Source organism: Streptomyces sp. NPDC001714, assembly GCF_042892755.1.
Lineage (GTDB): Bacteria > Actinomycetota > Actinomycetes > Streptomycetales > Streptomycetaceae > Streptomyces.
The window spans coordinates 115,344-173,014 of sequence record NZ_JBIAUL010000007.1; the positions used below are offsets into that span (position 1 = coordinate 115,344).

At 71.7% G+C, this 57,671-nt stretch carries 47 protein-coding genes, 1 pseudogene and 1 riboswitch (1 of these 49 only partly in view); of the genes and pseudogenes, 30 read left to right on the forward strand and 18 right to left on the reverse strand.

What is annotated here, in order from left to right:
• Positions 1-79: 79 nt before the first annotated feature.
• The 4 genes from ACFY0P_RS19880 (at position 80) to ACFY0P_RS19895 (ending at position 7,040) form a co-directional block, all read left to right on the forward strand.
• Positions 80-2,932, forward strand: a complete 2,853-nt coding sequence (locus tag ACFY0P_RS19880; RefSeq protein WP_388914404.1) for an ATP-binding cassette domain-containing protein — start codon at positions 80-82, stop codon at positions 2,930-2,932.
• Between the two features lie 162 nt (positions 2,933-3,094).
• Positions 3,095-3,982, forward strand: coding sequence for a FadR/GntR family transcriptional regulator (locus tag ACFY0P_RS19885; RefSeq protein WP_388914407.1), 888 nt, complete (start codon positions 3,095-3,097; stop codon positions 3,980-3,982).
• A gap of 512 nt (positions 3,983-4,494) precedes the next feature.
• Positions 4,495-6,051: an RNA polymerase sigma factor gene (locus tag ACFY0P_RS19890; protein ID WP_388914410.1), complete on the forward strand. Its 1,557-nt coding sequence runs from the start codon at positions 4,495-4,497 to the stop codon at positions 6,049-6,051.
• 122 nt (positions 6,052-6,173) lie between these two features.
• The gene (locus ACFY0P_RS19895; protein ID WP_388914413.1) at positions 6,174-7,040 is read left to right on the forward strand and encodes a serine protease; all 867 of its coding nucleotides are present in this window, start codon (positions 6,174-6,176) and stop codon (positions 7,038-7,040) included.
• Positions 7,041-7,139: 99 nt separating this feature from the next.
• Here ACFY0P_RS19895 and ACFY0P_RS19900 read toward each other — a convergent pair whose 3' ends face one another.
• A complete protein-coding gene (locus ACFY0P_RS19900) occupies positions 7,140-7,370 on the reverse strand; it encodes a hypothetical protein (RefSeq protein WP_351713856.1) in 231 nt (76 codons plus the stop codon).
• Positions 7,371-7,812: 442 nt separating this feature from the next.
• Between ACFY0P_RS19900 and ACFY0P_RS19905 the strand changes: the two genes are divergently transcribed.
• The 6 genes from ACFY0P_RS19905 (at position 7,813) to ACFY0P_RS19930 (ending at position 15,284) form a co-directional block, all read left to right on the forward strand.
• Positions 7,813-9,936: a type IIA DNA topoisomerase subunit B gene (locus ACFY0P_RS19905; RefSeq protein WP_388914416.1), complete on the forward strand. Its 2,124-nt coding sequence runs from the start codon at positions 7,813-7,815 to the stop codon at positions 9,934-9,936.
• A 776-nt stretch (positions 9,937-10,712) separates the two neighbouring features.
• On the forward strand, positions 10,713-11,246 hold the full coding sequence (locus ACFY0P_RS19910; RefSeq protein ID WP_388914418.1) for a DUF1453 domain-containing protein: 534 nt from the start codon (positions 10,713-10,715) through the stop codon (positions 11,244-11,246).
• Positions 11,243-12,394 (forward strand): sensor histidine kinase, encoded by a 1,152-nt coding sequence (locus ACFY0P_RS19915; protein WP_388914420.1) that lies wholly within the window; start codon positions 11,243-11,245, stop codon positions 12,392-12,394. Before ACFY0P_RS19910 ends, ACFY0P_RS19915 begins: the two co-directional genes overlap by 4 nt.
• Positions 12,391-13,068 carry a response regulator gene (locus ACFY0P_RS19920; RefSeq protein ID WP_388914422.1) on the forward strand — a complete coding sequence of 226 codons (678 nt, stop codon included), beginning with the start codon at positions 12,391-12,393 and terminating at the stop codon, positions 13,066-13,068. The genes ACFY0P_RS19915 and ACFY0P_RS19920 overlap by 4 nt, the downstream gene beginning before the upstream one ends.
• Before the next feature lie 69 nt (positions 13,069-13,137).
• Complete coding sequence (locus ACFY0P_RS19925; protein WP_388914423.1) at positions 13,138-13,695, forward strand: DUF485 domain-containing protein; 558 nt, start codon at positions 13,138-13,140, stop codon at positions 13,693-13,695.
• Positions 13,692-15,284, forward strand: a complete 1,593-nt coding sequence (locus tag ACFY0P_RS19930) for a cation acetate symporter (protein WP_388914425.1) — start codon at positions 13,692-13,694, stop codon at positions 15,282-15,284. Before ACFY0P_RS19925 ends, ACFY0P_RS19930 begins: the two co-directional genes overlap by 4 nt.
• Positions 15,285-15,299: 15 nt before the next feature.
• On the opposite strand, the gene ACFY0P_RS19935 is transcribed toward ACFY0P_RS19930, so the two are convergent.
• Entirely contained in the window at positions 15,300-15,992 is a 693-nt protein-coding gene (locus ACFY0P_RS19935) for a response regulator (RefSeq protein ID WP_388914427.1), read from the reverse strand.
• A 158-nt stretch (positions 15,993-16,150) separates the two neighbouring features.
• On the opposite strand from ACFY0P_RS19935, the gene ACFY0P_RS19940 reads away from it, so the two are divergent.
• The 3 genes from ACFY0P_RS19940 to ACFY0P_RS19950 are packed head-to-tail and all read left to right on the forward strand — an operon-like array spanning position 16,151 to position 18,934.
• On the forward strand, positions 16,151-16,966 hold the full coding sequence (locus tag ACFY0P_RS19940) for an ABC transporter ATP-binding protein (protein WP_388914430.1): 816 nt from the start codon (positions 16,151-16,153) through the stop codon (positions 16,964-16,966).
• The gene (locus tag ACFY0P_RS19945) at positions 16,956-17,822 is read left to right on the forward strand and encodes an ABC transporter permease (RefSeq protein ID WP_388914433.1); all 867 of its coding nucleotides are present in this window, start codon (positions 16,956-16,958) and stop codon (positions 17,820-17,822) included. The genes ACFY0P_RS19940 and ACFY0P_RS19945 overlap by 11 nt, the downstream gene beginning before the upstream one ends.
• Positions 17,823-17,875: 53 nt before the next feature.
• A complete protein-coding gene (locus tag ACFY0P_RS19950) occupies positions 17,876-18,934 on the forward strand; it encodes an ABC transporter substrate-binding protein (protein ID WP_388914436.1) in 1,059 nt (352 codons plus the stop codon).
• Between the two features lie 6 nt (positions 18,935-18,940).
• On the opposite strand, the gene ACFY0P_RS19955 is transcribed toward ACFY0P_RS19950, so the two are convergent.
• The 8 genes from ACFY0P_RS19955 to ACFY0P_RS19990 all read right to left on the reverse strand — a co-directional run bounded on the left by ACFY0P_RS19955 (position 18,941) and on the right by ACFY0P_RS19990 (position 27,319).
• Complete coding sequence (locus ACFY0P_RS19955; RefSeq protein WP_388914439.1) at positions 18,941-19,621, reverse strand: response regulator; 681 nt, start codon at positions 19,619-19,621, stop codon at positions 18,941-18,943.
• Positions 19,618-21,279, reverse strand: a complete 1,662-nt coding sequence (locus ACFY0P_RS19960) for an ATP-binding protein (protein WP_388914442.1) — start codon at positions 21,277-21,279, stop codon at positions 19,618-19,620. Before ACFY0P_RS19960 ends, ACFY0P_RS19955 begins: the two co-directional genes overlap by 4 nt.
• Before the next feature lie 83 nt (positions 21,280-21,362).
• A complete protein-coding gene (locus ACFY0P_RS19965) occupies positions 21,363-22,307 on the reverse strand; it encodes a sucrase ferredoxin (RefSeq protein ID WP_388914445.1) in 945 nt (314 codons plus the stop codon).
• 79 nt (positions 22,308-22,386) lie between these two features.
• Positions 22,387-23,643 (reverse strand): citrate/2-methylcitrate synthase, encoded by a 1,257-nt coding sequence (locus ACFY0P_RS19970; protein ID WP_388914448.1) that lies wholly within the window; start codon positions 23,641-23,643, stop codon positions 22,387-22,389.
• A gap of 78 nt (positions 23,644-23,721) precedes the next feature.
• Positions 23,722-24,843: a formyltransferase family protein gene (locus tag ACFY0P_RS19975; protein ID WP_388914451.1), complete on the reverse strand. Its 1,122-nt coding sequence runs from the start codon at positions 24,841-24,843 to the stop codon at positions 23,722-23,724.
• Between the two features lie 47 nt (positions 24,844-24,890).
• A complete protein-coding gene (locus tag ACFY0P_RS19980; RefSeq protein ID WP_388914454.1) occupies positions 24,891-25,403 on the reverse strand; it encodes a hypothetical protein in 513 nt (170 codons plus the stop codon).
• Positions 25,404-25,605: 202 nt separating this feature from the next.
• On the reverse strand, positions 25,606-26,142 hold the full coding sequence (locus tag ACFY0P_RS19985) for a hypothetical protein (RefSeq protein ID WP_388915362.1): 537 nt from the start codon (positions 26,140-26,142) through the stop codon (positions 25,606-25,608).
• A 358-nt stretch (positions 26,143-26,500) separates the two neighbouring features.
• Entirely contained in the window at positions 26,501-27,319 is an 819-nt protein-coding gene (locus ACFY0P_RS19990; protein ID WP_388914457.1) for an IclR family transcriptional regulator, read from the reverse strand.
• A 93-nt stretch (positions 27,320-27,412) separates the two neighbouring features.
• Between ACFY0P_RS19990 and ACFY0P_RS19995 the strand changes: the two genes are divergently transcribed.
• Positions 27,413-28,711, forward strand: a complete 1,299-nt coding sequence (locus ACFY0P_RS19995; protein ID WP_388914460.1) for an ROK family protein — start codon at positions 27,413-27,415, stop codon at positions 28,709-28,711.
• A gap of 4 nt (positions 28,712-28,715) precedes the next feature.
• Here ACFY0P_RS19995 and ACFY0P_RS20000 read toward each other — a convergent pair whose 3' ends face one another.
• Positions 28,716-29,840, reverse strand: coding sequence for a Gfo/Idh/MocA family protein (locus ACFY0P_RS20000; protein ID WP_388914463.1), 1,125 nt, complete (start codon positions 29,838-29,840; stop codon positions 28,716-28,718).
• Between the two features lie 162 nt (positions 29,841-30,002).
• On the opposite strand from ACFY0P_RS20000, the gene ACFY0P_RS20005 reads away from it, so the two are divergent.
• The 4 genes from ACFY0P_RS20005 (at position 30,003) to ACFY0P_RS20020 (ending at position 33,981) form a co-directional block, all read left to right on the forward strand.
• Positions 30,003-31,052, forward strand: a complete 1,050-nt coding sequence (locus tag ACFY0P_RS20005) for a sugar phosphate isomerase/epimerase family protein (RefSeq protein WP_388914466.1) — start codon at positions 30,003-30,005, stop codon at positions 31,050-31,052.
• 80 nt (positions 31,053-31,132) lie between these two features.
• Positions 31,133-31,516 carry a winged helix-turn-helix domain-containing protein gene (locus ACFY0P_RS20010; protein WP_388914469.1) on the forward strand — a complete coding sequence of 128 codons (384 nt, stop codon included), beginning with the start codon at positions 31,133-31,135 and terminating at the stop codon, positions 31,514-31,516.
• A 117-nt stretch (positions 31,517-31,633) separates the two neighbouring features.
• Positions 31,634-32,800, forward strand: a complete 1,167-nt coding sequence (locus ACFY0P_RS20015) for a citrate synthase (protein ID WP_388914472.1) — start codon at positions 31,634-31,636, stop codon at positions 32,798-32,800.
• Between the two features lie 98 nt (positions 32,801-32,898).
• Complete coding sequence (locus ACFY0P_RS20020) at positions 32,899-33,981, forward strand: CobW family GTP-binding protein (RefSeq protein WP_388914475.1); 1,083 nt, start codon at positions 32,899-32,901, stop codon at positions 33,979-33,981.
• Between the two features lie 249 nt (positions 33,982-34,230).
• Here ACFY0P_RS20020 and ACFY0P_RS20025 read toward each other — a convergent pair whose 3' ends face one another.
• Positions 34,231-36,687, reverse strand: a complete 2,457-nt coding sequence (locus ACFY0P_RS20025) for a DNA topoisomerase (ATP-hydrolyzing) subunit A (protein ID WP_388915365.1) — start codon at positions 36,685-36,687, stop codon at positions 34,231-34,233.
• Between the two features lie 302 nt (positions 36,688-36,989).
• Between ACFY0P_RS20025 and ACFY0P_RS20030 the strand changes: the two genes are divergently transcribed.
• From ACFY0P_RS20030 to ACFY0P_RS20045, 4 genes are all read left to right on the forward strand, one after another.
• Positions 36,990-38,393, forward strand: a complete 1,404-nt coding sequence (locus ACFY0P_RS20030; protein WP_388914478.1) for a M16 family metallopeptidase — start codon at positions 36,990-36,992, stop codon at positions 38,391-38,393.
• Positions 38,390-39,778, forward strand: a complete 1,389-nt coding sequence (locus ACFY0P_RS20035; RefSeq protein ID WP_388914481.1) for a M16 family metallopeptidase — start codon at positions 38,390-38,392, stop codon at positions 39,776-39,778. The genes ACFY0P_RS20030 and ACFY0P_RS20035 overlap by 4 nt, the downstream gene beginning before the upstream one ends.
• Positions 39,779-39,970: 192 nt before the next feature.
• Positions 39,971-40,134, forward strand: a riboswitch (cyclic di-AMP (ydaO/yuaA leader).
• 12 nt (positions 40,135-40,146) lie between these two features.
• The gene (locus ACFY0P_RS20040; protein ID WP_388914484.1) at positions 40,147-40,902 is read left to right on the forward strand and encodes a M23 family metallopeptidase; all 756 of its coding nucleotides are present in this window, start codon (positions 40,147-40,149) and stop codon (positions 40,900-40,902) included.
• Positions 40,903-41,209: 307 nt separating this feature from the next.
• Positions 41,210-41,905 carry a GntR family transcriptional regulator gene (locus ACFY0P_RS20045; protein WP_351502842.1) on the forward strand — a complete coding sequence of 232 codons (696 nt, stop codon included), beginning with the start codon at positions 41,210-41,212 and terminating at the stop codon, positions 41,903-41,905.
• A 305-nt stretch (positions 41,906-42,210) separates the two neighbouring features.
• On the opposite strand, the gene ACFY0P_RS20050 is transcribed toward ACFY0P_RS20045, so the two are convergent.
• Entirely contained in the window at positions 42,211-42,492 is a 282-nt protein-coding gene (locus tag ACFY0P_RS20050) for an HPr family phosphocarrier protein (RefSeq protein ID WP_007385204.1), read from the reverse strand.
• A 176-nt stretch (positions 42,493-42,668) separates the two neighbouring features.
• Here ACFY0P_RS20050 and ACFY0P_RS20055 point away from each other — a divergent pair, with 176 nt between their 5' ends.
• From ACFY0P_RS20055 to ACFY0P_RS20075, 5 genes and pseudogenes are all read left to right on the forward strand, one after another.
• Positions 42,669-45,518 (forward strand): GNAT family N-acetyltransferase, encoded by a 2,850-nt coding sequence (locus tag ACFY0P_RS20055; protein WP_388914487.1) that lies wholly within the window; start codon positions 42,669-42,671, stop codon positions 45,516-45,518.
• A 124-nt stretch (positions 45,519-45,642) separates the two neighbouring features.
• Positions 45,643-46,239 carry a DUF5998 family protein gene (locus tag ACFY0P_RS20060; protein WP_093498645.1) on the forward strand — a complete coding sequence of 199 codons (597 nt, stop codon included), beginning with the start codon at positions 45,643-45,645 and terminating at the stop codon, positions 46,237-46,239.
• Positions 46,239-47,432, forward strand: coding sequence for an alkaline phosphatase family protein (locus ACFY0P_RS20065; RefSeq protein WP_388914490.1), 1,194 nt, complete (start codon positions 46,239-46,241; stop codon positions 47,430-47,432). Before ACFY0P_RS20060 ends, ACFY0P_RS20065 begins: the two co-directional genes overlap by 1 nt.
• Positions 47,433-47,473: 41 nt before the next feature.
• Entirely contained in the window at positions 47,474-48,124 is a 651-nt protein-coding gene (locus tag ACFY0P_RS20070; RefSeq protein ID WP_388914493.1) for a thymidine kinase, read from the forward strand.
• A gap of 183 nt (positions 48,125-48,307) precedes the next feature.
• Positions 48,308-49,079: pseudogene (locus ACFY0P_RS20075) on the forward strand (endonuclease/exonuclease/phosphatase family protein); the annotation flags it as partial.
• 78 nt (positions 49,080-49,157) lie between these two features.
• Here the strand turns inward: ACFY0P_RS20075 and ACFY0P_RS20080 are convergent.
• On the reverse strand, positions 49,158-49,961 hold the full coding sequence (locus ACFY0P_RS20080) for a VOC family protein (RefSeq protein ID WP_388914495.1): 804 nt from the start codon (positions 49,959-49,961) through the stop codon (positions 49,158-49,160).
• A gap of 313 nt (positions 49,962-50,274) precedes the next feature.
• Here ACFY0P_RS20080 and ACFY0P_RS20085 point away from each other — a divergent pair, with 313 nt between their 5' ends.
• Entirely contained in the window at positions 50,275-51,117 is an 843-nt protein-coding gene (locus ACFY0P_RS20085) for a sulfurtransferase (protein WP_388914498.1), read from the forward strand.
• A gap of 61 nt (positions 51,118-51,178) precedes the next feature.
• Here the strand turns inward: ACFY0P_RS20085 and sepH are convergent, their stop codons facing one another.
• From sepH to ACFY0P_RS20105, 4 genes are all read right to left on the reverse strand, one after another.
• Positions 51,179-52,216, reverse strand: coding sequence for a septation protein SepH (gene sepH, locus ACFY0P_RS20090; RefSeq protein WP_388914501.1), 1,038 nt, complete (start codon positions 52,214-52,216; stop codon positions 51,179-51,181).
• Between the two features lie 677 nt (positions 52,217-52,893).
• Positions 52,894-53,280 carry a hypothetical protein gene (locus ACFY0P_RS20095; protein WP_388914504.1) on the reverse strand — a complete coding sequence of 129 codons (387 nt, stop codon included), beginning with the start codon at positions 53,278-53,280 and terminating at the stop codon, positions 52,894-52,896.
• Positions 53,281-53,297: 17 nt separating this feature from the next.
• The gene (locus tag ACFY0P_RS20100) at positions 53,298-54,617 is read right to left on the reverse strand and encodes a D-arabinono-1,4-lactone oxidase (protein ID WP_388914507.1); all 1,320 of its coding nucleotides are present in this window, start codon (positions 54,615-54,617) and stop codon (positions 53,298-53,300) included.
• Positions 54,577-55,815, reverse strand: coding sequence for an MFS transporter (locus tag ACFY0P_RS20105; RefSeq protein WP_388914510.1), 1,239 nt, complete (start codon positions 55,813-55,815; stop codon positions 54,577-54,579). The genes ACFY0P_RS20100 and ACFY0P_RS20105 overlap by 41 nt, the downstream gene beginning before the upstream one ends.
• 163 nt (positions 55,816-55,978) lie before the next feature.
• Between ACFY0P_RS20105 and ACFY0P_RS20110 the strand changes: the two genes are divergently transcribed.
• Positions 55,979-57,106 carry a ferrochelatase gene (locus ACFY0P_RS20110; protein ID WP_388914513.1) on the forward strand — a complete coding sequence of 376 codons (1,128 nt, stop codon included), beginning with the start codon at positions 55,979-55,981 and terminating at the stop codon, positions 57,104-57,106.
• Positions 57,107-57,114: 8 nt separating this feature from the next.
• Positions 57,115-57,671, forward strand: the 5' portion of a protein-coding gene (locus tag ACFY0P_RS20115; RefSeq protein WP_388915368.1) for an inositol monophosphatase family protein. Its footprint extends 259 nt past the window's final position; 557 of the gene's 816 nt are visible here — the first part of the coding sequence; the start codon lies at positions 57,115-57,117; the stop codon falls past the right edge of the window.

The following is a 57,671-nucleotide window of genomic DNA, read 5'->3' on the forward strand; positions in this document are numbered from 1 at the left end:
CGTCCGACAGCGCGAACTCGGGCAGGGTTAAACCCTTCTATACCCGGAAAAACGGTCATTCCGCGCTATCTTCCCTAAGGTGATCCAGGCCTTCGGACTGACCAGCAACCCCCGCAAGGCGCACCCGCCCGCCGTCGACGACGTGACCTTCGAGGCGGGCGCGGGCCGCGTCACCGCGCTCCTGGGCGAGGCGGGCGCGGGCAAGACCACGACGCTCAGACTGATGCTCGAACTCCAACAGGGCCGCGGCCTCACCTACTTCAGGGGCCGCCCCCTGCACCGCATCGCCCACCCCTCGCGTGAGGTCGGCGTGCTCCTCGGCGATGTCCCCGGCCATCCGTCTCGCTCCGTCCGCGGCCATCTGCGCATGCTGTGCGCGGCGACCGGGGTGCCGGCCCGGCGCGCCGACGAAGTGCTCGAAGCGGTCGGGCTCGTCAGCCTGCGCGAGGAGCGCCTCGGCACGTTGTCCTACGGCATGGACCGCCGACTCGGTCTGGCCTGCGCCCTCCTCGCCGACCCGCACACTCTCGTCCTGGACGAACCCGCGGACGGCCTCCCCGCCCGTGAGGCCCAGTGGCTGCACCGCATGCTCCGGGCGCACGCGGCGCAGGGCGGCACGGTTCTGTTCACCACCGCCGACCCCAAGGAGGCCGCCCGCGCCGCCGACCGGGTCGTCACCCTGGAGTCCGGCAGGCTCGTCGCGGACCAGGAGGCCGGCGAGTTCGCCCGCACGCGGCTCCGCCCACGCGTGGCCGTCCGCAGCCCGCACGCCGCCCGGCTCGCCGCCGCCCTCACCAAGGAGGCCCGCGCCGCCCACCGCTCGGTGGAGGTCGTACGGGAAGGCGGCAACCGCCTCTCGGTGTACGGCAGTACGACCGCCGAGGTCGGCGAGACCGCCTTCCGCCACGGCATCCTGGTCCACCAACTCGCCGACGAGACCGGCGACATGGGGCCGGGAGCCGGGGCGGAGCCGCCGACGGGGGAGGCGCGGGGGACGGGAGCGGCGCCGGCGACGGTGCGGCAGGAGCCGGACCGCAGCGAGCCGACTACGGTCGACGAGATGCGGTCGGCGGGCGAGCGGCGATGTGCCGAGAGCGGGGGGGAACAGGCCGCGGTGGACGGTGCCCGGCCGGCGTATCCGCCGCGAGCCGAGGAGGCGCCTGTCGCCGGTCGGCAGGACGAGCCGCACATGGACCGATGCAAGGACGCGGACACGCCCGCGGTCGCACCACAACCGAGGACGGAGCTGGGCGGCCCGCAGCCCACGGCCGCCCCGGGCCTCGCACAGCAGCCGCGCATCGCCGACCAGGATCCGGGCCGGAGCCGGCCGACGGTCGCCACGGAACCCTCCGACACGGCGGACTCTCAGCTCCGCGCCTCCGCCGCAGGCTTCACCGACCACCCGGCCGTCACGTCTCTGCCCGCGACCCCGGACACGGAACGCTCCACCCACATGCGTCCCCCCGGCGAGTTGCCCGCTCCGGCAACGGCCAAGCCGTCGACCGCCCCCTCGCTCGCCAAGCCGTCGGCCTCCCTCGGCTCCGTCGAGCCCTCCGGTCATGCCGGGTCCACCAGGACAGCGCCCGCTGTCCCCGCCCAGCCGCCGGCCGCCACTTCCGCCCAGCCGCCGAGCCGCCCGGTGTCCGTCGAGGCCCTGACAGCCCAGCCGTCGGCTCACGCCGCACCGTCCGATGCCGCCACTGCCCACCTGTCGGCCCACGCCGCACCGTCCGAAGCCGTCACCGTCCAGCCGTGGGCTCACGCTGAGCCCGCCGGAGCCGTCACCGTCCAGCCGTCGCCCCACGCCGTACCCACCGGAGCCGCCACCGCTCAGCCGGCGGGCCGCGCGGTACCCGCCGAGGCTCCTCCGGCTCAGCCCTCGACGGACGCTGCAACCCTCGAATTCGTGAGCGATGAGCCGACGCTCCACACCGCATCCGCCGACGCTCCCGCAACCCAGCCGTCCGCCCATTCCGGACCCGCCGAATCCCCCACGGTCCGACTGGCCGCCGGACACGCGGAGCCGGAACCGGAACTCCGCAAGGCGCCGGCAGTCGGCACTGAGTCCGTCCCAGCGCCGGTCGGCCCCGCGCGCCGTGACGGAGGCGTCGACGAGCCGGACCCTCTCTCCCCGCTTCCGCCCCCCATCTCCGTCCGCCCCGCTCCCCGCCCCCTCCGTCCGCTGCGCTACGAACTCCGCCGGGCCGCCGGGATCGGTACCGGCTTCCTCACCTGCGGTGCCGTGCTGCTGGTGTCCGCCCTCACCGCCGTACTACTGGCCCGGGTGGGACACACCCCGCAGGCCCGGCTGTTCGCGGCCTGGCCGCGGGAACTGCCGCTGCCCCCGGCGGCGCTCGGCGCGGGACTGCTCGGGGCGCTGGCCTTCGGAGACGAGTTCCGTCACCCCGCGCTGGCGTCGGACCGCGGCACCGTGCCGCGACGGCTGGGGCTGCTCACCGCGAAACTGCTGGTCTCCGGAGCGACCGCGGTACTGCTCTCGTTCCTCACCCTGGGCTGTGATGCCGAAGTGCTCTACCTCGTCTACGGCCGGGAGCTCGCACAGGTTCCCGTCGACTGGATCTCACTGACCGCGAGTTGGTTCGCGCTGGTCGTCGGCTGTGCCTGGGCCGGTGTACTGGCGGCCGGTGTCTTCAGGTCCACCACGGCCGGTCTCGCCGCGGTGCTCGCCGTACCCGTGCTCGTCGTGCCCGCCGTACACAGGGCTGTGCAGGGTACGGGGGTACGGATGGCCGCCGGATTCCCGATGCGGATGCGGGAGATGTTCCTGCTGAAGTGGCCCTTCGGGGGAGAGCGTTATCTGGTCGGCGCGGTCCGGGTGCTGGCCCAACCCGTGGGCGGGGCACTGGCGTTGTCGCTGGTGGCGCTGCTCTGCGCGTATCTGTTCAGCACCCTGCGGGCGAGGGCCAGATGACCGCGGACCGGACGGTTGCGATCCCGTCCTGCGCACAACTCCCCGCAGAAAGCCCATTTCTTTCCGATAAGGCGTCAATTGCGACGGGGTGAGCGATCACCCTTTCGTGTGCTTTTCACCAAAGACCTCAAGGGAGTTGGAGGCAACGCCGACAAAGGATCCGTGAGTACCCTTGCGCACACCATGATGACCGCCGCCCGCTCCGCAGACTCTGGTCTGGTCGGCCCGGGCGAACTCGACCGCTATCCCTACGCGGAGGTCCCTGTCACCGATCGGGTCAGCACGCCGGCCTGGGAGGGCGCGGATCCGGAGCTGGGCCGGGTGGGCCGGCGTGCCGCGGGCAGCCGCGGCCGCGGACTGCACGGTCAACTCGTCCAGCAGCTGGGTCAGATGATCGTCTCAGGCGACCTGGGCGCGGACCGCCCGCTGGTCCCCGAGGAGATCGGCCAGCGTTTCGAGGTCTCCCGCACCGTCGTCCGCGAGTCCCTCCGGGTCCTGGAGGCCAAGGGCCTGGTCAGCGCCCGCCCGAACGTCGGCACGCGGGTACGCCCCGTCAGTGACTGGAACCTCCTCGATCCGGACATCATCGAGTGGCGGGCCTTCGGGCCGCAGCGCGACGACCAGCGCCGCGAGCTCAGCGAGCTGCGCTGGACGATCGAGCCGCTCGCCGCGCGCCTCGCCGCCGGGCACGGGCGCGAGGACGTCCAGCAGCGGCTGTGCGACATGGTCGAGATCATGAGTCACGCCATGACGCAGGGCGACGCGTTGACCTTCTCGCGTGCCGACGCCGAGTTCCACTCGCTGCTCATCCAGATCGCGGGCAACCGCATGCTGGAACACCTCTCCGGCATCGTTTCGTCGGCCCTGCAGGTGTCCGGCGGCCCGGTCACCGGCTGTGAGCGGCCGAACGAGACGTCGCTGGCCCAGCACGCGCGGATCGTCGACGCGCTCGGCACCGGAGACGGCACCGCGGCCGAGTCGGCCATGCGCCAGCTCCTGACCGTCCACCCCGAGGTGGAGCGCGTGGTGCCCGCTCCGCGCGAGCACTGACCCGCGTCCAGAGCGGTGCGCTCGGTCAGTGCCGCCTCCTCGGGGCGCCGTCGGTGCGGGAACCCGTTTCCGTCGGCCACCGCCGGACCCCGCCGGATCCCTCAGGGCTCCGGCGGGGCCCGGCGGTGCGGCGGGGGCCGGGGGTGGCGCGCGGTGACCGTCGCTCGACAGGTTCCGCAGGGTACGACCGGCCGTGCGACGGCCGTACGGCAGGCTCCACGGTGGCCCGAACGGCCCGGAGAGATCATCAACGACAACTTCTGTCCATGTCTGACCGTTTTTGAGCGCTTACGGGGTGTGACTCGGGCCACGTAGATTGGGCGTAACGCTCTTGCGAACAACGCGATGACCTAAGAGGTGACAGCCGCGGAGGGAATACGGACGCCATTCATGGCGCTGTGCATCTTCCCGGCCCCCGCCCGCGCCGTCGGCCCATCCCCAAGCCGGCGGTCGGCTCCAGTCCGTCCCGGACGGGGCCGGAAGCCGTTTTCCAACGTTCCGAGAGGTTGTTCGTGTCGGCCAGCACATCCCGTACGCTCCCGCCGGAGATCGCCGAGTCCGTCTCTGTCATGGCTCTCATTGAGCGGGGAAAGGCTGAGGGGCAGATCGCCGGCGACGATGTGCGTCGGGCCTTCGAAGCTGACCAGATTCCGGCCACTCAGTGGAAGAACGTACTGCGCAGCCTCAACCAGATCCTTGAGGAAGAGGGTGTGACGCTGATGGTCAGTGCCGCGGAGCCCAAGCGCACCCGTAAGAGCGTCGCAGCGAAGAGTCCGGCCAAGCGCACCGCCACCAAGACGGTCGCGGCGAAGACGGTGACCACCAGGAAGGCCACCGCCACGGCCGCCCCCACCGTGGCGCCCGCCGCCGTCGCCGACGACCCGGCCGAGGAGGCGGGGCCCGTGAAGAAGGCCGTTGCCAAGAAGGCCGCCCCCACCGCCAAGAAGACGGCCGCGAAGAAGACCGCGACCGCCGCCGCGAAGAAGACGGTCGCCAAGAAGACCGCCGCCAAGAAGGACGACGCCGAGATTCTCGAGGACGAGGTTCTCGAGGAGGTCAAGGCGGGCGCCGAGGAGCCCGAGGGCACCGAGAGCGCGGGCTTCGTCCTGTCCGACGAGGACGAGGACGACGCGCCGGCGCAGCAGGTCGCCGCGGCCGGTGCCACCGCCGACCCGGTCAAGGACTACCTCAAGCAGATCGGCAAGGTCCCCCTGCTCAACGCCGAGCAGGAGGTCGAGCTCGCCAAGCGCATCGAGGCCGGCCTGTTCGCCGAGGACAAGCTGGCCAACGCCGACAAGCTGGCCCCCAAGCTCAAGCGCGAGCTGGAGATCATCGCCGAGGACGGCCGCCGCGCCAAGAACCACCTCCTGGAGGCCAACCTCCGTCTGGTGGTCTCCCTGGCCAAGCGCTACACCGGCCGCGGCATGCTCTTCCTGGACCTGATCCAGGAGGGCAACCTCGGTCTGATCCGCGCGGTCGAGAAGTTCGACTACACCAAGGGCTACAAGTTCTCCACGTACGCCACCTGGTGGATCCGCCAGGCGATCACCCGCGCCATGGCCGACCAGGCCCGCACCATCCGTATCCCGGTGCACATGGTCGAGGTCATCAACAAGCTCGCGCGCGTGCAGCGCCAGATGCTCCAGGACCTGGGCCGCGAGCCCACCCCGGAGGAGCTGGCCAAGGAACTCGACATGACCCCGGAGAAGGTCATCGAGGTCCAGAAGTACGGCCGTGAGCCCATCTCCCTGCACACCCCGCTGGGCGAGGACGGCGACAGCGAGTTCGGCGACCTCATCGAGGACTCCGAGGCCGTCGTCCCGGCCGACGCCGTCAGCTTCACGCTTCTCCAGGAGCAGCTGCACTCGGTGCTGGACACCCTGTCCGAGCGCGAGGCCGGCGTCGTCTCCATGCGGTTCGGTCTCACCGACGGTCAGCCGAAGACCCTCGACGAGATCGGCAAGGTGTACGGCGTCACGCGTGAGCGCATCCGCCAGATCGAGTCCAAGACCATGTCGAAGCTGCGCCACCCGTCGCGGTCCCAGGTGCTGCGCGACTACCTCGACTAGGTCGCGGTCGTACGACGTCGAAGGCCCGGCCTCCCCTGTGGGGGGCCGGGCCTTCGTGCTGCGGGCCGCGGTGCGCTGGATGACTCTGGGTGTCCCAGTCCCACCCAGAGTGAGGATCGTGCATGCGCCGTTCTTTTGCCCCGGCCCTGATCCGGCCGCTGATCCTGGCGGCCGTCGCCACGGCCATACCGCTGGCCACCACGCCTCCCGCCGCCGCCGACAGTGTCGTGGTCGGTGGCTTCCCCGTCGACGTCTCCCAGGCCCCGTGGACGGTCGCGCTGTCCAGCCGTGACCGGTTCGGGGGTACGCGGGCCGGTCAGTTCTGCGGCGGGGTGGCCATCGGCCGGACCACGGTGCTGACCGCGGCCCACTGCCTGGCCGACGAGGTCATCGGCGGGCCGTCCGACCGGGTCCGGGACCTCAAGGTCATCGCGGGCCGCACGGATCTGCTCGCGGGGCAGGGCCAGGAGATCCCCGTGACCGCCGCGCGGGTCAATCCGGGCTACGACCCCGACGCGAACACCGGTGACTTCGCCGTCCTCACCCTTGCCAAACCCCTGCCGCGCGACGCGGTCATCGCGATGGCTCCCCCGGGGGACCACGCCTACGAACCTGGCACCAGCGCCCTGGTCTCGGGGTGGGGCGACGTCACGGGCGGCGGCGACTACTCGCGCCGGCTGTACGCGGCGCGGCTCCATGTGCTGCCCGACGAGACGTGCGAGCGGGCCTACCCCGGAGGCCCGGACGGCACCTACCGGGCGGACTCGATGGTGTGTGCGGGCGAGACCCGGGGCGGGCCGGACGCCTGCCAGGGCGACAGCGGCGGGCCGCTGGTCGCCAAGGGGAAGCTGATCGGGCTCGTGTCGTGGGGGAGCGGCTGCGGACGCCCGGGGAGTCCCGGCGTCTACACGCGCGTCTCGGAGGTCGTACGGGCGCTTGGCCGCAGCGGTGCCCTCAGTGGCTCACCCGGGCCTCACAAGCGCTCCTGAGCGCCTCCGCGCGCATACGACGAGGGCGGCCGCTCCCCTGGAGGAGCGGCCGCCCTTCACCGGCCTGTGCCGGAGCTGGCTCGTCGTGGATGCGAGAGGTCAGCGCTCATCTTCGGAGGCGGTGGCCGGAATGGAGGTCAGCCGTTCCGTCTCGTCCTGTATCTCAGCGGCGATCTTCTTGAGTTCCGGCTCGAACTTGCGACCGTGGTGGGCGCAGAAGAGCAGTTCTCCGCCGCTGAGCAGCACGACGCGCAGGTATGCCTGGGCGCCGCAGCGGTCGCAGCGATCGGCGGCCGTCAGGTGGCTCGCGGGGGTCAGAACAGTAGTCACGTCGCCTCTTCTCTAGCTCGACGAGCTGTCGTACCAGGGTCAACATCCAACCAGCCCGAAAACGTTCCCGCTCGGGGCTTCTCCTCGAAAAAAATCTTTCCGAGGTGGCCGTCTGCTGCCGGTTGGCGGCGAATGTGCCGTATTGCGTCGTCTTAGGTGCTTACGGGTTCGCTCGGTTCATCGGTCTCATCCTCCCGGCCGGGTTGCCGGTTGTTTGTGAGGACGTGCCCGGAGCCTAAATGGTTCATGCCTCGAAGGGAACGTGATATGTACTTCACTCCATCGAGGGATCGAACATGCATACGACGCTGGACTAGTGTGAGTTCATGACGAGGGTGGCGTTACAACGGCTCTACCAGGCCTCGGTACCCTCTGAGCGGCGACCGAAGCCGGCCCCTTACCCCAAAGGGGCTCCATTGAAATTCAGCGAGGAGCGAACCGCGTGACCGCCGATACGTCCGTGCCGTCCACTGCGCTGCTGGCAGGAGCAGACCGGGACGGCTCCAACTACACCGCGCGGCACCTGCTCGTCCTTGAGGGCCTCGAAGCCGTGCGCAAGCGCCCCGGCATGTACATCGGCTCGACCGACAGTCGCGGCCTGATGCACTGCCTGTGGGAGATCATCGACAACGCCGTGGACGAGGCCCTCGGCGGTTACTGCGACCACATCGACGTCATCCTCCACGACGACGGCTCCGTCGAGGTCCGGGACAACGGCCGCGGCATCCCCGTGGACGTCGAGCCCAAGACCGGCCTGTCCGGCGTCGAGGTCGTCATGACCAAGCTGCACGCCGGCGGCAAGTTCGGCGGCGGCTCCTACGCCGCCTCCGGCGGTCTGCACGGCGTCGGTGCCTCCGTGGTGAACGCGCTCTCCGCGCGTCTCGACGTCGAGGTCGACCGTGGCGGCAGCGTGCACGCCATCAGCTTCCGCCGTGGCGTGCCGGGGGCCTTCGCCGGCGCCGGCCCGGACGGCAAGTTCGAGGCCGGCAGCGGGCTGCGCAAGACCAAGAGGGTGCCCAAGACCCGCAGCGGCACGCGCGTGCGCTACTGGGCCGACCGCCAGATCTTCCTCAAGGACGCCAAGCTCTCCCTGGACACGCTCCACCAGCGTGCCCGCCAGACCGCGTTCCTGGTGCCCGGCCTGACCATCGTCGTCCGGGACGAGTACGGCCTCGGCGAGGGCGGCAGCAAGGGTGAGGAGTCGTTCCGCTTCGACGGCGGCATCAGTGAGTTCTGCGAGTACCTGGCCACCGACAAGCCGGTCTGCGACGTCCTCCGCTTCTCCGGGCAGGGCACCTTCAAGGAGACCGTCCCGGTCCTGGACGAGCACGGCCAGATGACCCCCACCGAGGTCACCCGCGAACTCGGCGTCGACGTGGCGCTGCGCTGGGGCACCGGTTACGACCAGACCGTCAAGTCGTTCGTCAACATCATCGCCACGCCCAAGGGCGGCACCCATGTGGCCGGCTTCGAGCAGGCCGTCCGCGAGACCCTCAACGAGGCGCTGCGCGCCAAGAAGCTGCTGCGTGTCGCCGAGGACGACATCGTCAAGGACGACGCCCTGGAGGGCCTCACCGCCGTCGTCACCGTCCGGCTCGCCGAGCCGCAGTTCGAGGGCCAGACCAAGGAGGTCCTCGGCACCTCGGCGGCCCGCCGGATCGTGAACGGCGTGATCTCCAAGGAACTGAAGGCGTTCCTCACGTCCACGAAGCGGGACGCCGCCGCCCAGGCCCGCGTGGTCATGGAGAAGGTGGTCGCCGCAGCGCGGACCCGCATCGCGGCCCGCCAGCACAAGGACGCGCAGCGCCGCAAGACGGCCCTGGAGTCCTCGTCCCTGCCCGCCAAGCTCGCCGACTGCCGCAGCGACGACGTCGAGCGCAGCGAGCTGTTCATCGTCGAGGGCGACTCCGCGCTCGGTACGGCGAAACTCGCCCGGAACTCCGAGTTCCAGGCGCTGCTGCCGATCCGCGGCAAGATCCTCAACGTCCAGCGGTCCTCGGTGACGGACATGCTGAAGAACGCCGAGTGCGGGGCGATCATCCAGGTCATAGGGGCGGGATCAGGCCGTACCTTCGACATCGACGCGGCCCGCTACGGCAAGATCATCATGATGACCGACGCCGACGTCGACGGCTCGCACATCCGCTGCCTGCTGCTGACGCTGTTCCAGCGCTACATGCGGCCCATGGTCGAGGCCGGCCGGGTCTTCGCCGCGGTGCCGCCGCTGCACCGCATCGAGATCGTCCAGCCCAAGAAGGGCCAGGACAAGTACGTGTACACGTACTCGGACCGCGAGCTGCGCGACAAGCTCATGGAGTTCCAGAGCAAGGGCATCCGGTACAAGGACTCCATCCAGCGCTACAAGGGTCTCGGCGAGATGGACGCCGACCAGCTGGCCGAGACGACGATGGATCCGCGCCACCGCACCCTGCGGCGCATCAACCTCTCCGACCTCGACGCGGCCGAACAGGTCTTCGACCTCCTGATGGGCAACGACGTGGCTCCCCGCAAGGAGTTCATCTCCGGCTCGGCGGCGACGCTGGACCGGTCCCGGATCGACGCGTAGCCGCTGCACCGGGCCTTTGGCCGCAGAGGCGGCCACTGGTCCGGGGCACGGTGAGCCGGGCGGCGGTGTGGTGTGCGCCGCCCGGTCGGCACCGCCGGCAAGGACGTCGGTCGGTACCGCCGACAAGGACGTCGGTCGGTGCCGCCGACAGGGGCAGCGGTCGGCTGTCCTGTCAGACGTCGGGTGACCGCTTCTGCGGGGCGCCTGCCGGTTGTCCTGCGGGGCGCCGACCCGTCGTCCCGTCGGTGCTTGTCGGCTCTGCCGCGAGGTGCCCGTCCGCTCTGCTGCGGGGCGCCTGCCGTTGCCTTGCGGAGGGCCGACGTGTCGTTCGGTGAGGTGGCTGTCGGCTGTGCTGCGCGGTGGCAGCCGTTTGTTCTGATGCTCTGATGTTCCGGCATGGTGTCGAGGCCTTCGGGAAGTGAACATCGGCTGTGCTGCGCGGGGCCTGCGGGCTGTCGGCCGGCTTTTGCGCGAGGTGTCTGCCGGCGGTCCTGTGCGGTGCCTGCCGACCGTTCCGCGAGATCCCCCCCGTCGGCCCGTCGGCCCGTCGGCCCGTCGGCCCGTCCGCCCGTCCGAGCCGCGCGTCTGCGGCCCGTCGGCCGCCCGTGCGGCCCCGCGTGTGGGGTTCTCCACCCGGGGGTGGAGGGATTCCGCGCGCTGGAATCCACCCGTGATCCACCCCCGCTCCGATCTGCTGACCTGCGCATTTCCGTAGCGTCGAAGGCGTCGGCAGCTCCCGCTCCCGGCACCGCCCCTTCCCGCTCACGGAGGCTCTGATGTCCGGGCTCGTCAACGCGTTGCTGATCGTGGCCGTCGTGGTCGTGGTGATCGTGCGCCAGTTCCGCGCCCGCCCGATCGACACAGGCCGGCGCTGGTGGCTGGTGCCCGTGGTCCTCGCGGTCGTCGCGCTGCGCGAACCGGGCATACTCGACGCCCACCACCGCACCGCTTCCGCCCTCCTGCTCGGCACGGAATTGCTGGTGGGACTGGTGATGGGTGCCGCCTGGGCCTGGACCACCCGGGTGTGGACGGAAGCCGACGGCGTCGTGTGGACGAAGAGCACCAAGGCCAGTGCGCTCGTCTGGTTCGGCGGCATAGCCGTGCGCATCGGTCTCTACGCCCTCGGAGCCGTCGTCGGCGTTCATCAGAACAGCGCGGCTCTCATGCTCGCGCTGGCGGTCACCCTGCTGGTCCGCGCCGGCATCCTCGTCTGGCGCGCCCAGTCGCTCCATTCCGCCGCGTCCGTGAGCGGCCCCGCCGGGGCGTACGGTGACGGCATGGCCCGGGTCACCAGGAAGGAAGGCGTGTGACGGAGAACGCCTGGACGCGCTGGCCCTCGCGAGAAGCGCTGAGCCGGGAGGGGCTCACCCGGCCCCGGCGCTCCCTCGCCTGGGGCGTGAGACTGATCGTCCTCGCCCTGCTGCTGTGGAGCGCCTTCAACCAGTCGCACGTCCACGGCTGGGGCGTGGCCGCGGCGGTGGCGGGGGTCTTTGTGACGGCCCTGGTCTCCTGGGGTTTCTTCCGGACCACCTACGCCCACCGGCTCGGGCCCTCCCTGGCGCTCATCACCGTCCTCCTGGCCATCGCGGTGGTGGCGGAGATCTCCGGCTTCCGGGGACCGGCCCTCGTGATCTGGTGCGGCTGCGGCATCTCCGCCCTGGAGCGGCTGCCGGTCGCGATCGCTCTGCCCGTCGCTTCGGTGGGTCTGGCCTCGTACTCCGCGTTCAACAACGACGTATGGCTGACCACCGCGGCCACCGTCGTCGGAATGGCTCTCGCCGGCTATGTCATGCGACTCGACGCCGAGGCCCGGGGCAGCGCCCAGCGGCTGCTCGCCCAGGAGCGCGCCGCGAGAGCGGCCGAGGCCGAGTCGGCGGCGCTGGCGGAGCGGGCCAGGATCGCACGGGAGATCCACGACGTGCTGGCCCACAGCCTCTCCGCCCAGATGGTGCACCTGGAGGCCGCACGGCTGCTGATCGAGCGCGGAGCCGACCGGGAGCAGATCCTCGAACGGGTGGTGGCGGCCCGGGGAATGGCCCGCGACGGACTCGCCGAGACCCGCCAGGCCCTGTCCGCCCTGCGCGGTGAGCTCACCCCGCTGGAGGACTTCCTGACCGAACTCGTCGGCTCGACCGGCGGCGCCGAGGTCACCGTGACGGGTGACCGCAGATCTCTGCCCGCCGAGGCGTCACAGACCGTGCGCCGTGTCGCCCAGGAGGCGCTCACGAACGTGCGCAAGCACGCCCACGGCGCCAAGGTCCAGGTGCGGCTGGACTACAGCGAGCACGAAGTGACTCTGAAGGTACGGGACTCGGGCGGTCGTCCCGGCGAACTCAGCGGCGCCGGTGGCGGGTACGGTCTGCTGGGTATGCGGGAGCGGGCCGAACTGCTGGGCGGGTCGCTGGAGGCAGGGCGTGACGACGAGGGGTTCGAGGTGAGGTTGAGGGTGCCCGTATGACGGAGGGGGAGAAGAAGCCCGCACGGGTCGTGGTCGCCGACGACCAGACAGTGGTCAGGGAGGGCATCGTGATGCTCCTCGGGCTGCTGCCCGGTGTGGAGGTCGTCGGAGCGGCGGGCGACGGGGAGGAGGCGGTGCGGCTGGTCGCCGAACTCTCCCCGGACGTGGTGCTGATGGATCTGAGGATGCCGCGCTGCGACGGGGTGGAGGCGACCCGGCGGATCCGGTCGGAGTACCCCGGGACCCAGGTGGTGGTGCTGACCACGTTCGCGGACGACGAGTCGCTGTTCCCGGCGCTGAGAGCCGGCGCCCGTGGTTATCTGACCAAGGACGCGGGCGGCGACGAGATCGTGCGAGCCGTGGAGAGCGTGCTGTCGGGAGACGCCGGCCTGTCGCCGAGTATCCAGCGGCGGCTGCTGGAGCGGCTGTCGCAGCCCGAGCCGGTACCGGCGGCCACCGAGGCGCCCGACGGGCTGACCGCGCGGGAGACCGAGGTCCTGGTGCTGATCGCGGAAGGGTTCACCAACCAGGAGATCGCCCGGAAGCTGCACGTCTCCACCGCGACCGTGAAGACACACATCAACAACCTGTTCGCCAAGACGGGGCTCAAGGACCGGGCGCAGGCCGTGCGTTACGCCTACGGGAAGGGATTGGTGCGGCCACCAGCGGATTGAGTCACCTGATGGGGTGAAGAGCCCAGGGAAGAAGAGTCGGGGATCTTCCCGATCTGTCCATCCTTGGGCATGCAGTCAAGCAACGGGCGTCACCGCGACGGCGGGGGCGGCTCCGAGAGTTCGGCCGGACAGCACGAGGATCAGGGCGAGTACGGCACGGCCTCCCGAGAAGTCAGGTACGAGGACCCCTGGTACGACGCACTGGCCTCGGGCTGGGGCGAGCTGGACGGCACCGGGGAGCCGGCTCCCGCCGTACCCGGCGCGCGAGCGGAGCGGGACGGGGCGGCTGTTCGCGCCCGTGACGTCTACCTGGAGGTGCAGCGCAGCGCTGCCTTCCAGGAGGTGCGCAGCCGCTACCGGAGATTCGTGGTGCCGGGGGCCGCAGTCTTCCTCACCTGGTACGTGGGGTACGTGGTGACCGCGACGACGGCGCCCGGGCTGATGGCACGGCCCGTCGCCGGAGCGGTGAACGTGGCGATGGTGGCGGGGCTCGGGCAGTTCCTCACCACGTTCCTGCTCACCTGGGCCTACGCCCGGCACGCGCGGCTGCGCAGGGACCGCGCGGCGCTGGAGTTGCGCTGGGACACCCAGGAGCTGACCCGGGGCGCCCGGGGTGGTGCGTCATGACGGGCCATCACCAGGCGCTGGCGTTGCTGCTGTTCAGCGCGTTCGTCGCCGTGACACTGGGGATCACGACGTGGGTGAGCCGGAAGCGGCATGGTTCGGCTGAGGAGTTCTACGCCGGCGGGCGGCTCTTCTCCCCGATGGAGAATGGTTTTGCCATCGCGGGCGACTACATGTCGGCGGCTTCTTTCCTCGGGGTGACCGGGCTCATCGCGCTGTTCGGCTACGACGGGCTGCTGTATGTGGTCGGGTTCCTGGTGGCGTGGCTGGTCGTGCTGTTCCTGGTGGCCGAACTGGTGAGGAACTGCGGGCGGTTCACTCTGGCGGACGTGATCGCGGCGCGGATGAGCGAGCGGCCGGTGCGGATCGCGGTGGGGACGTCCTCGGTCACCGTGTCCGTTCTCTATTTGGTGGCGCAAATGGTGGGGGCGGGCAGTCTGGTAGCGCTGCTGCTCGGGCGGACCAGCGAGGCGGCACAGGCGTGGACGGTCATCGGGGTCGGCGCGCTGATGGTGATCTATGTGTCGCTGGGCGGGATGCGGGCGACCACCTGGATCCAGATCGTGAAGGCGGTTCTGCTGCTGAGCGGGACGGTGGCGCTGACCGTGCTGGTGCTGCTGCGCTTCCACGGCGACATCGACCGGCTGCTGCTCACGGCCGCCGAGCGCAGTGGGCACGGGACGGCCTTCCTGGTGCCGGGACTCAAGTACGGCGGGAGCTGGAGCGCGCGGGTGGACTTCATCAGCCTGGGGCTGGCGCTGGTGCTGGGCACGGCGGGTCTGCCGCACATCCTGTCCCGCTTCTACACGGTGCCGACCGCGCGGGCGGCACGGCGTTCGGCGGTCTGGTCGATCGGGCTGATCGGGAGCTTCTACCTGATGACGATCGTGCTCGGCTTCGGGGCGGCTGCCCTGGTCGGGCCGGACGCGGTGCGCGCGTCGAATGCGTCGGGGAACACGGCGGTGCCGCTGCTGGCGCTCGACCTGGGGGGCGGCGCGGGTTCCACCGGCGGAACGGTTCTGTTCGCCGTCGTCGCCGCCGTTGCCTTCGCGACGATCCTTGCCGTGGTCGCGGGAATCACCCTCGCCTCTTCGGCGTCCGTCGCCCACGACCTCTACGCCTCGCTGCGCAGGCCGCACGCCAGGCGGCGCAGCGAGGTCGGGGTGGCGCGCACGGCGGCGGTCGGTATCGGTGTCGTGGCGATCGCCCTCGGCCTGCTGGCCCGTGACATGAACGTCGCCTTCCTGGTGGGGCTCGCCTTCGCGGTGGCGGCCTCGGCGAACCTGCCGGTGCTGCTCTACTCCCTGTTCTGGCGGAACTTCACGACGCGGGGCGCGGTGTGGGCCGTATACGGCGGGCTCGTGCCCGCGCTGGGACTGGTCGTGCTGTCCCCGGTGGTGTCCGGGAGTCCGGGCGCGCTGTTCCCTGGGGTGGACTTCCAGTACTTCCCGCTGCAGAACCCGGGGATCGTCTCCGTCCCGCTCGGCTTCCTGGCCGGCTGGCTCGGCACGGTCACCTCGGACGAGGTCCCGGACGAGGCCAGGCACGCGGAGACCGAGGTGCGGTCGCTGACAGGGGCGGGGGCCGTCTAGGGCGCCCCGAGACGGCTACGGCGCCACCCAGGCGTAGCGGTGCTCGGGGCGGCCCGTGTCGCCGTACTTCAGGGAGAGGCGCAGGCGGCCGGCCTGTTCCAGGTGGCGGAGGTAGCGCTGGGCGGTGGAGCGGCTGAGGCCGGTCTCGGCGGCGACCTCGTGGGCGGAGAGCGGATGGCCGGCGCGGTGCAGCACGCCGCAGATGAGGTCCGTGGTGGGTTCGGAGTGGCCGCTGGGCAGGCCGGGCGCGGACGGCGCCGGTGAGGTGCGAAGGGCGCCGAAGATCCGGTCGACCTGCTCCTGTCCGGAGATGCCGCGGCCGCCGACCCGGTCGACGGTACGGCGCAGGGCCGCGTAGGAGTCCAGGCGGGTGCGCAGGGCGGCGAAGGTGAACGGCTTGACCAGGTAGTGCAGGGCGCCCAGGCGCATCGCCTTCTGGACGGTGGTCACGTCGCTGGCCGCCGTGATCATGATGACGTCCGTGCCGTGGCCCTGTTCCCGCATGCGGTGGACCAGTTCGAGGCCGGTCTGGTCCGGCAGATAGTGGTCCAGCAGGACCAGGTCGATGGTGCCGCGGTCCACGGCGGCCAGGGCCTGGGCGGCGCTGTGCGCGCGGGCGGCCACCCGGAAGCCGGGAACCTTGCCCACGTACTTGGCGTTTATCTCAGCGACGCGGAAGTCGTCGTCGACCACCAGGACGTCAATCATCAGGCCTCTCCTTCAAGGCCGGCGAGCGTTAAGCCCGTGTTTCGTCTGCGCAGTTGTAGCGCGAGCAAAACGAGCACAACAGGTGCTTGCGAGCAAAAGAACGGCTTGCGCCCAGAAGACTGCTGCCGTGGTCCGGGTCACACCTACCGTCCCGGCCCATGAGCGCAGACACCAGCCCCGCCATCGAGCTGCGGGGCGCGAGCAAGATCTTCAAGACCCCGTCGGGGGGTCTGCACACGGCTGTCCGCGACCTCGACCTCACCGTGGGGCGTGGTGAGTTCGTGGCCGTCGTAGGGCCGACGGGTTGTGGCAAGTCCACCACGCTGACCCTGGTCAGCGGCCTGGAGGAGCCCAGCGAGGGCGAGGTGCTGGTGGCCGGTGAGCCGGTCGCCGGCGTCGGCGACAAGGTCGGCTTCGTCTTCCAGCAGGACGCCACCTTCCCCTGGCGGACGGTGCTGTCCAACGTGATGGCCGGCCCCCGCTTCCGGGGGGTGCCCAAGGCGGAGGCCAGGGAGAAGGCCCGCGCCTGGCTGGCCAAGGTCGGTCTCGCCGCCTTCGAGGACCGCTATCCGCACCAGCTCTCCGGTGGCCAGCGCAAGCGCGTGGCGCTGGCCGCGACCTTCGTCAACGACCCCGAGATCCTGCTCATGGACGAGCCGTTCTCCGCGCTCGACGTGCAGACCCGGGCCCTGATGTCGGACGAGCTCCTTGAGCTGTGGGAGGGCACGGGCGCCTCCGTCGTGTTCGTCACCCACGACCTGGAGGAGTCCATCGCGCTGGCCGACAAGGTCGTCGTCATGACCGCCGGGCCCGCGACCGTGAAGCAGGTCTTCGAGATCGACCTGCCCCGCCCCCGCAAGGTCGAGTCGGTGCGTCTGGAGCCGCGGTTCATCGAGATCTACCGAGAGATCTGGGAGTCCCTCGGCGAAGAGGTCCGCATCACCCGCGAGAGGGGTGCCGCCAATGTCGCCTGAGGTGCTCAGCACACCGGTCGTCGACACGGTCAAGGCCGGCCCGGACCGCGCCCGGTCCAGGGCCCAGGCCGCCCGCAGACGCAAGGCGATCGTGTTCGCCGTGCGCGTCCTGCTCCTGGTGGCCGTCCTCGGCCTGTGGGAGGTCCTGTCCCGGGCCGAGGTGATCGACCCGTTCAACTTCTCGATGCCGTCGAAGATCTGGGACCAGATCTGGACCTGGGTGACCCACGGCACCGCGCTCGGTTCCCTCGGCGAGCAGATCTGGTACACGCTCTACGAGGCGCTGCTGGGCTGGATCATCGGGGTCATCGCCGGTGTGGTCTTCGGTATCGCCCTCGGGCGGATCGCGTTCCTGGCTGATGTCCTTGGTCCATACATCAAGGTGCTCAACTCGATCCCCAGGATCGTGCTCGCCCCGATCTTCGTGATCTGGTTCGGTCTCGGCGCGTCCTCCAAGGTGGCCTCGGCCGTCGTGCTGGTCTTCTTCCCGGTGTTCTTCAACGCCTTCCAGGGGGCCCGCGAGGTCGACCGCAACCTGGTCGCCAACGCCCGGATCCTCGGCGCGAGCGACCGCAGGGTGACCCTCCAGGTCGTCATCCCGTCGGCGACCTCGTGGATCTTCACCAGCCTTCATGTCAGCTTCGGCTTCGCCCTGATCGGCGCCATCGTCGGCGAGTACATCGGCGCCACCAAGGGCATCGGCCTGCTCGTCGCGCAGTCGCAGGGCACCTTCAACGCGGCCGGTGTGTACGCCGCGATGGTCATCCTCGCCGTCGTCGCGCTCGCCGCCGAAGGGCTGCTCACCTTCGCCGAGCGCCGCATCTTCCGGTGGAAGCCGTCGGAATCCGACAGCTGATCCCCGCGTCTCGTCTCCGCCCCGCACCACCTCTCACAAGGACGTGAACCCGCATGCGCAAGTCCGCCAGATACAGCACCCTGGCCGCCGCCGGTCTGCTCGCCCTCTCCTCCCTCACCGCCTGCGCCAACGACGCGGCGAGCACCGCTTCCACCGGCTCCGGCGGCAAGGGTGACGGCAAGGGCACGAAGGTCAAGATCATGGTCGGTGGCCTGGACAAGGTCATCTACCTGCCCGCCATGCTCACCCAGCGGCTCGGTTACTTCGACGCCGAGGGCCTGAACGTGGAACTGCTGACCGAGCCGGCCGGCGTCCAGGCCGAGACGGCGCTCGTCGCCGGGCAGGTCCAGGGGACGGTCGGCTTCTACGACCACACGCTGGACCTCCAGACCAAGGGCAAGGCGGTGGAGTCCGTCGTGCAGTTCTCGCGCGCGCCCGGCGAGGTCGAGGTCGTCTCCACCAAGGCGGCCGGGGACATCACCTCGCCCAAGGACTTCAAGGGCAAGAAGCTCGGCATCACCAGCCTCGGGTCGTCGACCGACTTCCTCACCAAGTACCTCGCCGTCAAGAACGGGGTGAAGGTCAGCGACTTCTCGCCGGTCGCCGTGGGTGCGGGTGCGACCTTCATCTCGGCGCTCCAGCAGGGCTCCATCGACGGCGGCATGACGACCGACCCGACCGTCGCGACGATCCTGGACAAGAAGGCGGGCCAGGTCCTGGTGGACATGCGGACGCCGGAAGGGTCCCAGAAGGCGCTCGGCGGCCCGTACCCGTCGTCGAGCCTGTACATGCAGACGGACTGGGTCAACGGTCACAAGGACACCGTCCAGAAGTTGGTCAACGCATTCGTCAAGACGCTCAAGTGGATGTCCACGCACAGCGCCGACGAGATCGCGGCCAAGATGCCCGCCGACTACGCCCAGGGCGACAAGGCTCTCTACACGCAGTCCATCAAGAGCACGCTGCCGATGTTCACCGACGACGGAGTGATGCCGGAGAACGGGCCGGAGACCGTGGAGAAGGTGCTCAAGGCGTTCAACACGAACATCCAGAAGGCCGATGTCGACCTCAGCAAGACGTACACCACGGAGTTCGTCGAGGCGGCCAGGTAACACCTCTCAGTCGCGGGTCGCCCACACGTAACGGTGTTCGGGGCGGCCCGCGTCGCCGTACTTGAGGGTCAGCCGGGCCCGTCCGGTGCGCTCCAGGAGCTTCAGATAGCGCTGGGCGGTCTGCCGGCTCACCCCCGTCCGCTCGGCGATCTCCTGGGCCGACAGCGGGCCCTCGGCGCTCATCAGGGCCTGGCGTACCAGCTCGGCGGTGGTGGGGGAGTGGCCCTTGGGCAGCCCCGGTTCGGACGGCGCGGACAGAGCCCCGAAGATGCGGTCCACCTCGGCCTGTTCGGCCTCGCCGCCCCCGTCCAGGGTGCGCCGCAGCCGAGCGTACGCCTCCAGCTTGGCGCGCAGTCCCGCGAAGGCGAACGGCTTGACCAGGTACTGCAGGGCACCATGACGCATCGCCGCCTGCACGGTCGACACGTCCCGGGCCGCCGTCACCATGATCACGTCGGTCTGGTGGCCGCGCCGGCGCATCTCCCGGACCACCGCGAGGCCCGTGTCGTCGGGCAGATAGTGGTCCATCAGGACGAGGTCGAGACGGGGCAGGGTCTCCAGCCGGTGCAGGGCCTCCGCCGCGTTGTGGGCCTCGCCGGCCACATGGAAGCCGGGCACCTTCTCGACGTAGGCGGCGTTGACCCGGGCGACCCGGGTGTCGTCGTCCACGACCAGGACCTCGATCATCGCGCCTCCTCCTCGGCCAGGGTGAGCGTGGGCGCCGGCTCCAGTTCCGGCTCGGTCAGCGCCTCGGGGAGCACGACCGTGAACTGCGCGCCCCCGCCCTCCGGTTCGCCCACGGTCGCGCTGCCGCCCTGCCGTTCGGCGAGCCGGCGCACCAGGGAGAGCCCGATGCCGCGCTTGCCGTGTGCGGGCGGCTTCTTGGTGGACCAGCCGTCCGTGAAGACCAGCTCCCGCTGTGCCGCCGGGATCCCGGGCCCCGTGTCACGCACCCTGAGGACGACCGCGCGGCCCTCCGCGCACAACTCGACCTCCACGCGCGCGTGCGGCGTACCGCCGACCGCGTCCAGCGCGTTGTCCACCAGGTTGCCCACGACCGTGACCAGCCCCCTGGGGTCGATCAGCCGGTCCGGCAGCCAGGTGCGGTCCGACACCCACAGGGCGACCCCGCGCTCGGCCGCGACGGTGGCCTTGCCGACCAGCAGGGCGGCCAGCAGCGGGTCCTGGATCTTCTCCGTGACCTGCTCGGCGGTGACCCGGTGGTCGCCGACCACCTCGCCGACGAACTCCACGGCGTCGTCGAACATCTCCAGCTCCAGCAGCCCGAGCAGGGTGTGCATGCGGTTGGCGTGCTCGTGGTCCTGGGCGCGCAGGGCGTCGATCAGACCGCGCGTGGAGTCGAGTTCACGGCCGAGCTGCTCCAGCTCGGTGCGGTCGCGCAGGGTGGCCACCGCGCCGCCGTCGTCGGTGGGCATGCGGTTGGCGACCAGGACCCGCTGGCCGCGCACGGTGAGCAGATCGGTGCCGGTCACCCGTCCGGCCAGGACGTCGGTCGTACGGCCCGCGCCGAGCGCCTCGTCGGGGGACCGGCCGACGGCCTCGTCACCGATGCCCAGGAGCCGTCTCGCCTCGTCGTTCAGGAGCCGGATGCGGCCGCCGCGGTCGAGGGCGACGACCCCCTCGCGGATGCCGTGCAGCATCGCCTCGCGCTCCGCGAGCAGCGCCGAGATGTCGGAGAAGGCCAGGTCGCGGGTCTGCCGCTGGACCCTGCGGGAGATCAGCCAGGCGGCCAGCGCGCCGGCCGCGAGGGCGCCGCCGGCGTAGGCGAACAGCCCGGGGATCGTGCTGAGCAGGCGCGCCCGCACGCTGTCGTAGGCGATGCCGACCGAGACCGCCCCGATGATCCGGTGCTTCGAGTCGTACAGCGGCACCTTGCCGCGTGCGGAGCGGCCCAGGGTGCCGTTGTCGATCTGCATGACCTCCTTGCCGTCCAGTGCCTCCTTGGGGGAGGTCGACACATGCCGGCCGATCTCCGAGGGCGTGGTGTGCGACCAGCGGAATCCGCCGAGGTCCATCACCACGATGTACTCGGCGTTGGTGGCCTTCCGGATCCGCTCCGCCCCCTTCTGCACCGGCCCGTTCACGGTCGGCGCGGTGGTCAGGAGGCCCTCGGCGATCTGCGGGTCCTGCGCCGTGGTCTGGGCTATGGCCAGCGCTCTGCGCATCGCCTCCTGGTCCAGCTGCTTGCTCAGCGGTGCCAGGAAGAGCCCGGTCGCGAGCACCGCGACCCCCGCGGCGATCGCCAGCTGCATCAGCAGGATTTGGGAGAACACCTTCCGGGGCAGCCGGGGGCGCAGACGGCGCACGGGGGGCGTGGGGCTCATACCCATGACGGTACGTGCGCGGGTACGCCGTGCTTAAGAGGGTGTGGCGTGGATCTCTTGACCAATTCTTGGGAAAGTCCGGGTCAGCTCGCCAGTGCCGTCGTCGTCCGCAGCTCCCGCAGCGACACCACGTCCATCCGGGCCGGGGACCCCAGCACCGACACCCCGCAGCTCTCCGGACGCGGCGGCAGCGAGGCACCCTGGTCGACGCGGACCCGCCAGCGGCGGCCGTCGGTGTGGGCGACGGTGACCTCCCAGCGCGGGGCCGCGCCCTCGGTCCGTACGACGCTCAGCACGCCGGCGGTGTACTCGCCCACCGCCTCGCGCACGGCCAGTTCGGCCGCCTGGCCGGGCCGTTCCCAGGCGGAGCAGCCGCGGCACCCCTCCAGCACCACACGGCCCTCGTGGATGCCGTGCAGGACCTCCTTGACGGCATGGGCCTCGGCGCGGCCGTAGGCGTAGCCGTACGGCAGGACGAGCACCGTCGGGGAGAAGCGATGACCACCCAGATGGGTGACCTCCCAGGTGCCCGCCACGCCGGACGCGGCCAGCTCGGCGGCGAGCGGGCGGCCCAGTAGGGCACAGCAGCGGTCGCGCCTGCCGTTGGTGCAGACGAGCGCCAGCGGGCTGCCCCGGTGCGGCCGGCCGCCGAGCGCGGCGTCGAACGAACGGTGGTCGCCCGCGCCGAGCGCGGCGAAGTCGAGGTTGAGCAGGCGGGCCGGATCGCGGGTGGTGGCGCTGTGCAGCCAGACGTTCCCGGGGACCGTGTGGGCGACGTACACCTGGCGTACGGCGGATGTGCCGGGGTCGGCGTGGCGGCCGGGGCGGCGGATGAGCGCGATCCGTACGCCGGTCCCCTTGGCGGCGGCCTCCAGGGCACGGCCCAGTGCGGGGTCCAGATGGCTCGAAGTGAGCGCTTTGGGACCCCATGGGCCGGGTTGTTCCAGCAGCAGCCACGTCGTCGCGGTGGCGGCGGTACCCGAAACGGGCTCGTCGAGCATCCGGGAGACGGTTGCGCACCTACTCACAGAGGTGAGCCTAACCTGACTTCGCCCCGGGTGACTTCCGGCCTCGCCCGTTCGCGCCCGCGCCGGGTGGTCGAAGGGGCTATTCCGGCAGGGGTTGCGGCGGTTTCGGGCCGACGTAGTGGCCGCTGGGGCGCATGCGCAGCGGGCGTTCGCCGTACTCCTCCAGGGCGTGGGCGATCCAGCCCGCCGTCCGGGCGACGGCGAAGATCGTCTCGCCCGCGGTGGCCGGCATGCCGCAGGAGGCCGTGAACACGGCGAGCGCCAGGTCGACGTTGGCGTGCAGCGGGGTGTGCCGGGCCGTCGTGGCGACGACGTCCCGGGCCGCGAGCAGGGCGGGCTCCGCGCGGGGGACCTCCTCGAGGAGTGCGAACAGGACACGCGCGCGTGGGTCCTCGCCCGGGTAGAGCCGGTGGCCGAGGCCGGGGATGCGGCGGCCCGCGCGGAGTTCGTCCGCGATCACCGTGACCGCGGTGCCCTGGTCGAGGACGTCGAGCAGCATCCGGTGGGCGAGGCCGCTGGAGGCGCCGTGCAGGGGGCCTTCGAGCACGCCTAGCCCTGCCGACACGGCCGCGTACGCGTGCGCCCGCGCGGAGGCCGCGACCCGGACGGCGAGGGTGGAGGCGGCCAGGTCGTGGTCGACGAGCAGCGCGAGCGCGGTGTCCAGGACGCGCAGCTCGGCGTCGCCTGGGTCGATGCCGGTCAGTCGGCGCCACAGGCGGTGGGCCAGCGGGCCGTCGTCGTGCCCCCCTCGGCGCTGCACCGGGAGCGCGGCGACGAGCGTGGGGATCAGCACGCGCGCGGTGCCGAGGACGGACTCCTCGGACAGGTCGAAGCGCAGCGGGTCCTCGGCGGCCGCGGCGATCGTGGCGACCCGCAGCCGGTCGGTGGGCGAGGTGTGCTCGGGCAGTGCGTCGACGGCCCGGCGGGCGACCGCGACGGTGGCCTCCGGGGCGGTGAAGGTCACCCCCCGGCTCATGCGCCCCGTCCACAGCCACTCGGCCACCTCCTCGTAGGAGTGGTGCGCGGCGAGCTCGGTGGCGTCGACGCCCCGGAAGAAGTACCGGTCCCTGTCGATCAGCGTGATCCGGGTGCGCACCGACAGGTCACCGCCGGAGCCCGGACTCCCGGCGGCCTCGCGCCTGTTGCGCCGGGCGAGCGCCTCCACCTCCCTGGCGTCGAAGGTGCTGGCACGGCCCCCGGGCTCGCGTCTGCTGCTGAGCTGGCCCCGGCTCACGTAGGCGTACACGGTCTCGGGCTTCACGCCGAGCAGCTCGGCGGTCTCCTTGGTGCTCAGCCGCCGCGCGGGACTGCCGGGAGCGGGGTGTTGATCGCGCATGGGCGTCACCGTAGCCGCTTCGCCGCGGGTTGACTCGATCAATGTTGATGGAGGCTGTGTTGCGCGGCGGGGAGTGGCTCATGCGAAGAGGAAGGAGTGGTGGATGTTGATGATCGGCACCCCGACCCGCTCGGCGAAGTCGCCGGAGAGGATCTGCATGTAGCGGGCCAGCACGACGAAGTCCACGTTGTCCTCGAGCAGCCGCAGATGTTCGGCCTCGGCCGCCGACTTGTCCGGGCCCATGGACGGCACGTGGAAGAAGGGCACACCGAAGCCGCGCACCTCCTCGGCCGTGTCGGGGTGATTGGAGATCACCATGGCGACGCTGACCGGGAGTTCACCCCGCCGGTGCCGCCACAGCAGGTCGAGCAGGCAGTGGTCGGACCTGGAGGCGAAGACGGCGACCCGTTTCGGCACCGAGAGGTCCCGCAGGGTGAAGTCGAGGTCGAAGTCCTTCGCCAGCCGTTTTCCGGCCGTGCCCACGAGGTTGGTCAGGGACAGCCCGTACTTGCGTGCGATGGACGCGCTGGTCCCGACCCCGAACCGGGTGGCGTACGACAGCAGCCTCCGTACCCCGGCGGGGCCGGGCACGCCGACGCGGACCGGCAGGTCGATGCCCCGCTCGCGCAGCCGCTCGATCCAGCCGAGCACCGCTTCGGGGTCGAAGCCGAACTGGGTGATGACGTCGCCGGGCAGCCCCTCCTCGGCGAGTGCCGCCGCCTTCTGCTCAAGGGCCGCCCACAGCGCCGCCTCCGGGATGTGCGGATGTCCTTCCGGGTATCCGCTGATGCCGGCCTGCCGTACGCCGTACTTCTGGAGCAGTCCGGAACGGATGACGGAGAGCGAGTCGCCGTAGGGGCCGTGCGGGTGGGCCGGGTCGCCGCCCACGACGAAGACGTGTCGCTCGGTGCCGTCGGCCCGCAGGGCGGCGAGGAACTCCTCCAGGTCCCGCTGCGATCCCAGCCGGCGTGCCGAGACATGGGGGACCGGGACGAATCCGAGGCGCCTGGCGGACCGGGCCGCGGACCGGCGCATCGGCAGGTCCTCGTTGCCGAGGTACGTCACGTTGACGCGGGTGCCCTCGGGGACGGACTCCCCGGCGGCCTCGAGTTTCGGTGTGTCCTTGCCCGTCATCTCCAGGGAGAAGTCCCGCAGCAGCAGCGCGGCTCCGGTGAGCGCGGGGGTGGAAACAGGGGTCATCGTGCTCCTTGCTGGCATCGGCGCAGGGGGAGGTGGCCTGGGCGGGACTATCGGTCGCGGTAGGCGCCGCGCGCGAACCAGACGTAGGGGGCCCGCGCCGCCGTCGCGCGGATCTCGACCTGGCGGTGCGCCTCGACGCCCGGCTTGGCGGAGTTGGGGGTCTCGCCCCAGACCACGGTCACCTCGGTGCCCGGCTCGCTGTGGGCCAGGTCGACGGTGGCCAGCGAGACCATGACCCGCTCGTTGGCTATGTAGCCGACATCCATGGAGATCCCGACGAGGTCTCCGCCGACGAGCACCTTGTCGCTCTGGTGCAGGGCGTAACGCGCCTTGGGGAACTCGATGAACTTGGCGGGCAGTTCGTCCGACCGGTAGAGCGAGCCGATGGCGGCGGCGACGTCCACCGCGTTCCACACCAGGGTGACCTTCTTGCGGCGCGGGTTCTTCGCGATCTCCGCCAGGGCCTCGCGGCCGACGAAGTCGTGGTCGAACGCGACGATGCCGCCGTAACCGATGTCGTACGGCGTCACGTAGTAGTCGATGACGTCCTCGGAGTCCATCGAGCCGCCCAGCGGACCCATCGCGGCGGTGGGGAGCCACTCGCGGTAGCCCTTGAGCCTGTCACCGGAGAAGACGGCCGAACGGCGCGGGCACCCAGGCCGACTCCAGGTTGGCGGTCGAGTACGCCTTGGCGCCGGCCCGGACCAGACCGAACTCGGGGCCTGCGGCGAGGATGGCCGCCAGGATCCCCGCGCCCTCCTCTCAGGGGCCGAAGAGCTCGAACCCGGGCTGCCCTGCCATGCCGTGGCGCAGGGCGCGCACCTGTCGGCCGGCGATGGTGAACGTCGTCATGTGGAAGAACTTGACTGGCGGAACCGGTGCTCCGGTGACCCGCTCCAGCAGGGCGACCGCGTTCGGGCCCTGCACCTCGTAGCGGTACATCTTGGGCGGCCGGCCGGCCTCCCGGTCGTAGGAGTTGTCGTCGCGCTCGGTCGTGGCGTCGTACTCGCCTGTTTCCAGGTGGTACTGCACCCAGTCCAGGACCATCGGGTGTCCGACCAGGTCGAAGAGGTTCTCCTCCAGGTGGAACAGAACGGAGTCGCCGATGAGCTGGCCGTCGTGGTTGACGGCGACGTACTGCTTCGCGCGGCCCGGGCCGAAGTTCGCGAAGCTGTTGACCCCGAGGTTCCGACAGCAGCCGCAGCGCGTCGTGGGCCCTCGATGTACAGGTCCGTCATGTGGTGCGACTGGTCCAGCAACGCGACCGACTCGCGCCAGGCCCGCTGTTCGGCGCGCCAGTTGGTGAACTCCGCGGCGACCGGGAAGGTGTGCGGCCGGATCGGGGAGTTCCGCAGCAGCGCCACCGCTCCGCCGCTCCGCCGGACCGCTGGATCGCCTGCTCGACGCTCTCTTGGCTCAGGTTGCGCCTTCCGTGTGCCTGGTGTCTGGAGAGTAGAATGCCTGTCTGTTGTGCAGAGCGATAAAACGGCATGGAGCGGCCAGGTAACAAGCGAGGACGAAATCGTCAACAATCGGCTCGGTCGGGACGCACGCAGCGCACATGACGCCCATGACGCACATACGGGTGGGGGCGGGGCCGCCGGTCCCGAGACCGCGCGCCCGCGGAGGCGCCGCATCGGACGCGGCCCGGCAGCGGTCAGAAGCGGTAGGCGCTCATGTCCGTCGACAGCTCGGTGGCCGCGGACTTCAGCTGTGCCCCGATCCGTGACTCCCAGTCGGGTTCCACCGAGGACTCGGGGCAGACCAGCCCGATACCGGCGAACATGCCCGGCTCCGGCAGGCTGACCGCCACACCGACGGACAGCACACCTGGCTCACTCTCGCCGCGGTTGACGGCGTAACCGGCCGCGCGCGCCGTCCGCATCTCCGCCAGCAGACCCTCCACGGTGGCGACGGACCGGTCGGTGACGGCCTGCGGCGGCGCGTCCCGGTACAACTGGCGCAGCTGGTCGTCGGTGAGGGTCGCCAGCAGTGCCTTGCCGACGCCGGTGACGTGGGCGGACAACGAGTCCCCGGTGCGCAGGGCCGCCCTGATGGTGCGGCGGCTCTCCACGCCGTCGACGTAGAGGACGTCGCGGCCCCGGGGGAGGGCGAGGTGGGCGGTCATCTCGGTGGACGCGGCGAGTTCCGTGAGCACCGGCCTGGCCAGGACCCGGATGTCGAGGGCGCGTACGGCGGACAGGCCGACGTCGACCAGCGCGGCGCCGGGCCGGAAGGACCGCGACGCCGAGTCCTGTCGTGCGAAGTCGTAGTAGGACAGCATCGCCATCAGGCGGTGCGCGCTGGAGCGGGCGATGTCCAGTTCGTCGGCGACGTCAGCGAGGGTCAGGCGGTCGCGCTCACGCAGCAGCAGGAGGATGCGCAGCGTGTTCTCCACCGAGGCGATCGGGTAGGCCGGTGTCGCGCGGTCGCTCACCGGCGGCATCTCGCCGAGCCGGTCGGGTGACGTTTCCATGCGGTCAGCTTCGCACGCGGTGTTACGCCGGTGGATCCCTCCCGTCGCCGCCGCCGGTGACCACGGCGGTCGCCCGGACCATAAGCTCACTGCATGACCGACCACACCCGTACCCTCTCCCTGGTCCTGGGTCTGATCAGGAGCGGAGCGGCCGTGACCAGGCCCGACCTCGGCCGGCAGACCGGGCTGGGCCGGACGATCATCACGCAGCGGGTGGACCACGCGGTCCGGGTCGGACTGGTGGCCGAGGGCGAGCCCGCCCCCTCCACCGGCGGACGGCCCTCCCGCATCCTGCGGATCGCGTCCGGCCGCGGTGCCGTCCTCGGCGCGGTGTTCGGCGCCACCCATCTGCACGCCGCGGTGACCGACCTCGACGGGACCCTGCTCGCCGATCGGCGGGTGCCGTGGGACATCGAGTCGGGCCCCGAGGCGTCCCTGGCCACGCTGGTCGAGACGGCGGGGCGGCTGCTGAGCCCCGAGCTGCGGGAGCGCCTGTGGGGGGTGTGCGTCGGCGTCCCCGGTCCGGTCGACTTCGCGCGCGGGATGCCGGTGCGGCCGCCCATCATGGCCGGCTGGCACGGCTTCCCGCTCCGCGACCGGCTCGAAGCCCACTACGACGTGCCGGCCTGGGTCGACAACGACGCCAACCTGATGGCGCTGGGCGCCTGGAGCCGGACCCGGGCGGCCGCCGGTGACAACATCCTGCTCGTCAAGGCGAGCACCGGGATCGGCCTGGGCCTGATGTCCAGGGGGCGGCTGCACCGGGGCGCGCGCGGCGCGGCCGGCGACCTCGGGCACACCATCGTCGCCGAGGAGTCCCGGCACCGGTGCCGGTGCGGCAAGTTCGGGTGCCTCGAGGCGTTCGCGGGCGGCTGGGCCCTCACCCGTGACGCACGCGCCGCGGCCCTGGAGGGGCGCAGCCCTTTCCTCGCTGAGCGCCTGGAGCGTCTGGAGCGCCGGGAGGCGCCGCTGGCCGTCGCCGACGTGCTCGACGGCTGCCGGGCCGGCGACCGGGTCAGCACCGAACTCGTCACCAGGGCGGGCGAGCTGGTCGGCGGGCAACTGGCGACGCTCGTCAGTGTCTTCAACCCGTCGACGGTCTACCTCGCCGGCGTGCTGGCGCAGGCGGGCGACGTGTTCCGGGACCCCGTAGCGGAGGTCGTGGCCAGGCGCTCCCTGCCGCTGGCCACCGACGAACTCGTCATCGCCCAGGTCGCGCTCGACCGCGCCGAGGGAGTCGTCGGAGCGGCGACCCTGGCCATCGACGAGCTCCTGCATCCGGAGTTGCTCGACCAGTGGCTCCGGCACGGCAGCCCTCGCGGCATCCGCGCACGCACCGGCGGCCTCACCGAGCCGCTCGCCCTCGACGTGCCGCTGGCGGGCGCGCGGTAGCGGCTCAGCCGTGCTTCTCCGCCGTCCCCCGCACCACCGCCGGCACGTCCGCCGGCACGTCGACCCAGCCGCCGCCGCGTGCCGAGTCGACGACCGCCCGGGCGAGCTCGGCCGCGCGCAGCCCGTCGGCGAAGGACGGCAGCCCGGTGGCCTGTTCGCCGCGGATCGCCGCGTAGGCATCGGCCACGAAGTCGGCGAAGGCCTCGTAGTAGCCCTGTGGATGCCCGGACGGCAGGCCGGCCGCCCGCCCGGTGGGGGCCCCGGGCCGGTTCGGGTCGCGCAGCAGCACCTCGTTGGCGTGCCGGCCGCCGATCCACAGCGACTCGGGGGTCTCCTGACGGAACGCGTAGCTGGCGTCCGGCCCGTCGAAGGAGAACGACAGCGCGTTCTTGTACCCGGCGGAGACCTGGCTGACCACCACCGATCCGATCGCGCCCGCGTCGGTCTCGAGGAGGACGACCGCGCCGTCCTCGGTCTCGACGGGGCGCGGAGTGCCGTCGGCCGCCGGCCGGGCCGGGACCGCGCGGGCGAAGGACGCGTTCACCCGGGTGATCCGCTGCCCGGTCACGAACTCCGCCAGATCGCACCAGTGGACCCCGATGTCCCCGAACGCGCGCGTGGCACCGCCGTCCGCCGGGTCGACCCGCCAGTTGGTGGCCTCGGTGTCGGCGAGCCAGTCCTGCAGGTAGCTGCCGTGGATCAGCCAGGGCGGCCGGTGTCCCGGCCGCCGGATCCGCTCGCGCGCCTCACGTACGGACGCGTAGTACCGGTAGACGAAGGGCACGGCGGTGACCAGCCCGCGCTCCGCCGCCAGTTCGGTGAGTTCGCGTGCGGTCGCGGCATCGGTGGCCAGCGGCTTCTCGCAGACCACCGGGACCCCGGCGGCGAGGGCCGCGCGGCAGAACCCGGCGTGCGTGGCGTTCGGCGTGCACACGTGCAGTACGTCCACCCCGTGCCGCAGCAGGTCCTCGGCCGAGTCGAAGCCGCGGCCGGCCCGGAACTCCGCGGCGGCGCGGCGGCCCTTCTCGGGCGTCGACCCGACCACGCCCACCACCTCGCCGCCCGCCACGAGCGCGGACCGGGTATGCACGGCCCCCATGAAGCCGGTACCGATGACACCGACGCGCATGACACACCTCTTCTCTGTCCTCCGGAGGCTCTCCGTCCGTAGGTGCTCCCTCTGGAGGAGCTAACGCGTGAACAGAGCGAAAAAACGGAGAGTGATAACTCCAGGAAGGTCGACTTTTGCTCACCGTAAGCTAAAGTATCCGGAACGCCAAGGAGGCCGCACATGAACCAGAGCCAGGCACAGAGCCAGGCACGGGGCCGGGAACCGGCCCGGCAGCCGGTCACCCTCTTCACCGGTCAGTGGGCGGATCTGCCGTTCGAGGAGGTGGCGCGCCGGGCGAGCGAGTGGGGCTACGACGGACTGGAGATCGCGGCCTCGGGCGACCACCTGGACCTGGCCCGTGCCGAGGCGGACCCCGACTACCTGCCCCACCGGCAGGCGGTCCTGGAGCGTTACGGGCTGAAGGTCTGGGCGATCTCCCACCACCTCGGCGGCCAGGCCGTGTGCGACGACCCGATCGACTTCCGCCACCAGGCGATCCTGCGCCCGGAGATCTGGGGGGACGGCGACCCGGAGGGCGTCCGGCAGCGCGCGGCCGAGGACATGAAGCGCGCTGCCCGCGTCGCCCGCAGGCTCGGCGCCGACACCGTCGTCGGGTTCACCGGATCGAAGATCTGGAAGTACGTGGCGATGTTCCCGCCGGTCTCCCAGGCGGTGATCGACGAGGGGTACGAGGACTTCGCGCGCCGCTGGAACCCGATCCTCGACGTCTTCGACGCCGAGGGCGTGCGCTTCGCCCACGAGGTCCACCCGTCCGAGATCGCCTACGACTACTGGACGAGCGAGCGCACCCTGGAAGCGATCGGCCGGCGGCCGGCCTTCGGCTTCAACTGGGACCCCTCGCACATGATCTGGCAGGGCGTGGACCCCGTCGGCTTCATCACGGACTTCGCCGACCGCATCTACCACGTCGACTGCAAGGACACCCGCCTGCGGCCGCCGTCGGGACGCGCCGGGATCCTCGGCTCGCACCTGCCCTGGGGCGACCCGCGCCGACGCTGGGACTTCGTCTCCGTCGGCCACGGGGACATGCCCTGGGAGGACGCCTTCCGGGCCCTGGCCGCCATCGGCTACGACGGCCCCGTCTCCGTGGAGTGGGAGGACGCGGGCATGGACAGGCTGCACGGCGCGGCAGAGGCCGTCGGCCGGATCCGCGCCGCCCTGTGGCCACTGCCGAAGGCGTCGTTCGACTCGGCGTTCAGCAACCAGTGACCCGGCCCGGTCGCCCCCCGCCCGGCGCCGGCCCAGGACGCCTGGTGCGGGGCGCGATCGGTGGGTCGTATCGTCGTCCCGTGGCTCACGGCGAGGATGCCAGCAGCACATCGCACGACGGCAGCGCCAGGCCGGCCAGGCCCGTCAAGCCGGCGTCCGGCGTCCGGCAGGGGAACGTACGGCGGGTGCTCGACGCCCTGCGCCTGGACGGCCCCTCCTCGCAGGCTGCTCTGGCCCGCCGCACCCAGCTGTCGCCGGCGACGGTGAACGCCATCGTCAAGCCGCTGCGCGCGGACGGCGTGGCCGAGGTGCGGCCGGTCAACGGCCGGGAGTCACTCGTCGCCCTGGTCGCGAGTCAGGCCGCCGTCGTCGCCGTACAGGTGAACGTCGCCGCCATGCGGGCCGCGCTCTTCGACTTCGGCGGCCGGGTCCGGCTCGTCGCCTCCGTGCCGCTGACTGCCTGACTGATCCCCTCACAGCGAGTTCCATCACCGTCTACAGTTGATTGAATCAATATTGACAGAGATTGAGTCAATCATGGACAGTCGAATCATCTTCAGGGAGGGAAACGGAGGCACGTCATGACCGTCAACAGGGCTGCGTCGACCCTTGTCGAGGTGCCGCGCGGGCTCGCCGGCGTCGTCGTCACGGACACCGAGGTCGGGGACGTCCGGGGGAGCGAGGGCTTCTACCACTATCGCCAGTACTCGGCGGTCGAACTCGCGCGCACCCGTCGCTTCGAGGACGTCTGGCACCTCCTGATCCACGGCGACCTGCCGGACCCGGAGCGCGCGGCCGCCTTCACCGCCGAGACCGCGGCGCTCCGGCGCCTGCCCGCCGAGGTCGGGACGGCCCTGCCCGCGGTGGCCGCGGCGAGCGGCACGTCCGGCCCGCTGGCCGGCCTGCGCACCGCCCTCTCGCTGCTCGGTGCGGCCAGGGGATTCCGGCCGGTGTACGACATCGACGCGGACCGGCGCCGGGCCGACACCGTCGCCGCGTGTGCGGCCGTACCGACGCTGCTCACGGCGCTGTACCGGCTGGGGCAGGGGCTCGACCCGGTGGAACCACGCGAGGACCTGTCGTACGCGGCCAACTACCTGTACATGTTGACGGGCGCGGAACCCGATCCCCGGCGGGCGCGTGCGGTCGAGCAATACTTGATCTCCACCATTGATCACGGATTCAATGCATCAACGTTCACCGCACGCGTCATCGCGTCGACCGGCGCCGATGTGGCGGCCTGCCTCGTGGGCGCCGTCGGCGCCCTGTCCGGGCCGCTGCACGGGGGTGCGCCCAGCCGCGCGCTGGACACCCTGGACGCGATCGCAACGCCGGACCGGATCGACCCCTGGATCCGCGAACGGGTCCTCGCCGGTGACCGCGTGATGGGCTTCGGGCACGCGGTCTACCGCACGGAGGACCCCCGTTCCCGCATGCTCCGCGAGATCGCCCAGGAGTTCGGCGGCTCCAGGGTCGAGTTCGCCGTGGAGGTCGAACGCCACGTGGAGCGCATCCTCGCCGAACTGAAGCCCGGCCGGGAACTCCACACCAACGTCGAGTTCTACGCGGGCGTGGTCATGGAACTGTGCGGCCTGCCCCGCGAGATGTTCACCCCGACGTTCGCGGCGGGCCGCGCGATCGGCTGGAGCGCCAACATCCTGGAACAGGCGACGGACTCGAAGATCATCCGGCCGGTGGCACGGTACGTGGGCCCGGAGCCGGAGGTCGCCGACCTCGTCACCGTGTAGCCGGAACGCGGCCGGCGGGCCGGCGGGGCACCGCGTGCGGCCCGGCCGTTTCCTATCCTGGACCGGCCCGCCACCCGCCCGCGCGAAAGAGGTCCCCGTTGGAGCACCACCCCACCCCCCGGCAGATCCCGGTGGTCGTCCTCGCCGGATTCCTGGGGTCCGGGAAGACCACGCTCCTCAACCACCTGCTGCACCGCAGCGGAGGCAGCCGGATCGGGGCGATCGTCAACGACTTCGGGGCCATCGAGATCGACGCGATGGCCGTGGCCGGGGCCCTCGGCGACTCGACCGTCTCGCTCGGCAACGGGTGCCTGTGCTGTGCCGAGGACGCCAGTGAACTGGACGTCTACCTGGAGCGGCTCGCGGCCCCCGGCACCGGCGTCGACGTCATCGTCATCGAGGCCAGCGGTCTCGCCGAACCCCAGGAACTCGTCCGGATGCTGCTCGCCAGCGAGCACCCCGGCATCGTCTACGGCGGCCTCGTCGAGGTCGTCGACGCCGCCGAGTTCGACGGCACGCGCGCGAAACACCCCGAGATCGACCGGCACCTCGCCCTCGCCGACCTGGTCGTCGTCAACAAGCTCGACCGGGCCGCGGAGGGCGGCGAACGCGTCCTCGGACTGGTGCGGTCGCTCTCCGATCGTGGTGCCGCCGTCGTCCCGGCGACGTACGGCCGTATCGACCCCGAGTTCCTGTTCGACTGCCGGCCCGCCGCGGAGCGCATCGGGCAGCTGTCCTTCGACGACCTGCACGACCACCACGACGACGGCGCGCACGGGGGACATCTGCACACCGCCTACGACAGCCTGTCCTTCGCCGCCGCGCTGCCCCTCGACCCCCGTCGTCTCATGGCCTTCCTCGACAGCCGTCCCGAGGGGCTCTACCGGATCAAGGGGTACGTCGACTTCGGGCCGTACGACACGGGCAACCGGTACGCCGTGCATGCCGTGGGGCGGTTCCTGCGGTTCTACCCGGAAGCGTGGGGACGCGACGAGGAGCGGCTCACCCAGCTCGTGCTGATCGGCTCCGGCATCGACGCTGCCGCGCTCCGCAAGGAGCTGGAGGCGTGCACCAACGACGCCCCGCACGCCGACGAACACGGCATGTGGGGCGTCCTGCGGTACGTACAGGGCCTTGCGGAAGGCCCTGAGGACGAGCCTGCGGGGGAGTACGAGCCCTAGGGGCTGTCCGGCGGATCATGCCGCGGACGCGGGGTCTGACGCGCCCACCTGCGGCGTTGTCGTCGGTCGCCGACGTCCCCCGGCCTTCGGTCGGGAGGCGCCCCCACCGCGTCGACTCCCTCCTCCGCCTTGCGGTTGGACGCTCCCCCACGCTCGAACAAGCTCGCGCGGGAGGTCCCCCCCCACGACCCCGCTCACCTCGGCCGACAGCCACCGCCTACTTCCTGCGACTTGATCCGCGGGGCAGCCCTAGACCGGGCCCGCCACCACCGACACCGTCTTCGCCAGCGACACGCCGGAGCCGTCGCGGCGCGGGTCCATCTCCGGGAGGTCGGCCGGGGTGCCGTTCTTCTGGGCCGCCTTCGCCGGGACCGGGCCCGCCCAGGCGAAGGACAGGCAGTCCTCGCCCTTCAGGAACCGCTGGCAGCGCACGCCGCCGGTGGCCCGGCCCTTGCGCGGATACTGGTCGAACGGGGTCAGCTTGGCCGTCGTCTGCACCGAGTCGTCCAGGGTGCCGCGCGAGCCGGCCACCGTGAAGACCACCGCGTCGGCCGCCGGGTCGACGGCCGTGAAGGAGATGACCTTCGCGCCCTCCGTGAGCTTGATGCCCGCCATACCGCCCGCCGGACGGCCCTGCGGCCGCACCTGGGAGGCCTGGTAGCGCAGCAGCTGCGCGTCGTCCGTGACGAAGACCAGGTCCTCCTCGCCGGTGCGCAGCTCCACCGCACCGACGATCCGGTCGCCCTCCTTGAGGGTGATGACCTCCAACTCGTCCTTGTTGGACGGGTAGTCGGGGACCACGCGCTTGACCACGCCCTGCTCGGTGCCGAGGGCGAGGCCCGGCGAGGACTCGTCAAGGGTGGTCAGGCAGACCACCGACTCGCCGTCCTCCAGGGAGAGGAACTCGGAGAGGGGCGCGCCGCCGGCGAGGTTCGGGGCGGTCGCCGTGTCCGGGAGCTGGGGGAGGTCGACGACGTTGATGCGCAGCAGGCGGCCCGTCGAGGTGACCGCGCCGACCTCACCGCGCGCGGTCGCGGGGACCGCCGAGACGATGACGTCGTGCTTGGAACGCTTGCCGTCGGTGTCCGCCGCGAACGGCTCGCCGTTCATCGTGCGCGCCAGCAGCCCCGTCGAGGACAGGAGCACCCGGCACGGGTCGTCGGCCACCTGGAGCTCCACCGCGGTCGCCGGGGCGCCCGAGGCCTCCAGCAGAACCGTGCGTCGCTCGGTTCCGAACTTCTTGGCCACCGCGGCCAGTTCCGCCGAGACCAGCTTGCGCAGCTCCGCGTCCGAGTCCAGGATCCGGGTCAGCTCGGCGATCTCCGCGGTGAGCCGCTCCTTCTCCGCCTCCAGCTCGATGCGGTCGTACTTGGTGAGGCGGCGCAGGGGCGTGTCGAGGATGTACTGCGTCTGGATCTCCGACAGCGAGAAGCGCTCCATCAGGCGCTCCTTGGCCTGCGCGCTGTTCTCGCTGGAGCGGATCAGCCGGATGACCTCGTCGATGTCGACGAGGGCGGTGAGCAGGCCCTCCACCAGGTGCAGCCGGTCGCGGCGCTTGCCACGGCGGAACTCGCTGCGCCGGCGGACCACGTCGAAGCGGTGGTCGAGATAGACCTCCAGCAGCTCCTTGAGGCCCAGGGTGAGCGGCTGGCCGTCCACCAGCGCCACGTTGTTGATGCCGAAGGACTCCTCCATCGGCGTCAGCTTGTAGAGCTGCTCCAGGACCGCCTCCGGCACGAAGCCGTTCTTGATCTCGATGACCAGGCGCAGCCCGTGCTCGCGGTCGGTGAGGTCCTTGACGTCGGCGATGCCCTGCAGCTTCTTGGCGTTGACCAGGTCCTTGATCTTGGCGATGACCTTCTCGGGGCCGACCGTGAAGGGCAGTTCGGTGATGACCAGGCCCCTGCGGCGGGCCGTCACCGTCTCCACCGCCACCGTGGCCCGGATCTTGAAGGTGCCGCGGCCCGTCTCGTACGCGTCCCGGACGCCCTCCAGGCCGACGATCCGGCCGCCGGTGGGCAGGTCGGGGCCGGGGACGTACTTCATCAGCGCGTCCAGGTCCGCGTTCGGGTAGCGGATCAGGTGGCGGGCGGCCGCGATGACCTCGCCGAGGTTGTGCGGCGGCATGTTCGTCGCCATGCCGACGGCGATCCCCGACGAGCCGTTGACCAGCAGGTTCGGGAACGCGGCGGGCAGGGCCACCGGCTCCTGCTCCTGGCCGTCGTAGTTGGGCGCGAAGTCGACCGTGTCCTCGTCGATCGACTCGGTCATCAGGCTGGTCGCCTCGGCCATCCGGCACTCGGTGTACCGCATGGCGGCCGGCGGGTCGTCGTTGCCCAGCGAGCCGAAGTTGCCGTGGCCGTCGACCAGCGGGACGCGCATCGAGAACGGCTGGGCCATGCGCACCAGCGCGTCGTAGATCGACGAGTCGCCGTGCGGGTGCAGCTTGCCCATCACCTCGCCGACCACGCGCGCGCACTTCACATAGGCGCGGTCGGGGCGCACGCCCATCTCGTTCATCTGGTAGACGATCCGGCGGTGCACCGGCTTGAGGCCGTCGCGGGCGTCCGGCAGGGCGCGCGAGTAGATGACCGAGTACGCGTACTCGAGGTAGGAGCCGCGCATCTCGTCCACGACGTCGATGTCGAGGATTCTCTCCTCGAACGAGTCGTCGGGCGGCGGGGTCTTCGTGCTGCGGCGGGCCATCGCTGCCGGCTCCTTGCTCATGCGTGAACGGGATCTGACGCGGACCATTGTGGACCGCGGCACTGACAACCCGGGCCTGGACCCGGTCTCCGCGGCCCGCCCCGATGCCCGGAGGCCGCCCGAAGCGCGGCCCGGAGACATTCGAGAGCGGGTCGGACGCAGGCTACGCGATCCACCCGCGCGATCCGCTGTGGGCGTACGTCGTGCGGGAACTTCGCCCGGTCCCCACACGCTTGCATACAGTGGCAGGACCGGCAGAAAAACCGCGGTTCGGGACCGCTTCCGCGAGCGAAGGGACGTACATGCCCATGGGTCACACGACCACGGCCGAGACAGGCTCAGGAGGCCTGGCAGCGACCGAGCACCGCTTGGCCAACGGTCTGCGCGTGGTGCTCTCCGAGGACCACCTGACCCCGGTCGCGGCGGTCTGCCTCTGGTACGACGTCGGTTCCCGGCACGAAGTCAAGGGGCGTACCGGCCTGGCTCACCTTTTCGAGCACCTGATGTTCCAGGGTTCCGCCCAGGTGAAGGGCAACGGCCACTTCGAGCTCGTCCAGGGCGCCGGCGGCTCGCTCAACGGCACCACCAGTTTCGAGCGCACCAACTACTTCGAGACCATGCCCGCCCACCAGCTGGAGCTCGCGCTCTGGCTGGAGGCCGACCGCATGGGTTCGCTGCTCGCCGCCCTGGACGACGAGTCGATGGAGAACCAGCGGGACGTCGTCAAGAACGAGCGCCGCCAGCGCTACGACAACGTGCCCTACGGCACGGCCTTCGAGAAGCTGACCGCGCTCGCCTACCCGGAGGGCCACCCGTACCACCACACGCCGATCGGCTCGATGGCCGACCTGGACGCGGCCACCCTGGAGGACGCGCGCGCGTTCTTCCGCACCTACTACGCGCCCAACAACGCGGTGCTCTCCGTGGTCGGCGACATCGACCCGGAGCAGACCCTCGCCTGGATCGAGAAGTACTTCGGTTCCATTCCGGCGCACGACGGCAAGCCGACCCCGCGCGACGGCTCGCTGCCCGCCATCATCGGCGAGCAGCTGCGCGAGGTCGTCGTGGAGGAGGTTCCGGCGCGGGCGCTGATGGCCGCCTACCGGCTCCCGGAGGACGGCACGCGCGCGTCCGACGCGGCCGACCTGGCCCTCACCGTCCTCGGCGGCGGCGAGTCCTCCCGCCTCTACAACCGCCTGGTGCGGCGCGACCGTACGGCCGTCGCGGCCGGCTTCGGCCTGCTGCGGCTCGCCGGGGCGCCCTCCCTGGGCTGGCTGGACGTGAAGACCTCCGGTGACGTCGAGGTGCCGGTCATCGAGGCCGCCATCGACGAGGAGCTCGCCCGGTTCGCCGAGGAGGGCCCGACGCCCGAGGAGATGGAGCGCGCCCAGGCCCAGTTGGAGCGCGAGTGGCTGGACCGGCTGGGCACCGTCGCGGGCCGCGCGGACGAACTGTGCCGCTTCGCCGTCCTGTTCGGCGACCCGCAGCTCGCCCTGACCGCCGTCCAGCGCGTCCTGGCGGTCACCCCGGAGGAGGTCCAGGAGGTCGCCAAGGCCCGCCTGCGCCCCGACAACCGCGCGGTGCTCGTCTACGAGCCGTTGTCCGCGGACTCCGCGGAGCACACCCAGGAGGCGGGCCGCGGCGAGGACCCGGAGCAGGAAGCGACCGTAGAGGCCGGCAACGAGAACGAGGAGACGGCCAAGTGACCGAGCTCGCCACCATGGACTTCCACCCGCAGCCGCAGCCGGGCGAGGCCAGGCCCTGGGCCTTCCCGGCCCCCGAGCGCGGCACTCTGGACAACGGCCTGACGGTGCTGCGCTGCCACCGCCCCGGCCAGCAGGTCGTCGCCGTCGAGGTGCTCCTGGACGCCCCCCTGGACGCCGAGCCGGCCGGCCTGGACGGCGTCGCCACGATCATGGCGCGCGCCTTCTCCGAGGGCACCGACAAGCACTCCGCCGAGGAGTACGCCGCCGAGCTGGAGCGGGCCGGCGCCACCCTCGACGCGCACGCCGACCACCCCGGCGTCCGGATCAGCCTGGAGGTCCCGGCCTCCCGGCTCGCCAAGGGCCTCGGGCTGCTCTCCGACGCGCTGAGGGCGCCCGCCTTCGCCGAGAGCGAGGTCGAGCGGCTGGTGCGCAACCGCCTCGACGAGATCCCGCACGAGCTGGCCAACCCCAGCCGCCGGGCCGCGAAGGAGCTCTACAAGGAGCTGTTCCCGACCACCGCGCGGATGTCCCGCCCGCGCCAGGGCACCGAGGACACCGTCGAGAAGATCGACGCGCCCGCCGTCCGCGCGTTCTACGACCGGCACGTCCGTCCCGCCACGGCCACCGCGGTTGTCGTCGGTGACCTGACCGGCATCGACCTGGACGAGCTGCTCGGCGAGACCCTGGGTGCCTGGAGCGGCTCCCCCGCCCAGCCCCGCCCGGTCCCGGCCGTGACCGCCGACGACACCGGCCGGGTCGTCATCGTGGACCGCCCGGGCGCCGTCCAGACCCAGCTGCTCATCGGCCGCGTCGGCGGCGACCGGCACGACCGCGTCTGGCCCGCCCAGGTGCTCGGCACCTACTGCCTGGGCGGCACCCTCACCTCCCGCCTGGACCGCGTCCTGCGCGAGGAGAAGGGCTACACCTACGGCGTCCGCTCCTTCGGGCAGGTCCTGCGGTCCGCCCCCGACGGCAGCGGCGCCTCCATGCTCGCCATCAGCGGCTCCGTGGACACCCCCAACACCGGTCCGGCCCTGCAGGACCTGTGGACGGTGCTGCGCACGCTCGCCGCCGAGGGCCTCACGGACGCCGAGCGCGACGTCGCCGTGCAGAACCTCGTCGGGGTGGCGCCGCTCAAGTACGAGACGGCGGCGGCCGTCGCCGGCACCCTGGCCGACCAGGTCGAGCAGTACCTGCCCGACGACTTCCAGGCCCTGCTGTACCGGCAACTGGCCGCCACCGGCACCGTGGAGGCCACTGCGGCGGTCGTGAACGCCTTCCCGGTGGACCGCCTGGTGACCGTCCTCGTCGGCGACGCGGCACAGATCAAGGAGCCCGTCGAGGCGCTCGGGATCGGCGAAGTCACGGTCGTCGCCGCGGAGTAGCGGCACGCGCGTGTGCGGAGCCCTGGTGACCGTCCGGTCACCAGGGCTCTGAAATGTCTGAATTGGGGCGGAGGTTGCCTGTCTGCCCTGTGGGATGCGCTACAAAAGCCGTGATCCGTTTGAGCATGGAAAGCACGCCCTCGTAGGTTCTTCCGGGCTGTCCGTCAGGCATCGCGCCGCGTCCGCGGCACCGGACAGCCATCGCCGAGTCCCCGTACGGCGCGAGCCAGGGGAGCCGGGGACCCACGTAGTCCCTGGGGTGAATCGGGCGCCCACGCGTGTCGTGAGGGGGCCCGTAGGAGACCTTCCTGCTCCGAACCCGTCAGCTAACCCGGTAGGCGAGAGGGAAGGAAAGGACCAGCCTCTACATGGCGTTCATGTGCGCCTCCGGGAAGCACCGTCGTCCCGGCCGGGTGAAGCGCACCACCGCGCAGGCCGCCGGCATCGCGGCCCTCACCACCACCGGTGTCGTCGGCACCGTCTCCGCCGCCCCGGCGCTCGCCGCCGAGAACTCCGTCGAGCAGACCGGCCTCACCCCGGTCATCACGATCAGCGACTCCGTCGCCGAGCAGATCGACGCCCAGGCCGCTGCCCAGAAGGCGGTCGCCGAGCGCCAGGCGGCCGAGGAGGCCGCCCGCAAGAAGGCCGCGGAGCAGGCCAGGAAGGAGCGCGCGGCCAAGGCACGCGCCGCCCGTGAGGCCGAGCGCAAGCGCCTCAACACCTTCGTCGCGCCGATCAGCGACTCCTACGTCTCCACCGGCTACAAGACCGGCGGCTCCCTGTGGTCCTCCGGCACCCACACCGGCATCGACTTCCACGCCGCCAGCGGCACTGTCGTGCACGCGGTCGGCAGCGGCACGGTCGTCTCCACCGGCTGGGGCGGGGCGTACGGCAACGAGATCGTCATCAAGATGGCCGACGGCATGTACACCCAGTACGGCCACCTCTCGTCCATCGGCGTCTCGGTGGGCCAGAAGGTCACCCCGGGCCAGCAGATCGGCCTCTCCGGCTCGACCGGCAACACGACCGGACCGCACCTCCACTTCGAGGCCCGTACGACCCCCGAGTACGGCTCCGACGTCGACCCGGTCGCCTACCTCCGCAAGCACGGCGTGGACGTCTGAGGGAGCTGGACGCGGGTCCGGCAGCGCCCGTTTCAGGGGCGTCACCGCAGCGCCCCTTCAGGGGCGCGGGGAACTGCGCGAGCAACCCCACGCACCCGCACCCGACCACCGAGGCGCCGACGACAACCCGTGAGATCTTCCGAAGCCCCGGCCGCAGTACCGGGGCTTTCGTCGTATTCGTGCCCCCGCTGTCCAAAATATATCCCTGGATTCCGGCCCCCCGTCGGAAATTCCGGCTCATTGCAATAGAGTCACGGAACGAGCGCCACTCGGCGGCGTTTCACGGGGATTAAGGCGGAGGTCGGACATGCGTATTCCGGCGCACTCGGTATGCACGGCGATCCGGGACGACATCGTCGCGGGTGTCTACGAGCGCGGCAGCCGGCTCACCGAGGAACTCCTGGCCCGCCGCTACGGGGTCTCGCGCGTCCCCGTCCGCGAGGCCCTGCGCACCCTGGAGGCCGAGGGCTTTGTCGTGACCCGCCGGCACGCGGGCGCGTGCGTCGCCGAACCGACCGAGCAGGAGGCCGCCGACCTGCTGGAGATGCGCATGCTCCTGGAGCCGCTCGGCGCCTCCCGGGCCGCCCAGCGCCGCACCGAGGCCCATCTCAAGGTGCTGCGCGGACTGGTCAGGCTGGGGCAGGAGCGGGCCAGGCGGGGCAACAGCGAGGACCTGCGCTCCCTGGGCGGCTGGTTCCACGAGACCCTTGCGCAGGCCTCCGGCAGCCACGCCCTGACCTCGACGCTCACCCAGCTGCGCCACAAGATCGCCTGGATGTACACCGTGGAGACGCCCGCCAACCCCGTGGAGTCCTGGACGGAGCACGGCGCCATCGTGGACGCGGTGGCGCGCGGCGACGGCGACCGCGCCCGGGCGATCACGGCCCTGCACACCGAGCGCTCGACGGTCTCCCACCGGCTGCGGTTTCCCGGCGCCACCGAACGGGCGAACGGTGTGAGGACTTCGCAACACCCCGTAAACATGTCGGGCCTGCGGCATTAACACGCGCGCCGTATACAAAGAGGTGTTATTCGGCGGGGGCTGTTTTCCGTGCCCGAATTCATGCGCGCCGGGAATTGACGGTCGCGCTTGTTTCGTGTGCGCGCGGTAAAGCCGGGCGCCCGGGCCTCCGCAAACTCCGGGGCGGGGCCTTCGTAAAGCCGTGTGCGGTCCCGTCGTGAAGTCATGTGCGGCTGTCATGGAATTGCGGCATGTGACGGACGGCCCGGGTGGGGCGGCGGGAAGCGGCGAGGCCGCGCCACCCCCGAGGGGGTGGCGCGGCCTCGGACCGTGCGGGCGCCGGGCGCTCAGACGGTCTCGGGGAGCTCCTCGAGACCCTCGGCGACCAGCTTGGCCAGGCGGTCGAGGGCCGCGTCGGCGCCCTCGGCGTCGGAGGCGAGGACGATCTCCTCGCCGCCCTGGGCGCCCAGTCCCAGGACAGCCAGCATGGAGGCCGCGTTGACGGGGTTGCCGTCGGCCTTGGCGATCGTCACCGGGATACCTGCGGCCGTGGCGGCCCGGACGAAGATGGAAGCGGGGCGGGCGTGGAGACCCTCGGCCCAGCCGACGTTGACGCGGCGCTCAGCCATGTGATGCTGCCCTTCGGTGTTCAGGGTTGTCTAGACCAGTTTCCCATATCGTGAAGCATGCCCGGAGGGGACGTGAACCCCTCCGGGTGTGTCGCCGGACCGCGGCCTCGGTCCGACGTCCGTCCTCCACAGACTGCCTCGCGACGTTGTCGGACGCGAGCCGTACTCTGGGGCCCATGCAGACCCCGGCGGACCCGCAGGACCGGCACGAGTACCCGTCCCACTGGGAGGCTGACGTGGTGCTGCGCGACGGGGGTACCGCGCGCATCCGGCCCATCACCGTCGATGACGCCGAGCGCCTGGTCAGCTTCTACGAGCAGGTCTCGGACGAGTCGAAGTACTACCGCTTCTTCGCGCCCTACCCCAGGCTCTCCGCCAAGGACGTCCACCGCTTCACGCACCACGACTTTGTGGACAGGGTGGGACTCGCGGCCACCATCGGCGGCGAGTTCATCGCAACCGTACGCTATGACCGCATCGGCGCCGACGGAACGCCCGCCTCCGCGCCCGCCGACGAGGCCGAGGTCGCGTTCCTCGTCCAGGACGCCCACCAGGGGCGGGGTGTCGCCTCCGCCCTCCTCGAGCACATCGCGGCCGTCGCGCGCGAGCGCGGGATCCGCCGCTTCGCCGCCGAGGTGCTGCCCGCCAACACCAGGATGATCAAGGTGTTCATGGACGCGGGCTACACCCAGAAGCGCAGCTTCGAGGACGGTGTCGTCCGGCTGGAGTTCGACCTGGAGCCCACGGACCGCTCCCTCGCCGTGCAGCGCGCCCGCGAGCAGCGCGCGGAGGCCCGTTCGGTACGACGCCTGCTGGCACCGGGGTCCGTGGCCGTGATCGGAGTCGGCCGCGCGCCCGGCGGGGTCGGCCGCAGCGTCCTCGGCAACCTGAGGGACGCCGGTTTCACCGGCCGCCTGCACGCCGTGAACCAGGCCTTCCCGGACGACCTCAAGGAGGTCGACGGGGTGCCCGCGCACCGCTCGGTGCGGGACATCGACGGGCCTGTCGACCTCGCGGTGGTCGCCGTACCCGCCGAGCACGTGCCCGAGGTCGTCACCGAGTGCGGCGAACACGGCGTCCAGGGGCTCGTGGTCCTCGCCGCCGGCTACGCGGAGAGCGGACCCGACGGCCGCGAGCGGCAGCGCGCGCTCGTCCGGCAGGCCCGCACGTACGGCATGCGGATCATCGGCCCCAACGCCTTCGGGATCATCAACACCGCGGCCGACGTCCGGCTGAACGCCTCCCTCGCACCCGAGATGCCCCGCCCCGGCCGCATCGGCCTGTTCGCCCAGTCCGGCGCCATCGGCATCGCCCTGCTGTCGCGGCTTCACCGGCGCGGCGGCGGCGTCACCGGCACCACGGGCGTCTCCACCTTCGTCTCCTCCGGCAACCGCGCGGACGTCTCCGGCAACGACGTCCTCCAGTACTGGTACGACGACCCCGAGACCGACGTCGTCCTCATGTACCTGGAGTCCATCGGCAACCCGCGCAAGTTCACCCGCCTCGCGCGGCGGACGGGGGCGGCGAAGCCGCTGGTCGTGGTGCAGGGCGCCGGGCAGGCGCCGCCGGGCCACGCGGTACGGGCGACGCGGCTGCCGCACGCCACGGTGTCCGCGCTGCTCAGGCAGGCCGGCGTGATCCGCGTCGACACGATCACCGAGCTGGTCGACGCCGGGCTGCTGCTCGCGCGGCAGCCGCTGCCGGCGGGGCCGCGGGTGGCGATCATCGGCAACTCGGAGTCGCTCGGGCTGCTGACCTACGACCGGTGCCTGGCCGAGGGGCTGCGGCCGGCCCGGCCGCTGGACCTGACGACGCGGGCGAGTGCGGCGGACTTCCACCGGGCGCTGTCGCGGGCGCTGGCCGACGAGTCGTGCGACGCGGTGGTCGTCACGGCGATCCCGACGATCGGGGAGGGGGCGGTGGGGGACGCGGAGCTGGCGGAGGCGCTCAGGTCGGCGGCGGAGGGGGTTCCCGGGAAGCCGGTGCTCGTGGTGCACGTGGAGCTCGGGGGGCTGGCGGAGGCGTTGTCGGCTGCGGGCCGTACCGCACCGCAAGCGGCTGCGCCGGCACCCGGCACCGGTGGCGGTGCCCACCCCTTCCGCCCTGCGGAACGCCTGCCCACCGAGGTACCAGCGAAGCTCCCCACCCCCCACACCCCCTACTCCCGTCTCATCCCCGCCTACCCCGCCGCCGAGCGGGCCGTTCGGGCGCTCGCCGAGGCTGTCAAGTACGCGCAGTGGCAGCGGGAGGCCGCCGAGCCCGGGAAGGTGCCCGAGTTCGACGACATCGACGAGCGGGGCGCCGCCGAGCTGATCGGCGCGCTGCTCGAGCGCGGCGAGGGGCTCACCATCGGCGTCGAGGAGACCTGCCGGCTGCTCGGCAAGTACGGCATCGGCGTGCACCGCGCGCTGCCCGCCCCCACCCCCGATGCCGCCGTCGCAGCCGCCCGTGACCTCGGCTACCCCGTCGCCCTCAAGGCCACCGCTCCTCACCTGCGCCACCGCGCCGACCTGGGCGGGGTGCGGCTCGACCTGGCGGACGAAGAGCAACTGCGCCGGGCGTACGAGGAGTTGAGCGAGTTGTTCGGGCCGCCCGAGGAGCTGCGGCCGGTGGTGCAGCGGATGGCGCCCCGGGGTGTCGACACCGTCGTACGCGCCGTGATCGACCCGGCCGCCGGGGCCGTGGTGTCCTTCGGCCTCGCCGGGGCCGCCTCGCAGCTGCTCGGCGACATGGCGCACCGGCTGGTTCCGGTCACCGACCGGGACGCCACCTCACTGGTGCGTTCGATCCGGACCGCGCCCCTGCTGTTCGGGTGGCGCGGCTCGGCCCCCGTCGACACGCCCGCCCTGGAGGAACTGCTGCTCAGGGTCTCCCGGCTGGTCGACGACCACCCCGAGGTGGTCGCGGTCACCCTGGAGCCGGTCGTGGTCGCCCGGCAGGGCGTGAGCGTCCTCGGTGCCACCGTCCGCCTCGCACCACCGCCGGCCCGCGACGATCTGGGACCCCGCACCCTGCCCGCCTACTGACCGCCCACCGGCCGCGTCGAACACCCGCCCACCTCGGCGGCGTTCGACGCGGCCGCGCGCGACGGCGGCGGCGTCGGACGCGAGCGCGCACGACTGGCCCGGGTCCCCTTGCCCACGGATTAGGATGGACGCCATGGCCAAGACCAGTACGACGACCCAGGGGCTGCGTGTCGCGATCGAGCGCAGCGGCTACTACCCGGCCCTCGTGGCCGAGGCGGTGGAGGCCGCCATCGGCGGCGAGCCGATCCGGTCGTACCTGGTCCACCAGGAGACGACGTTCGACCAGAACGAGGTGCGGCGGCACGTGACCGTCCTCGTCCTCACCGGCAACCGCTTCATCGTCAGCCACACCGACGAGCAGGCCGCCGACAGCACCTCCCCGACGCCGTACGCCACCACCTCTACCGAGTCGGTCAAGCTCGGCCGGATCTCGTCGGTGGTGGTGAGCCGGGTCGTGGCCAACCCGGAGCAGTACACGCCGGGCACCCTGCCCCGCGAGATCGTGCTGACCATCGGCTGGGGTGCCGTCTCCCGCATCGACCTGGAGCCCGCCGCCTGCGGCGACCCCAACTGCGAGGCCGACCACGGCTACACCGGCAACTCCACGGCGGACGACCTCAGCCTGCGGGTCAGCGAGGCCGGGGACGGCCCGGAGACGGTGCGCCAGGCGCTCGCCTTCGCGCAGGCCATCTCCGAGGCGACCGCGGACGTCACCCGCTGATGGCGTACGCCGCCTGGGACCATCCGGAACCCCTCGCCCTCGGCTCCGCGCCGCTGCCCGAGTACGGCAGCGGTTCCCTCGCCGACCTCCTGCCCACCCTGGCCGCGGGCATGGCCGTACCCGGAATGACCGCGTCGATCACGGAGCTGACGCCCGCCGACCGCAACTGCGTCTTCCTGATCGACGGGCTCGGCTGGGAGCAGATCAAGGCCCACCCGGACGAGGCACCCTTCCTCACCTCGCTGCTCGGCAGCTCGCGCGGCGGCACGGGACGGCCCCTCACCGCCGGCTACCCGGCGACCACCGCGACCTCCCTCGCCTCCGTCGGCACCGGTCTGCCCCCGGGCGCGCACGGCCTGCCCGGCTACACGGTCCGCAACCCGCAGACCCGGGAGCTGATGAACCAGCTGCGCTGGCAGCCCTGGACCGACCCGGCCGCCTGGCAGCCGTACCCCACCGTCTTCCAGCTCGCCGCCGACGCGGGGGTGCACTCCGCTCAGGTGTCCTCCCCGCACTTCGAACACACCCCCCTCACCAAGGTCGCGCTCAGCGGCGGAACGTTTCACGGGCGGCTGACCGGCGAGGAGCGGATGGACCTCGCCGCCGAGCAACTCGCCGCCGCCGACCGTGCCCTGGTGTACACGTACTACGCCGAACTGGACGGCGCCGGGCACCGCTACGGCGTGGACTCCGACACCTGGCGCGGCCAGCTCATGCACGTGGACCGGCTCGTGCAGCGGCTCGCCGAGCAGCTCCCGGCGCGCAGCGCGCTGTACGTCACCGCCGACCACGGCATGGTCGACATCCCGTTCGACGAACAGCACCGCATCGACTTCGACGAGGACTGGGAGCTCAAGGCGGGCGTCGCCCTGCTCGGCGGCGAGGGGCGGGCCCGGCACGTCTACGCGGTGCCCGGCGCCGCGAGCGACGTCCTGACCTGCTGGCGCGAGGTGCTCGGCGAGCAGTTCTGGGTGGCCTCGCGGGACGAGGCGATCGCGGCCGGCTGGTTCGGCCCGCCGGACCGGTTCGAGGAGCGGGTGTACGACCGGATCGGCGACGTGGTCGCGGCCGCGCACGACGACGTCCTGATCATCGCGTCCGAGCGGGAGCCCAAGGAGTCGGCGATGGTCGGCAACCACGGCTCGATGACCCCCGCCGAGCAGCTCGTGCCGCTGCTCGAAGTACGCTCCTGACACCCTGCCCCCACCACTGACCGAAAGGTGTTCAACTCGCCATGCCCGAGCTGGTGTTCTTCTCCGGAACGATGGACTGCGGGAAGTCGACGCTGGCGCTGCAGATCGCGCACAACCGGTCGGCGAGGGGGCTGCAGGGGCTGATCTTCACCCGGGACGACCGGGCGGGGGAGGGGAAGCTCTCGTCGCGGCTCGGACTGGTGACCGACGCGGTCGAGGCGGTGCCGGGCATGGATCTGTACGCCCACGTCGTCGACCGGGTGTCGCAGGGCGGCAGGGTCGACTACCTGATCGTGGACGAGGCGCAGTTCCTGGAGCCCGAGCAGATCGACCAACTGGCGCGGGTCGTGGACGACCTGGGCCTGGATGTCTTCTCCTTCGGTATCACCACCGACTTCCGCACGAAGCTCTTCCCCGGCTCGCGGCGGCTGATCGAGCTGGCGGACCGCCTGGAGACCCTCCAGGTGGAGGCGATGTGCTGGTGCGGGGCGCGTGCCACGCACAACGCCCGCACGGTGGGCGGCGAGATGGTGGTGGAGGGCGAGCAGGTCGTCGTCGGCGACGTGAGCAGCCCCGCGGCGGACGTCGGCTACGAGGTGCTGTGCCGGCGCCACCACCGCCGCCGCGTGACGAGCGCCTCCGCCCACGCCGGCGCGCTCTCTCCGGACGTTCTGCCCGTCACCTCCGACTGACCCACGTCACGCGGGTGCCCCGGCCTGACCTTGGCGCCGGCGCCCCCTGTGCCCCCGCCCCTTTCCGTGAGCGTGGCGAGCGCGTTCGCGGTGACCGCCCTTCCCGCGCGTACGCGACGCCGTCCGTCACGGCGGTGATCGCCGAGGTGTACGGCGGAGGCGGGAACTCCGGCGCGACCCTGCGACAACGGCGCGACGGACGACGGCACCGTCACCGCCGAGGCGACCCTCAAGCTGTTCACCGACGCCATCCGCGCGGCCGGCGGCCCGCGCTACTCCTGGCGCTACATCTCACCCGAGAACGACAAGGACGGCGGCGAGCCCGGCGGCAACATCCGTCAGGTCTTCCTCTTCAACCCCAAGCGGGTCTCCTTCACCGACCGGCCCGGCGGCGACGCGACCACGGGCACGGGTGTCGTCAAGACGCACAAGGGCGACCTACCTACTCTCCCGGCCGGATCGACCCGACCAGCGACGCCTGGGACGACAGCCGCAAGCCGCTGGTGGGCGAGTTCGCCTTCCAGGGCCGGACCGTCTTCGTCGTCGCCGACCACTTCGTCTCCAAGGGCGGCGACCAGCCCCTGCACGGCCGCTGCCAGCCGCCCGCCCGCAGCTCGGAGACCAGCGCGGCCCAGGCCACCGAGGTCAACACCTTCGTCAAGTCCCTGCTCGCGGCGGACAAGGACGCCAAGGCCGTGGTGCTCGGCGACCTGAACGACTACGAGTTCTCGCAGACGGTGACCGATCTGGCGGACGGCGGTGTCCTGACCCCGCTGATCACCACCGTGCCGGCCGACCAGCGCTACACCTACGTGTACGACGGCAACTCGCAGACCCTGGACCACATCCTGACCAGCCGGCGGTGACCCACGTCGCCTACGACGTGGTGCACAACAACGCCGAGTTCGCGGACCAGGCCGGCGACCACGACCCGCAGATCGTACGGATCGACGTCAGCAAGTGCCGGAAGCACTGGCCGAGCCCACCGCGGCGTGGGACGGGTGGACGCGCACCGTTCCACTCCGGCGGCGGCTCAGCGCGGGCTCTCGATCACCGAGAAGACCGCTCCCTCCGGGTCGGCCACCGTCGCGACCCGCCCGTGCGCGCTGTCCCGGGCCGGCCTCAGCACCTGCCCGCCCAGCTCGGCGACCTCCCGCAGGGTCGCGTCCGCGTCGGCCACCTCGAAGTACGTCAGCCAGTGCGGCCCCCGGTCCCGGGGCAGCGAGAGGCCGACGCCGTGGATGCCGGCCACCGGGCGGCCCCCGACGTGCAGGGTCACGTAGTCGAAGTCGGCGGACACCACCGGCTCCTCCTCGTAACCGAACACCGTCTCGTAGAACTTGGCGACGCTCGACGTCTCGAAGGTGAGCAGTTCGTCCCAGACCGGTGTGCCCGGGACGCCGGTCAGGGTCGTGCCGAGATGGGCCGATCCCTGCCAGATGCCGAACACCGCGCCCGAGGGGTCGGAGGCGATCGCCAGCCGCCCGGCCTCGGCGGCGTCCAGCGGGCCGACGCCCACCGTGCCGCCGCACAGCCGGGCCGTCTCGGCCGTCAGGTCCACGTCGTCCGAGGCGAAGTACGGCGTCCACGCGATCGGCAGACGCAGGTCCGGCGACAGCTGCCCGATGCCCGCGACCTCCCGCCCGTCGAGCAGGGCCCGGACATAGGGGCCGAGCTGCTGCGGGCCGGGCTCGAACTCCCAGCCGAACAAGGTGCCGTAGAACTCCTCGGTCGCGGTCAAGCCGTGCACCATCAGACTCACCCAGCAGGGGGTGCCGGGCGCGCGCCGAGCGTGCGTGTCGCCGTTCGGGCCGGCTGCTCCCCGTACCTCGGTCATCGTCACTCTCTCCTCGGCCCCTCGCGGTGGCCGTGTCGCTTCCGCTCTCCGGACCGGCTGTGCCGCAGCCGCGGACACGCCCCGTGCCGATGCTCGCACCCTCCGTGGTGGCCTGCGTCCACGGCCGTGGGGCGGCTCCGCCGCGAGGATGCCTGGTCTGCCGTTTCTCGCCCGTTTCCGGTCGATTGCCGTCGGGTGTCCATCAGCTGCACAGCATGTGCCCGATCCCGTACGCCCGGTGATCGAGGCTGTCCGGCCGAGCAGAGTAGTCGTACCTGGACGATGCGGCCACCCCTGGCGTAAGGATGGGGCCATGGAAGCCATCATCACCGCAACCGAACTCGCCGACGACCTGACCGGGCCGACCCCGCCCGTCCTGCTGGACGTCCGCTGGCAGCTGACCGCGCCCGGCACCCCGCCCTTCGACGGCCGGGCGGCCTACGCGGCAGGGCATCTGCCGGGCGCCGTCTACGTGCACCTGGACGGCGAACTCGCCTCGCCGCCCGGCGAGAACGGCCGGCATCCGCTGCCCGACCTGGCCGTCTTCGGCGCTGCGATGCGCCGTGCGGGGGTGTCGGCGGGCCGGCCGGTCGTGGTGTACGACGGCGGACAGGGCTGGGCGGCGGCGCGCGCCTGGTGGCTGCTGCGCTGGACGGGTCACCCGGACGTGCGGGTCCTCGACGGCGGGTTGCCGTCCTGGTCCGGCGCTCTTTCGACTGACGTGCCCGAGCCGGCCGAGGGTGACTTCGAACCGGCCCCGGGTGCGGGGCAGTTGCTCGACGCGGACGGGGCGGCGGCACTGGCCCGCTCGGGTGTGCTGTTCGACGCCCGCGCGGGCGAGCGGTACCGGGGTGACGTGGAGCCGATCGACCGGGTCGGCGGCCACATCCCGGGCGCCGTGTCGGCGCCGACCACCGGGAACGTCGGCCCGGACGGCCGCTTCCTGCCCGCCGCCGAACTCCGCGACCGCTTCAAGGGGCTGGGTGCCTCGGAGGGGGTCGAGGTGGGCGTGTACTGCGGCTCGGGCGTGTCCGGCGCCCACGAGGTGCTGGCGCTGGCCGTCGCGGGCATCGAGGCGGCGCTGTACGTCGGTTCGTGGTCGGAGTGGTCCGCCGACCCGTCCCGTCCGGTGGCGGTCGGCCCCGACCCGCAGTAGCGCAGAGCGCAGCGGAAGGAGGGGGCACGCGTGCGTGCCCCCTCCTTCCTGCTTCAGCCTCTTACTCCTGCTTCTTGCGCCGGGTCCCGAAGACGATCTCGTCCCAGCTCGGCACCGCGGCCCGGCGGCCGGGGCGGACGCCGTCGGCCTCGGCCTGGCGGTCGGTGGCACCGATCAGCCGGTCCCGGTGGCTGCCGACGGAGCGAGGCATGAGGACGTCCGCGTAGGCGGAGCCGGCCGAGGCCGCCGGGGCCGGCGGCTCCTCCTCCGCCGGTTCCGGAGCGGGCTCCTCCGGGACCTCCACCGGACGCTCCGGGACCACCATGTCGCCCCGGAAGCTCGGCACCGCCTCCAGCAGGCTGGTCAGCGAGTCGCGTTCGCCGGTCGTCTCCTCGACCGGTTCTGACGACTGCGCGGGCAGGCTCGGCCGCTCGCGGTCCCGGTCGCCGGAACGGTCCAGTGGACGGTCGCGTGGCAGCCGTGCGATGCGCGGCACGAACGGAAAGCTGGGCTCCGGTACGGCGAGGTCGTCGGACTCGCCGATCAGTGAGCGCGCCTCGTCGTCGACCGCCTGGACGAGCCGTCGCGGCGGGTCGTAGGTCCAGCTCGCCGAGTGCGGTTCGCCCGCGACCCGGTAGACGAGCAGAACCTCCCAGGTGCCGTCGTCGCGGCGCCAGGAGTCCCACTGCACGGTGTCCTTCTCGGCACCGCGCAGTACCAGTCGCTCCTGCACGGCCTCGCCGAGCAGCGGACCGGAGTTCTCGCCGGGCCGGCGGACGGGCGTCTTGCGCGCCCGCTCGGCCATGAAGGCGCGCTCGGCCAGTACCGGACCCTCGAAGCGCCGCACCCGGTCGACGGGGATCCCGGCGAGTTGCGCGACCTCTTCGGCCGTCGCGCCCGCTCGTATCCGCGCCTGGATGTCTCGGGGCCGGAGATGGCTCTCGACCTCGATCTCGATCTGTCCGAGCCGGGGCCGGTCGCCGCGTACGGCGGCACGGAGCCGTTCGTCGATCGGAAGGGTGTACTCCGTTGAGTCGGCAGCCTTGAGCACCAGCCGTGTGCCGTCATTGGAGACGGCCACGACACGCAGTTCGGGCATGGGGACCTCCCGGGTGGTGCCTGCCGACGTCACGTGCGTCGCTGCTTCCGCTAGTCGAGTGTGGCCTGCCCGGGTGCAGCCTGCCACAACCTTGCCGAGTTGCCCGGCGTGTCGGGCACGGGCCCTGCACCGCCGTTATGGCACGGTTACCTATTCGCAACGCTAAGTGACCAACTCCGTCACCCTGTGCAACTAGCCCCCTCCCGGCGGTCCTGCAAGGCCTCGGACGCCCTGGCGGGAGACCGGACCCAGGGCTCGCAACAGTACTCCATTCGGGCCACGTGCGTGGATTGGCGCGCCGCCCAACTTCTGGCAACAACCGCTCCCCGGCCGTTGTTTGCCCGTATCGGGCGATCTTGAACGTGGCGTACTTCACGCAATCCTCAGAAACGGAACTAATGGTTTCGTCCATACGTCCCTTTCCCCTGCGGTCGATCGAACAAGTACGGGAAGGACAGGCAAGGTTCGGGAATGGGTGAAAGGCCCGGTTCCGGTGACGAGACCGGTACGGGGGAGGAGGTGAAGGGAAGTTCGAAGCGGATCGACCTCAACGTGCCCCAGGTCGCGGGTGGCCCGGTGGCCGCGATGGTGGCCGCCGAACTCGCGTCCTGCTTCGGGAGGTTCTGGACCAGGCGGCAAACGCCCCCGGCGTCCGGCGAGTTCACCGAGGCGCCGTGCTACCGCGCCCGGGTGCGGACCCGGCGCCGCCCGGTGGTCGCGACCGCTCTGCTGTTCACGGTGACCATGGCCGGCATCACGGCCTGCGAACTGGTCCCCGGCGACAGCCTCGGCGGCGGCTCCGGTACGACGGCCGGCGGCGCGGTCAGCGGCGACACCACGTCGTCGGGGTCGTCCGGCGCCTCCGACTCCTCCGATGCCACGGATTCCCCGAGCTCTTCCGGTTCTTCGGGTTCTTCCGGCGCGAACTCCGGCGCGGGTACGGCCGCTTCGCCCGCCCCGTCCCCGTCGTCCTCCTCGGTGGCGTCCCCCGCGCCCGGGAGCGAGGGGACCGCGGCACCGTCGCCGAGCGGGTCCGCGGGCGGGGAGCCGAGCGCGGCCTGCACGCCCGACGACTCCTCGGCTACTGACCCAGAACCCTCCGCAGATAGTCGTTCTGGAACAGCCGGTCCGGATCGAGCCGGTCCCGCAGCGCCGTGAACTCGCCGAAGCGCGGGTAGACCTGGGCGAAGTAGTCCGCGTCCCGGGTGTGCACCTTGCCCCAGTGCGGGCGGCCCTCGTGCGCGGTGAAGATGCGCTCGGCGGCCGTGAAGTACGCCTGGTACGGCGTACCCCGGAACATGTGTACGGCGATGTAGGCGCTGTCCCGGGCGGAGGCGGTGGACAGGGCGATGTCGTCGGCGGGGGCGGTGCGGACCTCGACCGGGAAGTTCACCCTGAGACCGGAACGGTCGAGCATCGCCCTGAGTTCCCGCAGCGTGTCCACCAGCGCCTCGTGGGGCACCGCGTACTCCATCTCCACGAACCGCACCCGGCGCGGGGATGTGAAGACCTTGTACGGGATGTCCGTGTACGACCGCGCGGACAGTGCCGTGCTGGAGATCCGGGCGACCGTCGGAACGACGGCGGGTATCGCGCGGCCGAGCAACTGCGCGGCGTGGAAGACCCCGTTGGAGAGGAACTCGTCCTCGAACCAGCCGGCCAGCTGCCCCACCGGCTGCGGCGGGCCCGCGCTGCGGTTGTTGCGCTTGGTGTTGGTGTTGCCGGTGTGCGGGAACCAGTAGAACTCGAAGTGCTCGTTCTCGGTCCGGAGCTGGTCGAACTCGGCCAGCACGCGGTCCAGGGGCATCGGCTCCTCGCGCGCGGTGAGCAGGAAGACCGGCTCCACCGCGAACGTGATCGCGGTGACGATGCCCAGCGCGCCGAGGCCGACCCGCGCGGCCGCGAAGACCTCCGGGTTCTCCTTCTCCGAGCAGGTGAGCACCGAGCCGTCCGCGGTGACCAGTTCGAGTTCCCTGATCTGCGCGGCGAGCGAGCCGGACTCGCGTCCGGTGCCGTGGGTGCCGGTGCTGGTGGCCCCGGAGACCGTCTGCTCCATGATGTCGCCCATGTTGGTCAGCGACAGGCCCTCACGGGCCAGGGCCACGTTGAGTCTCTTGAGCGGGGTGCCGGCCTCCACCGTGACGGTCATGGCCTTGCGGTCGATGTTGCGGATGCCCGTCAGCAGTTGAGGGCGGATCGAGACACCGTCGGTCGCGGCGATCGCGGTGAAGGAGTGGCCGCTGCCGACCGCCTTCACCTTCAGGCCGTCCTCCGCCGCCTGCCGTACGGCCGCCGCCAGTTCGTCCACGGAGGCGGGCATGACCTCCCGCGTGGGGCGGACGGTGACATTCCCTCCCCAGTTACGCCACGTGCCGCTCTTCCCGCTCGCTGTACTGCTCAACGGTGCCTCCCCGACCCGTGACCGGCCTGCTGAGCCGGCGGTACCCGAGGAAACCGACCGCGACCGCGACGGCCCCGGACACGGCCGGAACCCCGTACCCGGCACGGGCGCCGGCCGCGTCGATCACCCAGCCGGCGACCGAGGAGCCGAGCGCCACCCCGACCGCGAGGCCGGTGCTCACCCAGGTCATGCCCTCGGTGAGTTTCGCGCGAGGTACGTGCTTTTCGATGAGGGACATCGTCGTGATCATCGTCGGTGCGATGGAGAGGCCCGCAACGAACAGCGCCACGGCCAGAAGCGGCAAGTTTCCGACCAGTAGGAGGGGGATCATACTCACGGCCATCGCGCATATGCCCAGCAGCCACCTGCGTTCCGGTCTCCCCGCGAACCGCAGGAGCCCGAAGACCGCCCCGGCCACGCAGGAGCCCGCCGCGTACAGCGCCAGGACGACGCTGGAGGCGGCCTTGTGGCCCTGTTCGTCGGCGAAGGCGACGGTCACCACGTCGACCGCCCCGAAGATGGCTCCGGTGGCCACGAAGGTCGCCACCAGCACCTGGAGGCCGGGCGCGCGGAGCGCCGAACCGCCGCTGTGGTGGCCGCGCGGATGCGGCTCGGGCTCGGTGGCCCGCTGGGCGGTCAGCCAGAAGACGCCGGCGGCGAGGAAGCAGGCGGCCAGCAGCGGGCCCGCCTCCGGGAACCAGGTCGTGGACAGGCCGATGGAGAGGATCGGCCCGAAGATGAAGCAGACCTCGTCGACGACGGACTCGAACGAGTAGGCGGTGTGCAGCTGCGGGGTGCCCCGGTAGAGGGCGGCCCAGCGGGCCCGGATCATCGCGCCCAGGCTCGGCACCGCGCCGATCCCGGCGGCGCACACGAACAGCACCCAGTCCGGTCCCCCGTAGTGCGCGGCGAGCAGCAGCCCGGCCGCCGCGGCGAGCGCGAGCAGGGTCGCGGGGCGCAGGACGCGGCGCTGGCCGTGCCGGTCGACCAGCCGGGAGACCTGCGGCCCGATCGCCGCGGCGGACAGCGCCATGGTGGCCGACAGCGCGCCCGCGAGCCCGTACCGCCCGCTGAGCTGGGAGATCATCGTGACCACGCCGATGCCCATCATGGACAGCGGCATCCGGCCGACGAAGCCCGCGGCGGAGAAGCCCTTGCTGCCGGGGGCGGCGAACAGGGCGCGATAGGGGCTGGGCACGGGGGTCTCCGACGGATGTGCGAGTAAGGCGTGATTGCGGCTGATACAGCTTACGAGCGAGGCCGCCGTGTTGCACCCGCCCGGCACCGGGGATAAACCTCCCGAATCCGACTCTTCACGCTCCTGTTTCCGGGCCGTCAGCGCCGGGTGGCAGGATCGGCTCATGTCAGACGCGCTCGATGCCACCCCCTACGACGCCCTGCTCCTGCTCTCCTTCGGCGGCCCGGAAGGCCCGGACGACGTGGTCCCGTTCCTGGAGAACGTGACGCGCGGGCGCGGTATCCCGAAGGAACGTCTCAAGGAAGTCGGGCAGCACTACTTCCTGTTCGGCGGGGTCAGCCCGATCAACGACCAGAACCGCGCCCTGCTGGACGCCCTGCGCAAGGACTTCGCCGAGCACGGCCTTGACCTGCCCATCTACTGGGGCAACCGCAACTGGGCGCCGTACCTGACGGACACCCTGCGCGAGATGGTCGCCGACGGCCGCCGCCGCATCCTGGTGCTCGCCACCAGCGCCTACGCCTCCTACTCGGGCTGCCGCCAGTACCGCGAGAACCTCGCGGACTCGCTGGCCGCGCTGGAGGCCGAGGGCCTCGAACTCCCCAAGGTCGACAAGCTGCGGCACTACTTCAATCACCCCGGCTTCCTCGACCCGATGATCGACGGAGTGCTGGCATCCCTCGCCGACCTCCCCGAGGACGTCCGCGCGGGCGCCCACATCGCCTTCACCACCCACTCCATCCCGACCGCGTCCGCCGACACCTCCGGCCCGGTCGAGACGCACGGCGAGGGCGGCGCGTACGTCGAGGAGCACCTGGACGTGGCCGAGCTGATCGCCGACGCGGTCCGGGAGCGCACCGGTATCGACCACCCCTGGCGGCTCGTCTACCAGTCCCGCTCCGGCGCCCCGCACATCCCGTGGCTGGAGCCGGACATCTGCGACCACCTGGAGGCGCTGCACGGCGCCGGGGTCCCGGCCGTCGTCATGGCCCCCATCGGGTTCGTCTCCGACCACATGGAGGTCCTCTACGACCTCGACACGGAGGCCACCGCCAAGGCCGAGGAGCTGGGTCTGCCGGTACGGCGGTCGGCGACCGTCGGGGACGACCCGCGGTTCGCCGCCGCGATCCGCGAGCTGGTCCTGGAGCGCGCCGCCGCGGAGAGCGGGCGGGAGGTCACGCCCTGCGCCCTGGGCGCGCTCGGCGCGAGCCACAACGTCTGCCCGGTCGGCTGCTGCCCGGCCCGCGCCCCCCGCCCGGCCGCGGCCGGTGCCGACAGCCCCTACGCGTGAGGAACCCCGTGATCGACGCCCTGCACACGGACCTGCTGGACCTCGCCCGGGAGGCGGCCGCCCGCGCGGGCGAGCTGCTGCGGGACGGCCGGCCGGCCGACCTCGCCGTGGCCCGGACCAAGTCCAGCCCGATCGACGTGGTGACCGAGATGGACATCGCGGCGGAGAAACTGATCACCGACCTGATCGCCGGCCACCGCCCCGACGACGGCTTCCTCGGCGAGGAGGGCGCGTCGACGGAGGGCACGAGCGGCGTCCGCTGGGTGATCGACCCGCTCGACGGCACGGTGAACTACCTGTACGGGCTGCCGACGTGGGCGGTCTCCATCGCCGCCGAGCAGGACGGGGAGACCGTGGTCGGCGTCGTGGCGGCCCCGATGCGCGGCGAGACGTACCACGCGGTGCGCGGCGGCGGGGCCTGGGCGACCGGGGCGTGGGAGGGCGAGCGTGAGCTGCGCTGCCGCCCGGCGCCGCCGCTGGACCAGGCGCTGGTGTCGACCGGCTTCAACTACGTCACCGCCGTCCGCACCCACCAGGCCGAGGTCGCGGCCCGGCTGATCCCGCT

Bases quoted from the DNA above. Each gene is read 5' to 3' on its own strand.
- ACFY0P_RS19945 (WP_388914433.1), top strand. From the start codon at position 16,956: ATGTCGCCTGAGGTGCTCAGCACACCGGTCGTCGACACGGTCAAGGCC.
- ACFY0P_RS19975 (WP_388914451.1), bottom strand. From the start codon at position 24,843: ATGACCCCTGTTTCCACCCCCGCGCTCACCGGAGCCGCGCTGCTGCTG.
- ACFY0P_RS20065 (WP_388914490.1), top strand. From the start codon at position 46,239: ATGGCGTACGCCGCCTGGGACCATCCGGAACCCCTCGCCCTCGGCTCC.
- ACFY0P_RS20030 (WP_388914478.1), top strand. From the start codon at position 36,990: ATGCCCATGGGTCACACGACCACGGCCGAGACAGGCTCAGGAGGCCTG.
- ACFY0P_RS19970 (WP_388914448.1), bottom strand. From the start codon at position 23,643: ATGCGCGATCAACACCCCGCTCCCGGCAGTCCCGCGCGGCGGCTGAGC.
- ACFY0P_RS20110 (WP_388914513.1), top strand. From the start codon at position 55,979: ATGTCAGACGCGCTCGATGCCACCCCCTACGACGCCCTGCTCCTGCTC.
- ACFY0P_RS20040 (WP_388914484.1), top strand. From the start codon at position 40,147: ATGGCGTTCATGTGCGCCTCCGGGAAGCACCGTCGTCCCGGCCGGGTG.
- ACFY0P_RS19955 (WP_388914439.1), bottom strand. From the start codon at position 19,621: ATGATCGAGGTCCTGGTCGTGGACGACGACACCCGGGTCGCCCGGGTC.
- ACFY0P_RS20025 (WP_388915365.1), bottom strand. From the start codon at position 36,687: ATGGCCCGCCGCAGCACGAAGACCCCGCCGCCCGACGACTCGTTCGAG.
- ACFY0P_RS20050 (WP_007385204.1), bottom strand. From the start codon at position 42,492: ATGGCTGAGCGCCGCGTCAACGTCGGCTGGGCCGAGGGTCTCCACGCC.
- ACFY0P_RS19950 (WP_388914436.1), top strand. From the start codon at position 17,876: ATGCGCAAGTCCGCCAGATACAGCACCCTGGCCGCCGCCGGTCTGCTC.
- ACFY0P_RS20015 (WP_388914472.1), top strand. From the start codon at position 31,634: ATGACCGTCAACAGGGCTGCGTCGACCCTTGTCGAGGTGCCGCGCGGG.
- ACFY0P_RS19960 (WP_388914442.1), bottom strand. From the start codon at position 21,279: ATGAGCCCCACGCCCCCCGTGCGCCGTCTGCGCCCCCGGCTGCCCCGG.
- ACFY0P_RS19930 (WP_388914425.1), top strand. From the start codon at position 13,692: ATGACGGGCCATCACCAGGCGCTGGCGTTGCTGCTGTTCAGCGCGTTC.
- ACFY0P_RS19980 (WP_388914454.1), bottom strand. From the start codon at position 25,403: ATGGACTCCGAGGACGTCATCGACTACTACGTGACGCCGTACGACATC.
- ACFY0P_RS19920 (WP_388914422.1), top strand. From the start codon at position 12,391: ATGACGGAGGGGGAGAAGAAGCCCGCACGGGTCGTGGTCGCCGACGAC.
- ACFY0P_RS20055 (WP_388914487.1), top strand. From the start codon at position 42,669: ATGCAGACCCCGGCGGACCCGCAGGACCGGCACGAGTACCCGTCCCAC.
- ACFY0P_RS19895 (WP_388914413.1), top strand. From the start codon at position 6,174: ATGCGCCGTTCTTTTGCCCCGGCCCTGATCCGGCCGCTGATCCTGGCG.
- ACFY0P_RS19935 (WP_388914427.1), bottom strand. From the start codon at position 15,992: ATGATTGACGTCCTGGTGGTCGACGACGACTTCCGCGTCGCTGAGATA.
- sepH (WP_388914501.1), bottom strand. From the start codon at position 52,216: ATGCCCGAACTGCGTGTCGTGGCCGTCTCCAATGACGGCACACGGCTG.
- ACFY0P_RS19925 (WP_388914423.1), top strand. From the start codon at position 13,138: ATGCAGTCAAGCAACGGGCGTCACCGCGACGGCGGGGGCGGCTCCGAG.
- ACFY0P_RS20085 (WP_388914498.1), top strand. From the start codon at position 50,275: ATGGAAGCCATCATCACCGCAACCGAACTCGCCGACGACCTGACCGGG.
- ACFY0P_RS19910 (WP_388914418.1), top strand. From the start codon at position 10,713: ATGTCCGGGCTCGTCAACGCGTTGCTGATCGTGGCCGTCGTGGTCGTG.
- ACFY0P_RS20060 (WP_093498645.1), top strand. From the start codon at position 45,643: ATGGACGCCATGGCCAAGACCAGTACGACGACCCAGGGGCTGCGTGTC.
- ACFY0P_RS20045 (WP_351502842.1), top strand. From the start codon at position 41,210: ATGCGTATTCCGGCGCACTCGGTATGCACGGCGATCCGGGACGACATC.
- ACFY0P_RS20070 (WP_388914493.1), top strand. From the start codon at position 47,474: ATGCCCGAGCTGGTGTTCTTCTCCGGAACGATGGACTGCGGGAAGTCG.
- ACFY0P_RS20080 (WP_388914495.1), bottom strand. From the start codon at position 49,961: ATGACCGAGGTACGGGGAGCAGCCGGCCCGAACGGCGACACGCACGCT.
- ACFY0P_RS19995 (WP_388914460.1), top strand. From the start codon at position 27,413: ATGACCGACCACACCCGTACCCTCTCCCTGGTCCTGGGTCTGATCAGG.
- ACFY0P_RS19940 (WP_388914430.1), top strand. From the start codon at position 16,151: ATGAGCGCAGACACCAGCCCCGCCATCGAGCTGCGGGGCGCGAGCAAG.
- ACFY0P_RS19990 (WP_388914457.1), bottom strand. From the start codon at position 27,319: ATGGAAACGTCACCCGACCGGCTCGGCGAGATGCCGCCGGTGAGCGAC.
- ACFY0P_RS20005 (WP_388914466.1), top strand. From the start codon at position 30,003: ATGAACCAGAGCCAGGCACAGAGCCAGGCACGGGGCCGGGAACCGGCC.
- ACFY0P_RS20000 (WP_388914463.1), bottom strand. From the start codon at position 29,840: ATGCGCGTCGGTGTCATCGGTACCGGCTTCATGGGGGCCGTGCATACC.